Origin of the sequence: Amycolatopsis sp. NPDC051045, assembly GCF_040682955.1 — a bacterium.
Lineage (GTDB): Bacteria > Actinomycetota > Actinomycetes > Mycobacteriales > Pseudonocardiaceae > Amycolatopsis.
Map to the genome: position 1 here is coordinate 225574 of NZ_JBFBCC010000004.1, position 56514 is coordinate 282087.

56 protein-coding genes and 1 tRNA gene (2 of these 57 cut by a window edge) are annotated in these 56514 nt (G+C 71.2%); 28 read left to right on the plus strand and 29 right to left on the minus strand.

Annotated features, from left to right (window positions below):
• Positions 1–349: the start of a sodium-translocating pyrophosphatase gene (locus AB0M80_RS12160; protein WP_364562620.1), read on the minus strand. The gene continues 1916 nt to the left of window position 1, outside the view; only the first 349 of its 2265 coding nucleotides appear in the window; the start codon lies at positions 347–349; its stop codon lies off the left edge, out of view.
• A 348-nt stretch (positions 350–697) separates the two neighbouring features.
• Here AB0M80_RS12160 and AB0M80_RS12165 point away from each other — a divergent pair, with 348 nt between their 5' ends.
• A complete protein-coding gene (locus AB0M80_RS12165; protein WP_364563641.1) occupies positions 698–3118 on the plus strand; it encodes a DEAD/DEAH box helicase in 2421 nt (806 codons plus the stop codon).
• 84 nt (positions 3119–3202) lie between these two features.
• Here the strand turns inward: AB0M80_RS12165 and AB0M80_RS12170 are convergent, their stop codons facing one another.
• The 8 genes from AB0M80_RS12170 to ssd all read right to left on the minus strand — a co-directional run bounded on the left by AB0M80_RS12170 (position 3203) and on the right by ssd (position 9918).
• Positions 3203–3820: a bifunctional DNA primase/polymerase gene (locus tag AB0M80_RS12170; RefSeq protein WP_364562623.1), complete on the minus strand. Its 618-nt coding sequence runs from the start codon at positions 3818–3820 to the stop codon at positions 3203–3205.
• A gap of 877 nt (positions 3821–4697) precedes the next feature.
• Positions 4698–5066, minus strand: a complete 369-nt coding sequence (locus AB0M80_RS12175; RefSeq protein WP_364562626.1) for an Rv3654c family TadE-like protein — start codon at positions 5064–5066, stop codon at positions 4698–4700.
• Positions 5053–5388, minus strand: coding sequence for a TadE family type IV pilus minor pilin (locus AB0M80_RS12180; protein ID WP_364562629.1), 336 nt, complete (start codon positions 5386–5388; stop codon positions 5053–5055). Before AB0M80_RS12180 ends, AB0M80_RS12175 begins: the two co-directional genes overlap by 14 nt.
• A 20-nt stretch (positions 5389–5408) precedes the next feature.
• Positions 5409–5585 carry a DUF4244 domain-containing protein gene (locus AB0M80_RS12185; RefSeq protein WP_364562632.1) on the minus strand — a complete coding sequence of 59 codons (177 nt, stop codon included), beginning with the start codon at positions 5583–5585 and terminating at the stop codon, positions 5409–5411.
• Between the two features lie 29 nt (positions 5586–5614).
• Positions 5615–6331: a type II secretion system F family protein gene (locus AB0M80_RS12190; RefSeq protein ID WP_364562634.1), complete on the minus strand. Its 717-nt coding sequence runs from the start codon at positions 6329–6331 to the stop codon at positions 5615–5617.
• Positions 6328–7086, minus strand: a complete 759-nt coding sequence (locus AB0M80_RS12195) for a type II secretion system protein (protein WP_364562637.1) — start codon at positions 7084–7086, stop codon at positions 6328–6330. The genes AB0M80_RS12190 and AB0M80_RS12195 overlap by 4 nt, the downstream gene beginning before the upstream one ends.
• Before the next feature lie 49 nt (positions 7087–7135).
• On the minus strand, positions 7136–8287 hold the full coding sequence (locus AB0M80_RS12200) for a TadA family conjugal transfer-associated ATPase (protein ID WP_364562639.1): 1152 nt from the start codon (positions 8285–8287) through the stop codon (positions 7136–7138).
• A gap of 563 nt (positions 8288–8850) precedes the next feature.
• Positions 8851–9918 (minus strand): septum site-determining protein Ssd, encoded by a 1068-nt coding sequence (gene ssd / locus AB0M80_RS12205; protein WP_364562642.1) that lies wholly within the window; start codon positions 9916–9918, stop codon positions 8851–8853.
• A gap of 620 nt (positions 9919–10538) precedes the next feature.
• Here ssd and AB0M80_RS12210 point away from each other — a divergent pair.
• The 7 genes from AB0M80_RS12210 (at position 10539) to AB0M80_RS12240 (ending at position 20218) form a co-directional block, all read left to right on the plus strand.
• The gene (locus tag AB0M80_RS12210) at positions 10539–11369 is read left to right on the plus strand and encodes an HAD family hydrolase (RefSeq protein ID WP_364562645.1); all 831 of its coding nucleotides are present in this window, start codon (positions 10539–10541) and stop codon (positions 11367–11369) included.
• A 741-nt stretch (positions 11370–12110) separates the two neighbouring features.
• Positions 12111–13850: a glycoside hydrolase family 3 N-terminal domain-containing protein gene (locus tag AB0M80_RS12215; protein WP_364563644.1), complete on the plus strand. Its 1740-nt coding sequence runs from the start codon at positions 12111–12113 to the stop codon at positions 13848–13850.
• Positions 13847–15130: a DUF1343 domain-containing protein gene (locus AB0M80_RS12220; protein ID WP_364562648.1), complete on the plus strand. Its 1284-nt coding sequence runs from the start codon at positions 13847–13849 to the stop codon at positions 15128–15130. The genes AB0M80_RS12215 and AB0M80_RS12220 overlap by 4 nt, the downstream gene beginning before the upstream one ends.
• A gap of 11 nt (positions 15131–15141) precedes the next feature.
• On the plus strand, positions 15142–16908 hold the full coding sequence (locus AB0M80_RS12225; protein ID WP_364562651.1) for a serine hydrolase domain-containing protein: 1767 nt from the start codon (positions 15142–15144) through the stop codon (positions 16906–16908).
• A 238-nt stretch (positions 16909–17146) separates the two neighbouring features.
• On the plus strand, positions 17147–18121 hold the full coding sequence (locus AB0M80_RS12230) for a MurR/RpiR family transcriptional regulator (RefSeq protein ID WP_364562654.1): 975 nt from the start codon (positions 17147–17149) through the stop codon (positions 18119–18121).
• A gap of 20 nt (positions 18122–18141) precedes the next feature.
• On the plus strand, positions 18142–19071 hold the full coding sequence (locus AB0M80_RS12235) for an N-acetylmuramic acid 6-phosphate etherase (RefSeq protein WP_364562657.1): 930 nt from the start codon (positions 18142–18144) through the stop codon (positions 19069–19071).
• A 55-nt stretch (positions 19072–19126) separates the two neighbouring features.
• On the plus strand, positions 19127–20218 hold the full coding sequence (locus AB0M80_RS12240; RefSeq protein ID WP_364562660.1) for a HoxN/HupN/NixA family nickel/cobalt transporter: 1092 nt from the start codon (positions 19127–19129) through the stop codon (positions 20216–20218).
• On the opposite strand, the gene AB0M80_RS12245 is transcribed toward AB0M80_RS12240, so the two are convergent.
• Entirely contained in the window at positions 20215–20937 is a 723-nt protein-coding gene (locus AB0M80_RS12245; protein ID WP_364562663.1) for an oxidoreductase, read from the minus strand. The genes AB0M80_RS12240 and AB0M80_RS12245 overlap by 4 nt on opposite strands.
• Positions 20934–21431 carry a phosphoribosyltransferase gene (locus AB0M80_RS12250; RefSeq protein ID WP_364562666.1) on the minus strand — a complete coding sequence of 166 codons (498 nt, stop codon included), beginning with the start codon at positions 21429–21431 and terminating at the stop codon, positions 20934–20936. The genes AB0M80_RS12245 and AB0M80_RS12250 overlap by 4 nt, the downstream gene beginning before the upstream one ends.
• A gap of 112 nt (positions 21432–21543) precedes the next feature.
• On the opposite strand from AB0M80_RS12250, the gene AB0M80_RS12255 reads away from it, so the two are divergent.
• The 3 genes from AB0M80_RS12255 (at position 21544) to AB0M80_RS12265 (ending at position 24843) form a co-directional block, all read left to right on the plus strand.
• The gene (locus AB0M80_RS12255; protein WP_364562668.1) at positions 21544–22146 is read left to right on the plus strand and encodes a GNAT family protein; all 603 of its coding nucleotides are present in this window, start codon (positions 21544–21546) and stop codon (positions 22144–22146) included.
• A 100-nt stretch (positions 22147–22246) separates the two neighbouring features.
• Positions 22247–24229: an acetate--CoA ligase gene (gene acs / locus AB0M80_RS12260; RefSeq protein ID WP_364562671.1), complete on the plus strand. Its 1983-nt coding sequence runs from the start codon at positions 22247–22249 to the stop codon at positions 24227–24229.
• 143 nt (positions 24230–24372) lie between these two features.
• Positions 24373–24843, plus strand: coding sequence for a DUF6319 family protein (locus AB0M80_RS12265; protein ID WP_364562673.1), 471 nt, complete (start codon positions 24373–24375; stop codon positions 24841–24843).
• A gap of 94 nt (positions 24844–24937) precedes the next feature.
• Here the strand turns inward: AB0M80_RS12265 and AB0M80_RS12270 are convergent, their stop codons facing one another.
• Entirely contained in the window at positions 24938–25279 is a 342-nt protein-coding gene (locus AB0M80_RS12270; protein ID WP_364562675.1) for a cupin domain-containing protein, read from the minus strand.
• Between the two features lie 131 nt (positions 25280–25410).
• Here AB0M80_RS12270 and AB0M80_RS12275 point away from each other — a divergent pair, with 131 nt between their 5' ends.
• The gene (locus tag AB0M80_RS12275) at positions 25411–26127 is read left to right on the plus strand and encodes a VIT family protein (RefSeq protein ID WP_364562678.1); all 717 of its coding nucleotides are present in this window, start codon (positions 25411–25413) and stop codon (positions 26125–26127) included.
• A 35-nt stretch (positions 26128–26162) separates the two neighbouring features.
• Here AB0M80_RS12275 and AB0M80_RS12280 read toward each other — a convergent pair whose 3' ends face one another.
• Positions 26163–27620 (minus strand): peptide MFS transporter, encoded by a 1458-nt coding sequence (locus AB0M80_RS12280; RefSeq protein WP_364562681.1) that lies wholly within the window; start codon positions 27618–27620, stop codon positions 26163–26165.
• A gap of 188 nt (positions 27621–27808) precedes the next feature.
• Here AB0M80_RS12280 and nhaA point away from each other — a divergent pair, with 188 nt between their 5' ends.
• The 3 genes from nhaA (at position 27809) to AB0M80_RS12295 (ending at position 30536) form a co-directional block, all read left to right on the plus strand.
• Entirely contained in the window at positions 27809–28987 is a 1179-nt protein-coding gene (gene nhaA / locus AB0M80_RS12285) for a Na+/H+ antiporter NhaA (RefSeq protein WP_364562684.1), read from the plus strand.
• A 126-nt stretch (positions 28988–29113) separates the two neighbouring features.
• Positions 29114–29605 (plus strand): phage holin family protein, encoded by a 492-nt coding sequence (locus AB0M80_RS12290; RefSeq protein ID WP_364562686.1) that lies wholly within the window; start codon positions 29114–29116, stop codon positions 29603–29605.
• Positions 29606–29609: 4 nt separating this feature from the next.
• On the plus strand, positions 29610–30536 hold the full coding sequence (locus AB0M80_RS12295) for an alpha/beta hydrolase (RefSeq protein ID WP_364562689.1): 927 nt from the start codon (positions 29610–29612) through the stop codon (positions 30534–30536).
• On the opposite strand, the gene AB0M80_RS12300 is transcribed toward AB0M80_RS12295, so the two are convergent.
• Positions 30523–31611 (minus strand): FAD-dependent monooxygenase, encoded by a 1089-nt coding sequence (locus AB0M80_RS12300; RefSeq protein ID WP_364562692.1) that lies wholly within the window; start codon positions 31609–31611, stop codon positions 30523–30525. The genes AB0M80_RS12295 and AB0M80_RS12300 overlap by 14 nt on opposite strands.
• 109 nt (positions 31612–31720) lie before the next feature.
• Here AB0M80_RS12300 and AB0M80_RS12305 point away from each other — a divergent pair, with 109 nt between their 5' ends.
• Positions 31721–32599, plus strand: a complete 879-nt coding sequence (locus tag AB0M80_RS12305) for a GntR family transcriptional regulator (protein ID WP_364562695.1) — start codon at positions 31721–31723, stop codon at positions 32597–32599.
• On the opposite strand, the gene AB0M80_RS12310 is transcribed toward AB0M80_RS12305, so the two are convergent.
• From AB0M80_RS12310 to nth, 4 genes are read right to left on the minus strand one after another with little or no spacing between them, the layout of a single operon-like run.
• Entirely contained in the window at positions 32596–33780 is a 1185-nt protein-coding gene (locus tag AB0M80_RS12310) for a MarP family serine protease (RefSeq protein WP_364562698.1), read from the minus strand. The two genes, AB0M80_RS12305 and AB0M80_RS12310, sit on opposite strands and share 4 nt — an antisense overlap.
• Positions 33781–33784: 4 nt before the next feature.
• Positions 33785–34483 carry a CoA pyrophosphatase gene (locus tag AB0M80_RS12315; protein WP_364562701.1) on the minus strand — a complete coding sequence of 233 codons (699 nt, stop codon included), beginning with the start codon at positions 34481–34483 and terminating at the stop codon, positions 33785–33787.
• Positions 34480–35079 carry a TlpA disulfide reductase family protein gene (locus AB0M80_RS12320; RefSeq protein WP_364562703.1) on the minus strand — a complete coding sequence of 200 codons (600 nt, stop codon included), beginning with the start codon at positions 35077–35079 and terminating at the stop codon, positions 34480–34482. Before AB0M80_RS12320 ends, AB0M80_RS12315 begins: the two co-directional genes overlap by 4 nt.
• Positions 35076–35759, minus strand: coding sequence for an endonuclease III (nth, locus tag AB0M80_RS12325; RefSeq protein ID WP_364562706.1), 684 nt, complete (start codon positions 35757–35759; stop codon positions 35076–35078). Before nth ends, AB0M80_RS12320 begins: the two co-directional genes overlap by 4 nt.
• 238 nt (positions 35760–35997) lie before the next feature.
• On the opposite strand from nth, the gene AB0M80_RS12330 reads away from it, so the two are divergent.
• The 4 genes from AB0M80_RS12330 (at position 35998) to AB0M80_RS12345 (ending at position 39871) form a co-directional block, all read left to right on the plus strand.
• Positions 35998–36249: a hypothetical protein gene (locus AB0M80_RS12330; RefSeq protein ID WP_003081722.1), complete on the plus strand. Its 252-nt coding sequence runs from the start codon at positions 35998–36000 to the stop codon at positions 36247–36249.
• A 150-nt stretch (positions 36250–36399) separates the two neighbouring features.
• Entirely contained in the window at positions 36400–37074 is a 675-nt protein-coding gene (locus AB0M80_RS12335; RefSeq protein ID WP_003081747.1) for a Crp/Fnr family transcriptional regulator, read from the plus strand.
• A 426-nt stretch (positions 37075–37500) separates the two neighbouring features.
• Positions 37501–38760 (plus strand): MFS transporter, encoded by a 1260-nt coding sequence (locus AB0M80_RS12340; protein WP_364562708.1) that lies wholly within the window; start codon positions 37501–37503, stop codon positions 38758–38760.
• 52 nt (positions 38761–38812) lie between these two features.
• Entirely contained in the window at positions 38813–39871 is a 1059-nt protein-coding gene (locus tag AB0M80_RS12345) for a DNA polymerase III subunit beta (protein ID WP_364562711.1), read from the plus strand.
• Position 39872: 1 nt separating this feature from the next.
• Here the strand turns inward: AB0M80_RS12345 and AB0M80_RS12350 are convergent, their stop codons facing one another.
• The gene (locus tag AB0M80_RS12350) at positions 39873–40835 is read right to left on the minus strand and encodes an Lrp/AsnC family transcriptional regulator (protein ID WP_364562714.1); all 963 of its coding nucleotides are present in this window, start codon (positions 40833–40835) and stop codon (positions 39873–39875) included.
• A gap of 83 nt (positions 40836–40918) precedes the next feature.
• On the opposite strand from AB0M80_RS12350, the gene AB0M80_RS12355 reads away from it, so the two are divergent.
• A complete protein-coding gene (locus tag AB0M80_RS12355) occupies positions 40919–41740 on the plus strand; it encodes a VOC family protein (RefSeq protein WP_364562717.1) in 822 nt (273 codons plus the stop codon).
• Positions 41737–42900, plus strand: a complete 1164-nt coding sequence (locus AB0M80_RS12360; protein ID WP_364562720.1) for a carboxylesterase family protein — start codon at positions 41737–41739, stop codon at positions 42898–42900. The genes AB0M80_RS12355 and AB0M80_RS12360 overlap by 4 nt, the downstream gene beginning before the upstream one ends.
• Here AB0M80_RS12360 and AB0M80_RS12365 read toward each other — a convergent pair.
• From AB0M80_RS12365 to AB0M80_RS12395, 7 genes are all read right to left on the minus strand, one after another.
• Positions 42878–43132 carry a glutaredoxin domain-containing protein gene (locus AB0M80_RS12365; RefSeq protein WP_043789066.1) on the minus strand — a complete coding sequence of 85 codons (255 nt, stop codon included), beginning with the start codon at positions 43130–43132 and terminating at the stop codon, positions 42878–42880. The two genes, AB0M80_RS12360 and AB0M80_RS12365, sit on opposite strands and share 23 nt — an antisense overlap.
• The gene (locus AB0M80_RS12370; RefSeq protein ID WP_364562722.1) at positions 43129–43896 is read right to left on the minus strand and encodes an MBL fold metallo-hydrolase; all 768 of its coding nucleotides are present in this window, start codon (positions 43894–43896) and stop codon (positions 43129–43131) included. The genes AB0M80_RS12365 and AB0M80_RS12370 overlap by 4 nt, the downstream gene beginning before the upstream one ends.
• Positions 43893–44711, minus strand: coding sequence for an NUDIX hydrolase (locus tag AB0M80_RS12375; protein WP_364562724.1), 819 nt, complete (start codon positions 44709–44711; stop codon positions 43893–43895). Before AB0M80_RS12375 ends, AB0M80_RS12370 begins: the two co-directional genes overlap by 4 nt.
• A 112-nt stretch (positions 44712–44823) precedes the next feature.
• The gene (locus AB0M80_RS12380; RefSeq protein WP_364562726.1) at positions 44824–45960 is read right to left on the minus strand and encodes a hypothetical protein; all 1137 of its coding nucleotides are present in this window, start codon (positions 45958–45960) and stop codon (positions 44824–44826) included.
• A 36-nt stretch (positions 45961–45996) separates the two neighbouring features.
• Positions 45997–46623: a hypothetical protein gene (locus AB0M80_RS12385; protein WP_364562728.1), complete on the minus strand. Its 627-nt coding sequence runs from the start codon at positions 46621–46623 to the stop codon at positions 45997–45999.
• Positions 46623–47078: a RidA family protein gene (locus AB0M80_RS12390; protein WP_364562729.1), complete on the minus strand. Its 456-nt coding sequence runs from the start codon at positions 47076–47078 to the stop codon at positions 46623–46625. The genes AB0M80_RS12385 and AB0M80_RS12390 overlap by 1 nt, the downstream gene beginning before the upstream one ends.
• A gap of 4 nt (positions 47079–47082) precedes the next feature.
• Positions 47083–47244, minus strand: coding sequence for a DUF4177 domain-containing protein (locus AB0M80_RS12395; protein ID WP_003068074.1), 162 nt, complete (start codon positions 47242–47244; stop codon positions 47083–47085).
• Between the two features lie 112 nt (positions 47245–47356).
• Here AB0M80_RS12395 and AB0M80_RS12400 point away from each other — a divergent pair, with 112 nt between their 5' ends.
• Genes AB0M80_RS12400 through AB0M80_RS12410 form a run of 3 tightly spaced genes read left to right on the plus strand, consistent with a single transcriptional unit; the run spans position 47357 to position 49740 of the window.
• Positions 47357–47605 carry a hypothetical protein gene (locus AB0M80_RS12400; protein WP_364562731.1) on the plus strand — a complete coding sequence of 83 codons (249 nt, stop codon included), beginning with the start codon at positions 47357–47359 and terminating at the stop codon, positions 47603–47605.
• Between the two features lie 21 nt (positions 47606–47626).
• Complete coding sequence (locus AB0M80_RS12405; protein WP_364562732.1) at positions 47627–48634, plus strand: ArsA-related P-loop ATPase; 1008 nt, start codon at positions 47627–47629, stop codon at positions 48632–48634.
• Positions 48631–49740 (plus strand): ArsA family ATPase, encoded by a 1110-nt coding sequence (locus AB0M80_RS12410; protein ID WP_364562733.1) that lies wholly within the window; start codon positions 48631–48633, stop codon positions 49738–49740. Before AB0M80_RS12405 ends, AB0M80_RS12410 begins: the two co-directional genes overlap by 4 nt.
• 60 nt (positions 49741–49800) lie before the next feature.
• On the opposite strand, the gene AB0M80_RS12415 is transcribed toward AB0M80_RS12410, so the two are convergent.
• Complete coding sequence (locus AB0M80_RS12415) at positions 49801–50097, minus strand: WhiB family transcriptional regulator (protein WP_364562735.1); 297 nt, start codon at positions 50095–50097, stop codon at positions 49801–49803.
• Between the two features lie 344 nt (positions 50098–50441).
• Between AB0M80_RS12415 and AB0M80_RS12420 the strand changes: the two genes are divergently transcribed.
• Positions 50442–52622, plus strand: coding sequence for a transglycosylase domain-containing protein (locus AB0M80_RS12420; RefSeq protein WP_364562737.1), 2181 nt, complete (start codon positions 50442–50444; stop codon positions 52620–52622).
• A 391-nt stretch (positions 52623–53013) separates the two neighbouring features.
• Here AB0M80_RS12420 and AB0M80_RS12425 read toward each other — a convergent pair whose 3' ends face one another.
• A complete protein-coding gene (locus tag AB0M80_RS12425) occupies positions 53014–54729 on the minus strand; it encodes a protein kinase (protein WP_364562738.1) in 1716 nt (571 codons plus the stop codon).
• Between the two features lie 181 nt (positions 54730–54910).
• Here AB0M80_RS12425 and AB0M80_RS12430 point away from each other — a divergent pair, with 181 nt between their 5' ends.
• Complete coding sequence (locus tag AB0M80_RS12430) at positions 54911–55891, plus strand: metallophosphoesterase (RefSeq protein WP_364562740.1); 981 nt, start codon at positions 54911–54913, stop codon at positions 55889–55891.
• A gap of 29 nt (positions 55892–55920) precedes the next feature.
• Positions 55921–55994, plus strand: a tRNA-Pro gene (locus AB0M80_RS12435).
• Positions 55995–56035: 41 nt separating this feature from the next.
• On the opposite strand, the gene AB0M80_RS12440 is transcribed toward AB0M80_RS12435, so the two are convergent.
• Positions 56036–56514, minus strand: partial view of a methyltransferase domain-containing protein gene (locus AB0M80_RS12440; protein ID WP_364562742.1) — the 3' portion only. 292 nt of this gene lie beyond the right edge of the window; the window shows 479 of its 771 coding nt (coding positions 293–771); its start codon lies off the right edge, out of view; the stop codon is at positions 56036–56038.

Genomic DNA, 56514 nt, shown 5'->3' on the forward strand with positions numbered 1-56514 from the left:
AGCCGATCGCGAACGAGAATCCCGCGCCGACCAGGAAGAAGATCGATCGGCCGATCTTCTCGTTCCAGTCGTCCGCGGGAAGGATGAAGAGCAGGAGGAACACGATCACGCCGAAAATGGCGAGGGTGTTCCGTTGCCGCTTGAGGTACGCGGCCGCGCCTTCCTGCACCGCCTTGGCGATGTCCTGCATCTTGGCGGTGCCCTGGCCTGCGGCCAGCACCTCCTTGAGCAAGACGTAGCCGATGACGAGTGCGGCAAGCGCGACCACGGCGACTACACCGACAATCGTGTAGCCACCTCCGGAGAGGGCGATTTTTCCGCCGCCCTCCGCGAGGAACTGCCGTGACATTCGTCCTCCAGGAGACGTCGCCGTGCGCCAGCGTCGACGGCAAGCCGAGGGTTCGACACGGCCGACGCTGGCATGGACCCTGTACCGAGCGACACGCTAGCCGGGCAGCAATGCACGTCTCACATGACGCTCACCACAGAGGGTGTGGATTGCGGGAGTGTATTGGTATCGCAACCAGCGTCTTCACGCCGTCCCGGGGACGGTACATTCCGTTACCTTGTGAGCCTCCTCACTTGAACGATCACTCTTACGCCGATCCGTTGCCGCAGCTGGGATGCCGGAACTGTCGGACCCCTGTGCCAACCTTGACGGGTGGACGATTCACGTGGGCAGCGGCTGCTGAGGCGGGTGACCGCCGGCATCCCGTCGCGCGAGAACCCGGTCACGCACGTCGCGGACCTGCCGGGCCGCGCCGCGCGCTACGCAGAGTGGCCATCGTGGGTGGATCCGGCGGTTGTCGCTGCGCTGCGTGACTGCGGTGTCTCCGCGCCTTGGGCGCACCAGGCCGAGGCGGCTTCGCACGCATACGAGGGCCGCCACGTCGTCATTTCGACCGGGACGGCCTCGGGCAAGTCGCTCGCCTACCAGCTGCCGGTGCTGTCCCGGCTCGCCGCGGGCGAGAAGGCGAACGCGCTGTACCTGTCGCCGACGAAGGCGCTGGGCGCGGACCAGTTGCGTGCCGTGTCCTCTTTGGACGTGCCCGGGGTGCGGGCGGCGTCGTTCGACGGGGACACGCCGATGGCGGAGCGCGACTGGGTGCGCGCGCACGCGAACTGGGTGTTCACCAACCCGGACATGCTGCACCGCGGGATCCTCTCCGCGCACGGGCGGTGGGCGAGGTTCTTCCGGCAGCTCAGCTGCGTGGTGGTCGACGAGTGCCACAGCTATCGCGGCGTCTTCGGCTCGCACGTCGCCCTGCTGCTCCGCCGGCTCCGGCGGGTAGCCGAGCACTACGGCGCTTCGCCGGTCTTCGTGCTCGCTTCGGCAACGACGGCTTCGCCGGCCTCGTTCGCGTCGCGGTTGACGGGCGTTCCGTGTGAGGCGGTGACGGAGGACGCGTCGCCGCGCGGGGCCCGGACGGTCGCGTTGTGGGAGCCGCCGCTGCTGGAGGAACTGACCGGGGAGAACGGCGCACCGGTTCGCCGTTCGGCCGGCGCGGAGACGTCGCGGATCCTCGCCGACCTCGTCGTCGAGGGCGCGCGCTCACTGGCCTTCATCCGGTCGCGGCGGGGCGCGGAGCTGGCCGCGCTGGGTGCGCGTCGCATCTTGTCCGAAGTGGACCCCGCGCTGGCGGAAACCGTTGCGGCGTATAGGTCCGGCTACCTTCCCGAGGAGCGTCGCGCGCTCGAGGCGGCGTTGCTGTCGGGGCGTCTGTTGGGCGTCGCGACGACCAACGCCCTGGAACTGGGCGTCGACATCGCGGGGCTGGACGCGGTGGTGCTGGCCGGCTATCCCGGCACGCTCGCTTCGTTCTGGCAGCAGGCCGGGCGGGCGGGCCGTTCGGGTGATTCGGCGCTGGTGGTGTTCGTCGCGCGGGACGATCCGCTCGACACCTACCTGGTGCACCACCCGGCGGCGCTGCTCGAACGGCCGGTGGAGACGGCGGTGCTGGACCCCGCGAACCCGTACGTGCTGGCGCCGCAGCTCGCGTGCGCCGTGGCCGAGCTGCCGCTGACCGTCCCCGAGCTCGAGATGTTCGGCGGCTCGGCGGCCCGGGAAGTGCTGGCCGAGCTGGCGGACCAGAAGCTGCTGCGGCGCCGGTCGAGCGGCTGGTACTGGACTTCGCGAGACCGGCCGCACGCCGAAGTCGGGATCCGCGGGACCGGCGGGGAGCAGATCGCGGTGGTCGAGGCGGACTCCGGCCGGATGCTCGGCACGGTCGACCCGGGCTCGGCCTGCTTCGCCGTGCACCCCGGCGCGGTGTACCTGCACCAGGGGTCGTCGTACGTCGTCGACGAGCTGGACCTGGAAACCGGGCTGGCGCTGGTGCACGCGGAGAACCCGGACTGGACGACGACACCGCGCGAGGTCGTGGACATCTCGGTGCTGAGCACCCAGGAGAAACAGGACTTCGGCGGGGTGAGCGTCTGCCTGGGCGAGGTGGCTGTGACGTCGCAGGTGGTCGGCTACCTGCGACGGCGACCGTCCGGGGAGGTGCTGGACCACACGCCGCTCGACCTGCCTGAGCAGAGCCTGCGCACACGCGCGGTCTGGTACACGGTCTCGGCCGAACTGCTCGGCGATGCCCGTTCTTCGTCCGATGGCGAGGCGGGGACCGGGGGCCATCGGGTGGGGACCGAAGCTGCGGGGCCGGCGGGGACCGGGGAGGAGACCCAGGCGAGCGGTCGGGGGCCCGCTCACGAGGGTGGCAGGGCACCGGGGGGTGCCGGATTGGTTCCGGCACGGGTCCCCGGTGCCCTGCATGCCGCCGAGCACGCGGCGATCGGCCTGCTACCGCTGTTCGCTACGTGCGACCGGTGGGACATCGGCGGGGTGAGTACCGCGTGGCACGAAGACACCGGGGAGGCGACGGTGTTCGTGCATGACGGCCATCCCGGGGGTGCGGGATTTGCCGAACGCGGTTATGCCGCGATTGTCCCGTGGCTGGCCGCAACGCGGGAGGCGATCATCTCCTGCGAGTGCCCGACGGGATGCCCGTCCTGCGTCCAGTCGCCGAAGTGCGGGAACGGCAACGATCCGCTGGACAAGGCGGGGGCAGTGGCTGTCCTGGACACCGTGCTCGGGGCGTTGCGTCAACACGGCGCCTAGAACGGCCACTTGGTGGCTCATGGAGTTGTGTCCTGCTCCGCCTCGGCCGGGCTGGGACCGGCCGTCGGCGGTGGCTCGGGTGGTTCAGGCCGCGGTGGTCTGGACCAGCTGCGGGGAGCGCTCGCCGGCCAGGGCCCGCACGAGGACGTCGTGCACCTCGGCGGCGTCCGGCAGCTGCCAGCCGCACACCTCGGGCTTGACGCGCCAGTGCACGACACCGTGCTGGAACGGCGACGGCGGCAGCGGGATGTAGCTGTCCTTGCCGTGCCACTGGATGGCGGCGCGGGCGGCCAGCTCGGCCGGAACGTGGTCGGCGACGGTGGTGAGGAAGAGCCAGCGGCCGTTCGGCAGCGCGATGATGGGCGCGGGGTGGCCGAGGGCACGCAGGAGGCGGCAGGCGCGCTTGCCGAGTTCGTCGTCGACCTCGATGGCGTCGAGCACGGTGCCGGTGGCGACGAGCAGGCTGTGGGTGCGGTCGGAGAACCAGTTCGCGACCTCGTGGGCGTGGGTACCGAGCTGCTCGCGCCAGGCGTCACTGGCCGGAACCGGACGGCGCCAGGTGAGGTCGTCGCCGTCGGTGAGCGGAGCGGGGTTGACGCCCGGGAGCACCGGCCAGCCGCGCCAGGCGAGACCGATCGCCTCCGCCCGCAGTTCGATGCGGAAGGCGCTCCGCCAGCTGTCCGGCCAATTCGCGTCCAACATTGTCTTCCTGCCTGCCTTCATGTTCCGGTTCTCCGCGACCCGGTTAAACCCGGTCGTGGTGTCGCACATCTCACTTAACGGCAAGTTGCACATTGCCCGGAACCCCCGCGCGACAACCGGTGGTTACGAGGCGATGAACGCCCAGTGATTCCTACGGCCCGACCGAACGCCCCGGCGCGGATCGACGGTGAACGGTGACCACACACGGACCGTTCGTCGCGAGAAACCCCAGGTACCGCCGGCTTCCGGACACCCGGTCGGCGGGCTCGGTGCCCCGCTTCGGCCCAGGTGAGCAGCCGATTCGACCGCTCGCCGTGCACCAACGACCGCTGCCCGTGACAATCAGCCGCTCATCGCCCGGCGGGACGGATCAGCCGGTCATCGCCGCATACCGACCGGTCGGCGTCCGGCAGGCGGTGAGGGGAGCGGGTCGATGGGGCGTGCCTCGGGTGAGCGGTTGCGGTGGGCTCCAGGTGGACGGCCGGGTACCGGCGACGCCGAGAGGGTGCGGGCGGCGGCTGGTCGGCTGGGTGGGCCCAGCTGCGCAGCCCGCGATGGGTGGGGGCCCCTTGGCGAGATAGGCACCTGCGGCTGTGGTCAGCCATGGTCCGGGGCGTGTGGCCAGCCGAGACTGCCGTCGGCATGATTCCGCGTGCGCAACCGTGGCCGGTCACGGTCCGGGGCGCGTGGCCAGCCGAGGCTGCCGTCGGCCTAATTCCGCGTGCGCAGCCGTGGCTGGCCACGGTCCGGGGCGCATGGCGAGTCGAGGCTGCCGACCGCCTAATTCCGCGTGCGCAGCCGTGGCCGGTTACGGCCCGGGGCGCATGGCGAGTCGAGGCTGCCGACCGCCTAATTCCGCGTGCGCAGCCGTGGCTGGTCACGGTGGTTCGCCTGTGGGTCCGGCGCGGGCGTGGGCGGATGGGCGCGGTAGGCCGGCGAACGCAGGGCCTCGGGCCTCGACTTCGACCAGGGCGTCGAGTTGCTGCCACCGGCAGGTCAGGAGCGTCACTCCCATCCGGTCCGCCACCCACCTCGCGCGTTCGCAGGCCGGGGCTGGGCCTTCGCTCGCGTGCGAGGCCGCCGCCAGGGCACCCAGGTCGGCCGCCGACTCCGCTTGGTGGCGGGCGATGACTTCCGCTCCCAGCCAGAAGGCGAGCAGGGCCACGCCCGTCAGTGCCGCTACCGCCGTTGCCGTCCAGATTGTGGCCACTCCGCTGTCCGGGCCGGTCCCCTCAACCTCGGGCATTCGTCACCTCCGTGTCCGGCTCGACCACCGCGTAGGCCGTTCCGTCGAGGTGGATGGCCGGGAGGAGGTCGGCGGCCGGATGGGCCGTCACCTTCACCGTGATCGTGTCGCCGTTGTGCTCGAACGCCAGGTTCGCGCCCGGTGGGGCGATCTGGTGGACCGCGGCTGCTGCTTCTTCGGGCTGGCCCCTGGCCAGCAGCCGCGCCGCCTCGCGGGCCGCGTCCGTGCAGCGCAGCTGGCTCGCCAGCACCGTGAGGCCCGCGACGAGCAGGACCGACACCACCGTCAGGCCCGCCAAGCCGAGCGCTGCTTCGACGGTCACCGAGCCTTCGTCCCGGGGTCTCATGACGGCACCGACAAGGCCTTCATGACCAGGCTGGTCAGCCACGAGACGACCGAGTCCCCGGTGAGCAGGGTGTAGAGGACGGCGGCGAAGGCCGCGACAGCGACGGTGACGATGGCGTACTCGACCGTCGTGGAACCGTCGTCCGAGCGGGGCCGGCGGTGGAACGCGCGCATGGGGGGGTCCCTTCAGTACATGTCCGTGGTCAGAAGAGCGGGCTGAGCCGTCCGGCGAGGCCGAGGACGACCGGCAGCACGCCCAGGCAGAAGAAGGCGGGCAAGAAACACAGGCCGACCGGCAGGGCGAGCGCCACCCCGGCCCGCTCCGCGCGTTCTTCGGCTTCGGTGGCCAGCTCGTCGCGGAAGCGTCCGGCGAGGTCGCCGGCCACTGTGGCGAACGCCGCGCCCGAACGGGAGGTCCGGATCGCCGCGCCCGCCAGCTCGCCGAGGCCCGGGACGGCCCGCACCGGCGCCCAGGCTTCGTCGGGCCGGGAGCCGAGGGCGAGCAAGCCGGCCGTCGAGCTCAAAGCCGTCCTTGCCGCGGCGGGTGCGGTGCCGGCCACGACGTCCAGAGCCGAAGGAACGGGCAGCCCGGCGTGCAGGCAGGCGGCGAGGAGGTCGAGCGTTCCCGCCAGCCGCAGTTTGGCGGCGATGTCCATGACCGGTGGCCGCGGACGGCGGGTGCGGTGGACCGCCCACCACCCGGTCGCCGTCACGATCGCGCCCACCACCACCCCGGCAACCCCGCCGACCAGCACTGCCGTCGAGACGCCGCCCACTGTCGCCGCGACCTGCGGTAGCGCGCGGTGCCTCGTGCGGACGGGCTCCGGGCCGTCGGCCAGCCGGTCGAAGCGCCGCGCGAAGACGTCGTCCGGCCAGCTGAGCAACGCCGCCGCGAAGAGCAGGAGTGCGACCGCGGTCACCGGATCCGCACCCGTCCGGTCAGGGCCCGGCACCAGGCCGTCCCCGCCCAGAGCAGGACGCACCCGGCGACCAGCAGCACCTGTCCCGGTGTGCTGCCCATCAGCACGGGCAGCGGAGCCGCACCCATGACCTGTCCGAGCAGCACGCACAGCACCGGGAGTCCGGTGAGCACCGCCGCGCTCGCCCGTGGGCCGGCCAGCTTGGCGCGCATCCGGCGGCCGAAGGTCAGGGCGGCTTCGGCGTCGCGGCGGGCCGCGTCGAGGACGTCGGCCATCGGGAGGCCGTGGCGCTTGCCCAACGTCCAGGCCGTGGCCAGGTGTGGCAGGGCTGGTGCGTGCAATTCGGTGTCGAGCCGGACCGCCGTCGCCAAGGCGCGGAGGTCGGCCGCCACGGCCGGGACGGCGTCCGCGGCGGCTTCCGCCGCCGTGACCGGGTGGGCGCCGGATCGGAGCTCGGCCACCATCGTCCGCAACGCGGTCGCGGTGTGCGCGGCCATCGCCAGGTCGGCGGTGGCTCGGCGGTGGGCTCGCCACTCCTGGAGCCACGCCAGGGTCAGCACGCCGGCGGCAATCATGCCGCCGGCTCCCGCGAGCAATCCGGCGAGCACGGCGGGGAGCAACCAGCGGACTACGCGCCACACCTCGGGGATCCGTACGGTCACCGGTGACTCGATCGCGGCCTGGAGCCGGTTCGGCGCGGCAGGCCAGCACGCCAGGGCGGCGCCCACGCACAGCGGGAACCACGGGGTGATCATCGCTGCCTCCTCCGCTCGCGCGGGAAAACGTTCAGCCGCAACGAGATGCTCAGCACGCGATCGCCCCCGACGTCGCGAAGAGGTGCCGGTCGACCGTCCACCGGCCCGCGCGCCACACCGGCACGACCCGGGCACGGCCGTGTTCGGCGCGGAGCACGCCGACCTCGGCGAGGCGCCGGCGGCCGCCCGGCTCGCGCCGCATGTGCAACACCACGCGGATCGCGGCGACGAGCTGGCTGTGCACGGCGTCGCGGCCGAGACCGCCGAGCGCGGCCAGTGCCTCGATCCGGGCGGGCACCTCGGCCGGGGAGTTGGCGTGGACGGTGCAGGCGCCGCCGTCGTGGCCCGTGTTCAGCGCGGTGAGCAGTGCGCCGACCTCGGCCCCGCGGACCTCGCCCACCACCAGCCGGTCGGGACGCATGCGCAGCGCCTGGCGCACGAGCTCGGGCAGACCGACCGCGCCCGCACCCTCCACATTGGCCGGACGGGCGACGAGGCCGACGAACTGCGGGTGCGCGGGCTGCAGCTCGCCGGCGTCCTCGACGCAGACGATCCGCTCGCCCGGGTCGACCGCGCCGAGCATTGCGGCCAGGAGCGTGGTCTTGCCCGCGCCCGTGCCGCCGGTGACGAGGAACGCCATCCGCCGCGAAACGACGGTGCGGAGCAGTTTCGCGCCGCTCTCGTCGAACGCGCCGAGTTCGCCGAGAGCGGCGAGGTCGTGGGTCGCCGGGCGCAGGACGCGGAGGGACAGGCAGGTACCGCCGGCCGCGATGGGCGGGAGGACGGCGTGCATGCGGATCCGGCCGTGAGGGCCGGAGCCGGGCAGCCAGCCGTCCACATAGGGCTGCGCGTCGTCGAGACGCCGGCCCGCCGCGAGGGCGAGGCGCTGGGCCAGCCGGCGGACGGGTTCTTCGCCGGTGAAGCGGATGCCGGTGCGGACGAGGCCGTCGGGGCCGTCCGTCCAGACCTCGTCCGGGCCGGTGACGAGCACGTCGGTGGTCGCCGGGTCGTCGAGGAGCGGGGCCAGCGGGCCGGCGCCGACGAACTCGTCGCGGGCTTGGCGGGCTGCGTCGAGCACCGCGTCGTGGCCGAGGATGCCGCCCGCCTCGGCACGGACGGCGGTCGCGACGGCGACCGGGTCGGCCTGGCGGCGGTCGCCGGCGAGGCGATTGCGGACGCGGTCCACGAAATCGACCGTCACGGGGTCACCTGCCTTGCTCGGAATGGGCAGCTGTGATGCGCGATGACGCCGGGCCAGGTGGCGAGCACACGCCCCTCTCCAGCTGCGATGGCACCGCCGCCACGGCAACCGGGGCCACCTGACGGCAGTCGCCGGCGAGGCGATTGCGGACGCGGTCCACGAAATCGACCGTCACGGGGTCACCTGCCTTGCTCGGAATGGGCAGCTGTGATGCGCGATGACGCCGGGCCAGGTGGCGAGCACACGCCCCTCTCCAGCTGCGATGGCACCGCCGCCACGGCAACCGGGGCCACCTGACGGCAGTCGCCGGCGAGGCGATTGCGGACGCGGTCCACGAAATCGACCGTCACGGGGTCACCTGCCTTGCTCGGAATGGGCGGCCGTGACGCGGGTGCCCGGCGACAGGCACGAGTGCGGCTTCGGCTGTGGTTCGGGGGACTCCAGCAACGTCGAGAAGCTCGCCGCGCTTACCTCGCCGCGGCTTACCAGGAGTACGAGCGTGGGCAGCAGGAGCTCGCCCACTCTGGTCGGGCCGCCCGAGGGGCGGAGGGGGGCGGATGCGGTCATCGGGAGGCCGCCCGGGCTTCGCGGCGGGCCACCGTCAGGACCTGCGACGCCGCCGTCATCAGCGGGCCCCTCGGTTTGGCCGGGAACTCGCCGCGCTCCACCTCGGTCCACAGGCCGCGCTCCGGGTGCATCGATGCCAGCAGCGGCGGGCCGAGAAGCGTGGCCGTCCGGACGGCCGGGCTCTTCGACCGTCCACACACGACCACGCCGAGGCGGGCCGTCAGCTTCGACAACCGGGGCAGCACCCGATTCGCCGCCTGGCACGCGCGGACTTCCAGCGGCACCACCAGCACCACCAGATCGGCCCTCACGGCCACCTCTTCGGCCGGCTCATCGAGACTGCGTGGGAGGTCGCACACCACTGTGCGGCCCGAACGGCGCCCAGCGGAAAGGACCGCCGACAGCGACTCGACCGACGGGCCCTGGCCCTTGGAGCCGCACGCGAGGACGGGGAGGCTGCCGCCGCGGTGCCTTCGCCGCGGAAGGGTTGCGGCCAGCGACGACACCGATACGCGGCCGCTCAGCCGCACGTCCGGCCAGCGTGGTCCGGGCGTCTTTTCCAAACCGAGCAACATATCGAGGCCACCGCCGAGCGGATCGCAGTCCACCAGCAGGGCGCCGCCCGGGTCGCGGTCGGCCGTCAGTGCCAGGGCCGCGGCGAACACGGATGCGCCCGCGCCGCCCCGGCCGCCGACCACGCCGAGCACCAGACCGGGTTCCTCCGCCGGTGTCTCGGCGATGTCGGCGAACGCGCACGCGAGCTCCGACTCCTCGTCGGGCAACGAGATCACGCGCTCGACGCCGACGCGGAACGCGTGCTCCCACGTCGCCGGCCCCGGGCTGCCCTTGCAGACCAGGAGGATTCCGCCACGGCTGGGCAGCGTGGGCGGCAGCCGCGCGGCTTCTTCGTCGAGGATCACCAGAGGCGCACGAGCCCAGTGCCCGCTCGCCGCGGTCAGGTCCGGTGCCCGGTCGAGTTCGCAGCCCGCGATCGCAGCCACGCGCAGTATTTCGTCGAGCACGGTTTCGTCCGCGGCGACCACCAGCGGTCGTTCCCCCGTCATGCGTTCCTCCCCCGTCGTCGGTGCGGGCCGTGGGTGGCCCGGCTTCCACCGTCGCGGGCGGGGGTGGGGCGGCGCAACGGGCCGGGCGGACGGCTGTGGACAACCGGGGTGTTGTGGACAACTGGCGCTCGTGGCCCCGCTCCGGGACCGGTTCCGTCGGTGGGCTGTGGCAGGAGCGCGCCCGCAGTTGCGGCGGAAACGGGTACGGATATCCGCACGCGAAGATTCCGCGAACCGGAATTCAGGCGGCAGCGGAAATCGACGAAGGTAAGCAGAAGGCAAAACGCCGGGAGCGCCCGCGCGAAAACCCGGAATCCGGCCAGCGCAAAGGGATCCGGGAAAAGCAAGCGGAAGGTTAAGAGGGCGGCCCCCGCCAGGGGGGAGGGACGGGGGCCGCCGTGGGTTCAGCCCCGGGGGGTCGGACTGAACCGGCCCGGTTGGACACCGGGCTCCCTCACTGTAACTCCGCCCGACGCCGGTTCGCGCGCCGGGCGAGGCACACAGTTCGGTAACGGCACAGCGCGCCCGAAGTGCCTGCCTGTCATGGATTTTCCGCCCGTCACGGCGCGCCCGTGGTGGATCAACGGGACGGGCCCCGATCAAGCTCCTATCCTGGGCACGTGGCCGAACCGAGCAGCGCGCCGTCGCGCATCCGGAAGCCGGGCCCGGAGCACGCGGTGGCCGCGTTCTTCGACCTGGACAAGACGATCATCGCTTCGTCGAGCGCGCTGGCGTTCAGCAAGCCCCTCCTCAAAGAAGGACTGATCAACCGTCGCGCCGCGTTGCGGAGCGCGTACGCGCAGCTGGTGTTCTCGCTCGCGGGCGCCGACGAGAACAAAACCGAGCGGCTGCGCGCCGAGGTTTCCGCGCTGTGCGCCGGCTGGGACGTCGCCCAGGTTTCGTCGATCGTCCGCGAGACCCTGCACGACGTCGTCGACCCGCTCGTGTACGCGGAGGCGGCCGAGCTGATCGCCCGCCACCGCGCGGACGGGCACGACGTGATCGTGTTGTCGGCGACCGGCGAGGAGGTGGTCGCGCCGGTGGCGGAGATGCTCGGGGCGACCCGGAGCGTCGCCACGCGGATGCAGATCGTCGACGGCCGCTACTCCGGCGAGGTCGACTTCTACTGCTACGGCGCCAACAAAGCCGTCGCCGCGAAGCAGCTCGCCGCGACCCACGGCTACGACCTCGCCGAGTGCTTCGCCTACACCGATTCGAGCACCGACATCCCACTGCTCGAGGTCGTCGGGTACCCGCACGCGGTCAACCCGGACAAGCTCCTGCGGCGCGAGGCACTCGACCGCGGCTGGCCGATCCTGGCCTTCGACCGGCCGATGTCGCTGCGCACCCGGCTCCCGATGCGGTCGGCCGGGATGGTGGCACTCGGCGTCGGCGCGGTGGCCGCCGGCGCGACCTGGTACGGCCTCAGCCGTCGTCGCCGGTCCCGTTAGCCGCGCACTCGCCGTACCGCCGGCACTTTGCGTGGCCCAGCCCCGAATTGTCCGTCGCGCAGGGTGCCGGTGTCACCCGATCCAGCCTCTGTACCGGTGCACCCATCCGCGCACTTGAAGTGACCGGGCTCACGGCGTAGAAAGTAGGTGCGGACGTTCGGTCGGCCAGGGAACAGGTAGAAGAGAAGCCTGTTCCACCCCGGCAAACCTCCGTGCGCGGACTCCGGGTACCCACGCGCAGCGCGCCGCGGGAGGCTCGTCGTCTAGGGACTGCGTAGTGGGACGCCACACGCCGAGTCCATGTAGGTACGACCAGAGTTGCACGCTTGGTCGCCCGAGAAGTTCGCGCTTGCAGGCGGCGCCCGTGGCTTCGGCCACGGGCGCCGCCTCGTCCATGTGGGGGCCCGGGGCATCTCGCGTGACTGGTGGGGCATCTCGCGTGAGCCGGGACGGACATCGCGTGATTGAGGCCGTAACGCGCGTGATTGAAGCCGGGACTCGGTGGCCACCCGTTCGGACCCCTCGGCACCTTGCGAACGGCGACTTTCCTACCGATCCGGGTACGACTGCGCCGTTCGTGCGGTCGGCCGATGGACATCGCCGGATTCGGTGAGTAGCTTCCCGATACTGGCGCCTCCGAGTGGACTTCTCACGTCCCACCGGCGCCCGCGACTTTCTGGGAGGCTGGTCTTGACGACCCGAAATCGGAGGTTCCATGCGCTCGCCCTGCCCGTCGCGGGGGTGCTCGCCCTCACCGGTGTGGGTGTCGCGACCGCGGCGAGCGCACCGCGGGTGAGCGTGGACGCGCAGGCGGAGGCCGCGGCGACACTGGCGCTGCGCGGGCTGACGCTCGAGCAGAAGGTCGGGCAGCTGTTCGTCACCTGGGTGAACGGCAAGACCGCCGACGAGGTCAACCCGAAGAACCGGACCGACTTCGGCGTCGACACCCCGGCTCAGGTGATCCAGAAGTACCACCTCGGCGGGGTCATCTACTTCAACAACGACACGCGCGACAACTTCGACGACCCCGTGCAGGTCGCGAAGCTGTCCAACGGCCTCCAGAAGGCCGCCGTCCTGAGCGGGGCGCACATCCCGCTGCAGATCGCCGCCGACCAGGAGGGCGGCACGGTCACGCGGATGGGCGCGCCGGCCACCGAGTTCCCGAACGCCATGGCCATCTCCGCCGGGCGGGACACGAACCGGGCGACGAAGGCGGCGACCATCCTCGGCCAAGAGCTGCGCGCTGTCGGCATCAACCAGGACTTCGCGCCCGACGCGGACGTCAACTCCAACCCCGTCAACCCGGTCATCGGCGTCCGGTCGTTCTCCGGGCAGCCGGGTTTGGCCAGCGACTTCGTCACCGCCGAGGTCAAGGGCTTCCAGAAGTCCGTGGCGGCGACCGCCAAGCACTTCCCCGGGCACGGCGCCGCGCCGACCGACAGCCACACCGGGCTGCCGCGGATCGACAGCACCGAGGCGCAGTGGCGGGCCACCGACGTGCCGCCGTTCAAGGCCGCGATCGCGGCCGGCGTCGACTCGATCATGAGCGCGCACATCCAGTTCCCCAGCCTCGACCCGTCGCTCGAACCCGCGACGCTGTCGAAGCCGATCATCACCGACCGGCTGCGCGACGAACTGGGCTACAACGGCGTCGTGATCACCGACTCCCTCGAGATGGAGGGCGTGCGCAAGCTGCACAGCGACGCCGAGATCCCGGTGCTCGCGCTCAAAGCGGGCGTCGACCAGCTGCTCATGCCCGTGCACCTCGACCTGGCGATCAACTCGGTGCTCGACGCCGTCAAGTCCGGCGACATCCCGATGCGGCAGATCGACCGGAGCGTGCTGCGCGTGCTCAAGCTGAAGTTCAAGCGCGGCATCCTGTTCTCGCCGTTCGTCGACACCGGCCGCGTCATGAAGACCGTCGGCATCCCGGCGAGCCTCAAGACCGCGCAGGACATCGCCGACCGCGGCATCACGGCCATCGCGAACGACGCCGGTCTCCTGCCCCTGAAGCAGAAGCCCGCGACGACGCTCGTCACCGGCTGGGGCGTCTCCTCGACGGCGACCCTCGCGCAGAAGCTGACCGCCCACGGCACGGCCGCGACGGCCTACCAGACCGGTCAGACCCCGACGGACGCCCAGATCACGCAGGCCGTCGCGAACGCCGGCCACGTCGACCTCGTCGTCGTGCTGACCAACAACATCGCCACCTACCCCCGGCAGACCAAGCTGCTCGACGCCCTGCAAGCCACCGGGAAACCGGTCGTCGCGGTCGCCGCGCAGATCCCGTACGACGCCGGCTACCCGACGACCGTGAAGACCTGGCTGGCCACCTACGGCTACATCACGCCGACCCTGGAGGCGCTGACCAAGGTGCTCCTCGGCGAGACCAAGCCGGTCGGGAAGCTGCCGGTCGACATCCCGGCGTGGGCCGACATGCAGACCGTCAAGTACCCGTTCGGCCACGGGCTGACCTGGTGAACCTCAACCGGCGCCACTTCCTCGGCGCGAGCGCGCTCGCCGTCCCGGCGCTGGCGGGCGGCTCCGCCGTCGCCGGGGCCCAGCCGGAGCAGGCCGGGCAGAACGAGCAGGCCGACAGCCACGGCCGCGTCCTCACCGGCGCGGAGCAACTGGCCGCGCAGGGCTGGCGAACCTTCCAGGGCCGCAAGCTGGGCGTGCTGTCGAACCCGACCGGCGTCCTGCTGAACGGTGACCACATCGTCGACTCGATGGTCGCGGCCGGTGTGAAGCCGGTAGCGGCCTTCGGGCCCGAACACGGCTTCCGCGGCAGCGCGCAGGCCGGCGGATCCGAGGGCGACTACACCGACCCCCGCACCGGCATACCCGTGTACGACGCGTACGGCGTCGACGCGACGAAGCTCGCTTCGCTGTTCACCAAGGCGGGCGTCGACACGGTCGTGTTCGACATCGCCGACGTCGGCGCGCGCTTCTACACCTACATCTGGTCGCTCTACACCGCGATGGTGGCCGCCGCGAAGGTGAACGCGGCCCTCGTCGTGCTCGACCGGCCGAACCCGCTCGGCGGCCGGGCGGCCGGGCCGGTGCTCGACCCGAAGTTCGCTTCCGGGATCGGGCGGAAGCCGATCGCACAGCAACACGGCATGACTGTCGGTGAACTCGCGCGCTTCTTCGCCGAGGAGTTCCTGCCCGGTGAAGGGGTGAAGCTTGCACACCTCGACGTCGTCCGGGTGCGGGGCTGGCAGCGTGACACGCTCTTCGCGCGGACCGGGCTGAACTGGGTGCTGCCGAGCCCGAACATGCCGACGCCGGACACGGCACTCGTCTACCCGGGCACCGGGATGTTCGAAGGCACGGTGTTCTCCGAGGGCCGGGGCACGACCCGGCCGTTCGAGATCATCGGCGCGCCCGGGCTCGATTGGCGCTGGCGCGAGAAGCTCGAGGACCTCGCCCTGCCCGGCGCCCGGTTCCGCGAGACCTACTTCGTGCCCACGTTCGGCAAGTTCGTCAACCAGGCCTGCGGGGGCGTGCAGCTGAGCGTCGGCGACCCCCGGGCCTTCGACGCGATCCGAACCGCGGTCGCCATGCTCGTCACGGCGAAGGCCGTGCACCCGGACGTGTTCGCCTGGCGCCCCGACAACTACATCGACAAGCTGTCGGGGTCCGACCGGCTCCGGACCATGGTCGACGCCGGCGCGGGGGTCGACGAGGTCACCGGGGCCTGGCGGGCCGAGCTGGCCGAGTTCGACCGGAGACGCCGCCACTACCTGCTCTACCGCTGAGGGGGAGACTCATGCGTGCTAGGAAGGTCCTCGTCGCGGCCACCGGAGTGCTGGTCGCGCTGACCACGTTGACCGTGCCGGACTCGGGAGCCAGCGCCATCACCAGCCACGATCCGGCGGCCGGCCGCTTCGACCGGCCGCAGCACGGGTTCGCCCCGGCGTGGACGACGCTGCGCGATGGCCGGCCGGCGGACGTCAACCTCGATCCGGCGCCGATCAAGGCGGCGGAGGACTTCCTGGCGAGCTGGACCAAGCCGGATGCCACCGGGCACCCGCACTTCTCCGGGGCGGTCGGCCTGCTCGCGCACGACGGCGTGGTCGTCGACCGGTACGCGGTCGGCGGCGCGCTGCGGTACGCCGACGCCAAGGGCACCGAGCTGCCCGCGGACCAGCAGGTCCCGATGCGCGACGACACCATCTTCGACATGGCGTCGATCTCGAAGCTGTTCACCTCGATCGCGGTGCTCCAGCTCGCCGACCGCGGGCAGCTCACCATCGACACCCCGGTGAGCCGCTTCTTCCCGGAGTTCGCCGCCGGCGACAAGGCCGCCATCACGGTCAAGATGCTGCTCACGCACGTCTCCGGGTTCGACGCCGACCCGATCCCGTCGCTCTGGGCGGGTTACCCGGACATCCCGTCGCGGCGGCAGGCCGTGCTGGACAGCCCGCTGAAGAACAAGCCGGGGACGACGTACCTCTACTCGGACATCAACCTGCTGACGCTCGGCTTCATCGTCGAGAAGCTGACCGGGCAGTCCCTCGACCAGGTCGTCCACGACCGGATCACCGCTCCCCTCGGCATGGCCGACACCGGCTACAACCCGCCCGCGGCGAAGCTGGGCCGGGTGGCCGCGACGGAGTTCGAGGCGAACCCGCCGCGCGGGATGGTGCGCGGCAGCGTGCACGACGAGAACGCGTGGTCGCTCGGTGGCGTCGCCGGGCACGCCGGGGTGTTCAGCACCGCGAGTGACATGGCCACCCTCGCCCAGGCGATCCTCAACGGCGGCAGCTACCGCGGGCACCGGATCCTGGGCCAGGAGACCGTCCGGCAGATGCTGACGAACTACAACCAGCAGTTCCCGGACGACTCGCACGGTCTCGGCTTCGAGCTCGACCAGCCCTGGTACATGGGCGCGCTGGCGTCGCCGGTCACGGCCGGCCACACCGGTTACACCGGAACGACGCTGGTCATCGACCCCGAGTCGCGCTCGTTCGCCATCCTGCTGACCAACCGGGTGCACCCGACCCGGACCTGGGGCTCGATCAACACCGCTCGCCAGGTGTGGGCGACGTCCCTGGCCAGGGCCATGGCCGTGCGGCCGGTCGCCGGGAAGGACGCCTGGACGAGCACGCTGGGTAATGCCGGCGTCGCTACCCTGAGTACCTGCCCTTTTACCACGCAAAGTGACCAGGCCCGCGTCTCGTTCTCTGCCTTCGTGGACACCGAGGGCAGCAGTGATCCACTTCAGCTGCAGGCCAGCACCGACGGTGTGAACTGGCAACCGGTCACGCTGTCGGTCACGGGCCCGGGCGCACCCTCCGGAACCGTGACGTCGCTCTCCGGACACGGACACCGCGCCTGGTGGAAGGCCGTGGGCACGCTGCCGCAAAGCTCGGCAGTGAGCCTGCGCTGGCGTTACAGCACCGACCCGAGTTACACGGGCCGGGGAGTTTCCGTGGACGGTGTGAAAGTCACCGAGCGCGGCCGATCACTCCTCGACGGTGAACGAAACCCGGCCGCCTTCGTCGCAGAGGGTTGGCAGTTGAGCTCTCGGTGACGGATTCGTTGCCGATTGTCGACCTCAAGGCGGAGTTTACCGTCTCCTTGCCGCTTGCACCGCGACACTAAGTTGCCAAGTCGTTAGCTTGACCTCGTTAACAAGGTCGACCCTGTTGGCGACTTTCTGGTCAACGATTAATCGCAAATCGAGATCCGCAGACACGGACGGGTTGCGATCGTACCGAAGGGTGTGGGTAGCCTTGTCACAAATGCCAACGGTTAGTAACTTTCCGACGATGAGTGATGCCGAATCCGTAGTCGGTACGGCACCGTCCGAGCCCGTATCGGTCCAGACGGCCGTGCGGGACGCGGACTCCAGCCCGCTGGTGCGGATCCGGTCCCTGCTCCCCGGCCTGGCCCGCGCCGAGCAGCGCGTGGCCAAGGTGGTGCTGGAAGATCCCGGACACGTGGCGAGACGCAGCATCACCGAGGTGGCCCTGGCCGCCAACACGAGCGAGACCACCGTGACGCGGTTCTGCAAGGCCGTCGGCGTCGGCGGGTACCCGCAGCTGCGCATCGCACTGGCCGCGGACACCGCCCGCACCGAGGCGCGCACCACGCGCAACCTCGGCGGCGAAATCGGTCCGGACGACGACCTCGCCGCCGTGATCAGCAAGGTCAGCTTCGCTGACGCGCGGGCCGTCGAGGAGACAGCCGAGCAGCTGGAGGTCGCCACGCTCCAGCAGGTGATCGAGGCCGTCGCGGGCGCCGGCCGCGTGGACGTCTACGGCGTGGGCGCCAGCGCGTTCGTCGCCGCCGACCTGCAGCAGAAGCTGCACCGCATCGGCCGCGTGTGCTTCGCGTGGTCGGACACGCACATCATGCTCACCTCGGCCGCGGTGCTGAGCCCCGGTGACGTCGCGATCGGCGTCTCGCACACCGGAGCGACCACCGACACCGTCGAGGCGCTGCGCGTGGCACGCGAGCACGGCGCGATCACCATCGCCGTGACGAACTTCCCCCGCTCCCCGATCACCGAGGTCTCCGACCACGTTTTGACGACCGCGGCCCGGGAAACCACCTTCCGTTCGGGCGCCACGGCCAGCCGCATCGCCCAGCTCACCGTCATCGACTGCCTGTTCATCGGGGTCGCGCAGCGGCACATGGACGCCTCGGTCAACGCACTGGACGCGACGAGGGACGCAGTCGGATCGCACCGCTTGGGGGTCAGGCCGGACGGTCGTCGCCGTCCTCGGGAAACCGGCAAGTGACCGGAGAAAATGTGAGGCGCATGATGACCGTCCCCGTGCAGGCGGTGCACGTCGATTCGCCGACCGAAACCCGCAATCCCCGCACCAAGGACATCGACCTGATGTCCACCGCGGGGATCCTGGGCGCGATCAACGCCGAGGACCGCACGGTCCCCGGTGCCGTCGCCGCGGTGCTGCCCCAGGTGGCACGCGCGGTGGACTACGCGGTGGACGCCCTGCGGTCCGGGGGCCGGGTGCACTACGTCGGCGCGGGCACGTCCGGGCGGCTGGCCACCCTGGACGCGGCCGAGCTGGTGCCGACGTTCAACGTGCCGGGCGACTGGTTCATCGCGCACCACGCCGGCGGCGAGCGCGCGCTGCGCCAGGCCGTCGAAAACGCGGAGGACGACTCGTCGGCGGGCGCCGCCGAGATGGCCGCGATGGTGCAACCGGGCGACTTCGTGCTCGGGCTGACGGCGTCGGGCAGGACGCCGTACGTGCTGGGTGCGCTGGCCGCGGCGTCGCGCAAGGGCGCCCGGACGGGGCTGGTCTCGGGCAACGCCAAGGCCGCGAAACCCGCCGGGGTGGACGTGCTCATCGCCGTCGACACCGGCCCGGAGGCGATCGCCGGCTCGACCCGGATGAAGGCGGGCACGGCGCAGAAGATGATCCTCACGTCGTTCTCCACCGCGACGATGATCAAGCTGGGCCGGACCTACTCCAACCTGATGGTGAGCATGCGGGCCACCAACGCGAAGCTGCGCGGCCGCACCATCCGGATCCTGCAGGAGGCCACCGGCATGACGATGGCGGACTGCTCGGACGCGCTCACCGAGGCCGGGGGCGACCTGAAGGTGGCGCTGGTGCACCTGCTGTCCGGGGAAGACGTCAAGAGCGCGGCGAAGGCGCTGCACGCGTCGGGCGGGCACGTGCGCAAGGCACTGGACCTGGTGCGGGCGCGCGCGAGCTAGAACTTTATCTGTTCATCTGCCTAACCTCTCAGATGAGAGGAAGGGCGGGTGGGCGATGGCGGGCACTACGGAGGACTCGCGGCGCGGGCTGTCGCGTCGCGAGTGGGTGTCGGTCGGCGGGATGGCCGGGTTCATCCTGCTGCTGAACGTCGTGGGCTGGGGCGTGCTGGCCGCGTTCGTCGCGCCGCGGCACTACGCGCTGGGCACGTCCGGCGTGTTCGGCATCGGGCTCGGGGTCACGGCGTTCACGCTCGGCATGCGGCACGCGTTCGACGCCGACCACATCGCCGCGATCGACAACACCACCCGCAAGCTGATGGCGGACGGCCGGCGGCCGCTGTCGGTCGGGTTCTGGTTCTCGCTCGGGCACTCGACGATCGTCTTCGCGCTGTGCCTGCTGCTCTCCCTCGGCGTCCGCGCGCTGGCCGGGCAGGTCGAGGACGATTCGTCGGCGTTGCACGAAGCCACCGGCCTCATCGGGACGTCGGTGTCCGGGGTGTTCCTGTACGTGATCGCGATCCTGAACCTGGTCGTGCTCGTCGGGATCCTGCGCGTGTTCCGGCGGATGCGCCGCGGCGACTTCGACGAAGCCGCGCTCGAACGCCAGCTGGACAACCGCGGCGTGCTGAACCGGTTGCTGCGCGGCGCGACGAAGGCCGTGCGCAAGCCGTGGCACATCTACCCGGTCGGGCTGCTGTTCGGGCTGGGCTTCGACACCGCGACCGAGATCGGGCTGCTCGTGCTGGCCGCGGGCGCCGCGACGTTCGCGCTGCCGTGGTACGCGATCCTCGTGCTGCCGATCCTGTTCGCCGCCGGCATGACCCTGTTCGACACCGTGGACGGCTGCTTCATGAACTTCGCCTACGGCTGGGCGTTCGCGAAGCCGGTGCGGAAGATCTTCTACAACATCACGGTGACCGCGCTGTCGGTCGCGGTGGCGCTGCTCATCGGCACCATCGAGCTGGTGTCGATCCTCGCCGAGAAACTGGCCATCACTTCGGGCCCGCTGGCCGCGATCGCTTCGGTGAACCTGGACTACGTCGGCTTCGGGATCGTCGGGTTGTTCGTGCTGACGTGGGTCGTCGCGCTGGCGGTGTGGCGGTTCGGGCGGATCGAAGAGAAGTGGTCGGCGAAGCTCACCGGTTAGGAAGCCGCGTCCGAAATGCTCTTCGCTTCGCGTGCACCGGCTTCGAACGCTTCGCAGCAGAAGAGCAGCCACGCGCGTACGCCTTCCGATGTGCCGCTCGCGAACCCCTCCGCCGTCTCGAGGTAGCGCGGGACCCGGCGGAAGTACGCGACCTCCGGCACGGTCAGCGCCTTCGGGTCGAGGCCCGTCGCGACCATCGTCAGCCGGGCGGCCGCGCGCGCGACGACGCCGTCCGCGCTGCCGAACGGCTTGAGCGCCAGCAGTTCCCCGTGCACGACTGCCGTCAGTACCGGGCCCGGCACCGACGTCGCCCCGGTCACCAGCTGGGCGAGCAGTTCGAGCCGGCCGCCGCCGGAATGCGGGCGGCCCAGCGCATCCGCGTCGTCGACGAGGTCGGCCGCGGCCAGGACGTGCAGCCGCGCCAGCGCCTGCATCGGCGCCCGGCGCCAGGTCGGCAGCAGCGATTCCAGGGTCTCCGCGACGCGCAGCGCGCCGGCGAGGACGGGGTCGTCGACCGCGCCGTCGGCGGGCAGTTCGGGGTTCGCTCCCTCGATGCCTGCGGACGCGCGGGCGGACCGCACCGACGCCTCCGCCGCCGTCGCCGCGCCGCCGCGGAGGTTGGCCGGCAAGCGGTGCACCGCGAAGATGGCGTCCTGGGCGGACTTCGCCGCCGCCGCGACGCCTTCGAGGTCGAGCAAGGGCTTAAGCGGATCACTCATGCGTCGAGCACCTGTCCTTCACGCTGGACCACGGGCGGCCGCACCGACCACGGGAAGTTGATCCACTTGCCGGTGCGCCGCCAGACGTACTCGCACTTCACCGTCGAGTGCGGCTTCTCGTAGATGACGGCCGAACGCACCTCGGCGACGTGGTCGAGGCAGTAGTCGCGGACCAGCTTGAGGGTGGCGCCGGTGTCGGCGACGTCGTCGGCGATCAGCACCTTCTTGCTCGTGAGGTCGACGACGTTCGGCACCGGCGGCAGCATCACCGGCAGGTCGAGGCGCTGGTCGACGCCGGTGTAGAACTCGACGTTCATCACGTGCAGGTTCTTCACGTCGAGCGCGTAGCCGAGCGCACCGGCGACGAACAGGCCGCCGCGCGCGATCGAGAGGATGAGGTCCGGCACGAAGCCGTCGTCGGCGATGGTGTGAGCCAGTTCACGGCTCGCCGTGCCGAACAGCTCCCAGCTCAGCTCTTCCCGCTCTTCGGCCATCGAGCCCGCCCTTCGTCGTGGTCAGCCGAGCATAGGCAACCCGGAAGTGGACTCTGAAAATGATTAGAAATTGGCTATCCGGAGCGGCCACTGACCGAACTACCGTGAACCCGTGAGCGACTGGACCACGCAACCGACCCTCTCCGGCGAACACGTCCGCCTGGAGCCGTTGACGCCCGAGCACGCCAAGGGCCTGCTGGAGGCCGGCTCCGACCCCGGCATCTGGGCGTGGCTGAGCCATCGGCAGCCCACGGACCTGGCGGCCGCCGAGGGGATGGTCGAGCAGGCGATCGCCGACCCCGACCGGCGGCCGTTCGCGCAGATCGACGTCACCTGCGGCCGCGTCGCCGGGACGACGTCGTACTACCAGGTCGTCGAGAAGCACCGGATCCTGTCCATCGGCCACACCTGGATCGGCGCGGACTGGCAGCGCACCGGGCTGAACACGGAGTCGAAGCTGCTCCTGCTCACCTACGCGTTCGAAACCCTTGACGCGCAACGAGTCGGCTGGGAGACCGACATCCGCAACCTCCGCTCGCAGCGCGCCATCGAACGGCTTGGCGCGCTTCGCGAAGGCGTGCTGCGCGCGCACCGGATCCGGCCGGACGGCTCGTCGCGCGACACCGTCACCTACTCGATGCTGGCGCCGGAGTGGCCCGCCGCGAAGGCCCGGCTGAACGAACGCTTAGTCACCGCGGCTCGCCTGCCACGGTGAACGCCAGGGGCAACGTGGGTGCAACCTTTTACAAGGCGGACTAACGTCGCTAGCGTGCCGCTAGCCGTCGTTTCGGCGCACTACAGGAGGCCTTGCAACCATGACCGAGCAGTCCCCAGCACTGGACAACCTGCTCACCGAGAGCCGCACCTTTCCGCCCAGCGACGAATTCGCTGGCCAGGCCAACGCGAAGGCCGACCTCTACGCCGAGGCGGACGCCGATCGCGAAGCGTTCTGGGCGAAGCAGGCCGAGCGGCTCACGTGGGACACGAAGTGGACCACGGTACTGGACTGGACCAATGCGCCGTTCGCGAAGTGGTTCGTCGGCGGCAAGCTGAACGTCGCCTACAACTGCGTCGACCGGCACGTCGAGTCCGGCCACGGCGACCAGGTCGCGATCCACTGGGTCGGCGAGCCGGGTGACACCCGGGACATCACCTACGCCGAGCTGAAGACCGAGGTTTCCAAGGCCGCCAACGCACTCGCGTCGCTGGGCGTCACCGCCGGCGACGTCGTGGCGATCCAGCTGCAGATGGTCCCCGAGGCCATCTTCGCGATGCTCGCGTGCGCGCGGATCGGCGCGTTGCACAGCGTCGTCTTCGGCGGCTTCTCCCCCACGGCGCTGCGGGCCCGCGTCGACGACGCCGCCGCGAAGCTCGTGATCACCTCCGACGGCCAGTTCCGCCGCGGCAAGGCCGCGCCGATGAAGGCCAATGTCGACGAAGCGCTCGAAGGCGCCGAAACCGTCGAGAAGGTCATCGTCGTCAAGCGCACGGGCGACCAGCTCGAGGGCGAGGTGCCGTGGACCGAGGGCCGCGACCTCTGGTGGCACGAGCTCGTCGGCGGACAGTCCGAAGAGCACACTCCCGAAGCTTTCGACAGCGAACACCCGCTGTTCATCCTCTACACCTCCGGTACGACCGGGAAGCCGAAGGGCATCCTGCACACCTCCGGCGGCTTCCTGACGCAGACGGCGTACACGCACCACAACGTCTTCGACCACAAGGCCGGCGAGGACGTCTACTGGTGCACCGCGGACATCGGCTGGATCACCGGCCACAGCTACATCGTCTACGGCCCGCTCGCCAACCGCGTCACGCAGGTCGTCTACGAAGGCACGCCGAACACCCCGCACGAGGGGCGGCACTGGGAGATCATCCAGAAGTACAAGGTCTCCATCTACTACACGGCGCCGACCCTGATCCGCACCTTCATGAAGTGGGGCGCGGAAATCCCCGAGAAGTACGACCTGTCGTCGCTGCGGGTGCTGGGCTCGGTCGGCGAGCCGATCAACCCCGAGGCGTGGATCTGGTACCGCGAGACCATCGGCGCGGGCAAGGCACCGATCGTCGACACGTGGTGGCAGACCGAGACCGGCGCGATCATGATCTCGCCGCTGCCGGGCGTCACCGCCGCCAAGCCGGGCTCGGCGCAGAAGGCGCTGCCGGGCATCTCCGCGAAGGTCGTCGACGACCAGGGCAACGAGGTCGGCCCGGGCGGTGGCGGGTACCTGGTGCTCGACCAGCCGTGGCCGTCGATGCTGCGCGGCATCTGGGGCGACGAGGAGCGCTACCGGGAGACGTACTGGTCGCGCTTCAGGGACCAGGGCTTCTACTTCGCCGGCGACGGCGCGAAGTACGACAACGACGGTGACGTCTGGCTGCTGGGCCGCGTCGACGACGTGATGAACGTGTCCGGGCACCGCATCTCGACGACCGAGGTCGAGTCGGCGCTGGTCTCGCACCCGACGGTGGCCGAGGCCGCGGTCGTCGGCGCGACCGACCCGACGACCGGCCAGGGCATCGTCGCGTTCGTCATCCTGCGCGGCAACGCGGTCGACGGTGGCGAAGAGGCCATCCAGGCGCTGCGCAACCACGTCGCCAAGGAGATCGGGCCGATCGCGAAGCCGCGGCAGATCATGGTCGTGCCGGAGCTGCCGAAGACGCGTTCGGGCAAGATCATGCGCCGCCTGCTGCGCGACGTTGCGGAAAACCGGCAGGTCGGCGACGTCACCACGCTGGCCGACTCGTCGGTGATGGACCTGATCTCGTCGGGCCTGAAGTCGGGCAAGTCGGAGGAGTGAGCTAGCGTTCTCCCCGTCAGAGCCCTTCCGGCTTCGCGCCGGGAGGGCTCTGTCATGGAACCCCCGAGCGGCGCTCGTCGAACGCATGTTCTACACTGTGCCGCGAACCACACCCACTTCCCGGGCAAGGAGACGACACGACGATGACCGTGGATGTCCTGACGCACGACGAGGAAACAACCGAGGCCCCGGCTCCCGAGGCTCCGGCTGTTGCCACCGACGAGGCGGCCGTCACCGAGTCGGCGTCCCCCTCGGAGGGCGAAGCCTCGCCCGCCGAGGAAGAGGCCCCCAAGCCGAAGCGCGGCCGCCCGAAGGGTGCGGCGTCGGCGTCGACGGCGAAGAAGACCCGCACGGTCGAGCTGATCCTGACCGTCACCGGCACCGCCGACGGCGAGTGGCAGGCCGAGCTCAAGAACGGCAGCAAGTGGGTCGCGAAGGGCCTGGAGATCCCCGCCGCCGCGGTGTCGCGCGCGGCGAAGGAGCTGCACTCCGACCTGTCGGGCCCGATCGACGAGGTGATCAACCAGGCCCGCGAGGCGCAGGCCGCGAAGGTCGCCGCGCTCGAGGCTGAGCTCGAGAAGGCCAAGCAGGCCCTCGCCGAGCTGGACGCCTGACTTTCTTCGAAGGGAACGCCCGGGACCCGCTGAGCGGGGCCGGGCGTTTCCGCTTTTCCGGGTCGGCTCGCGTGCTTGGGGGGTCGACCCGGGCTCAGGCGATCGGCGGGCGGCCCGGCAGGGGTGACTTGAATTCCACCCACATGGCGTCCGTCAGTGCCTCGACGTGGTGGGCCACCCCGTGTGGGTGCAGCACCGAGTCCCCCGGCTCCAGCACGGCCTCGACGCCGTCGACTGCTCCGCGCAGCCGGCCGGACAGGACGTAGACGATGCTGTCGTGGTCGTGCGCGTGGGTCGGCGACGCCACCCCCGCCGGGTAGTGGATCAGGTACGCCAGGCCGCTCTCGGCCGTCTCCAGCAGCCGGAACCGGCCTTCGCCGCCTTGGAGCGGTAGGCCCTCGACCGTGACCAGCGGCTGCCACACTTGCTCGTCCATGTCGGCCATGATGACCCAGGACGGCTGAGAGTCCACACAGGACCGGCTTAGGTAAGGCATGTGTTAATTAGGCCGACCTGACCGGAATCCCGGCTCTCGCCACGATTCTCCGTTCGTGTTTCACTTGTCCGGTGACCGAAACTGCCGTGGAGCACGCCCACGAACCGCACCAGGGTGTGGGCGGGAAGCTGAACTGGCTGCGGGCCGGGGTGCTCGGGGCGAACGACGGGATCGTGTCCGTCGCCGGCATCGTCGTCGGGGTCGCCGGGGCGACCACGGATACCACGACGATCATGACCGCCGGGATCGCCGGGCTCGTCGCCGGCGCCTTTTCCATGGCCGGCGGGGAATACGTCTCCGTGAGCACCCAGCGCGACACCGAGCAGGCCTTGCTCCAGCTCGAAAAGCAGGAGCTCAAGACGATGCCGGAGGCCGAGGAGCGCGAGCTCGCCGAGATCTACGAAGAAAAGGGCCTGTCGCCGGAGCTGGCGAGCCGGGTCGCCCGTGAACTGACCGAAAAGGACGCCCTGCAGGCGCACGCGGAGGCCGAGCTCGGCATCGACCCGGACAACCTGACCAGCCCGTGGCAGGCCGCCTGGGCGTCGCTGGTCGCGTTCTCGGTCGGCGCGCTGCTGCCGATCCTCTCCATCGCCTGGGCCGGCGTCTCGCTGCGCGTCTGGGCGTGCGCCGCCGCGGTCGTCGTCGGCCTCACGCTGACCGGGTGGGTCAGCGCGAGGCTCGGCGACGCGAACGTGGGGCGCGCGATCGTCCGCAACGTCGGCGTCGGCGCCCTCACCATGGTCGTGACCTACTTCGTCGGGGTGATCTTCGGCGTCACCGTGGGCTAGCCCGAGGCACTCTTCCCCGCCGAGGGCGCATCAGCTCAGTGAACGCCCTTCATCAGCTTGCGGATGAACGGCGACGCCGCCAGGAGCAGCACCCCGATGCCGATGGCGATCCCGCCGACCGTGCCGAAGTACGGCGCCTCGTCGTCGACCGAGTAGTACTCGGCCAGCTTGCCGGACATGGCCGTGCCCAGGGAGATCGACAGGAAGTTCAGCGCCACCATCTGGGTCCGGAACGCCTCGGGGGCGAGCTTCGTCGACAGGGACAGCCCGACCGGCGAGAGGCACAGCTCGGCGATCGTGAAGACGAACAGGATGCCGACCATCGCGAGCAGCGGGCTCGCGTTCTTGCCGCTGCCCACCATCGGCAGGAACAGCAGGAACGCCGCCCCCATGAGCACCGTGCCGAGCACGAACTTCATCGGCGTCGACGGCTGGCGCTCGCCCAGCTTGGTCCACAGCACCGCCAGCAGCGGCGCGAACACGATGATGAACACCGGGTTGATCGAGTTCACCCACGACACCGGCATCTGCCAGCCGAACAGGTCCCGGTTCAGCCGCTGGTCGGTGTAGGCGGAGACGACCGTGAACTGCTGCTGGTAGAGCGAGAAGAAGGCCGCGCTGGCGATGAACATCGGGATGAAGGAGAACACCCGGCTGCGCTCGACCCCGGTGATCTTGCTGCTGGTCAGGATGACGAGGAAGTAGCTCACCGAGATCACGGCGACCACCCACACCACGACGTCGGCGAGGTTGCCCGGGTGGACGACCCCGGTCAGCACCAGGGCCACGATCGCGGCGACCAGCACGACGGCGGCCCCGACGGCCAGTAGCCGCCGCGACGCCGGCAGCGGGTTCGGCACCTCCTTGGCCTTCTCCCCGAGGTTCTTGCGGCCCAGCGTGTACTGGATCAGGCCGAGCGCCATGCCGATCGCGGCGAGGCCGAAGCCGAGGTGGAAGCCGATCTCGGTCTGTGCGAGCCCGGTCAGCAGCGGACCGACGAAGGCGCCGAGGTTGACACCCATGTAGAAGATCGTGAAGCCGGCGTCGCGCCGCTCGTCGCCTTCGGCGTAGAGCGTGCCGACGATCGCCGTCGCGTTCGACTTCAGCCCGCCGCTGCCGAGCGCGACGCACACCAGACCGACGCCGATGCCGGTCAGCCCCGGCAACAGCGCCAGGCTGATGTGGCCGATCATGATCAGGACGGCGCTGTAGAACAGCGTCCGTTCCGAGCCCAGCAGCCGGTCGGCCACCCACGCCCCGACGACGGCGGAGAGGTACACCAGCCCGCCGTACGCGCCGACGATGCCGAGCGCGGACTCCTGCGGCAGGCCCAGGCCGCCCTGGTCAGCCCGGTAGTAGAGGTAGATGGGGAGGATGCCGAGCATCCCGTAGAAGGAGAAGCGCTCCCACATCTCGACGCCGAAGAGGTTCGCCAGTCCTCGTGGGTGCCCGAAGAACCTCGTGTCCTGCTGGACCTCGGTTGAGGTGCTCACAACTGTCGCTTCCTTTGTCGAGGGACTTCGTTGTCGATTGGCATGCTATGAGCCCACCGCGTGACCCACCACCGCCACGAGGTGTGGTGGCGATCATGACAGTCTGTGACAAAGAGCCGGTAAACTGGCTGCAAGGTGCGCCGGGAAGTCTGGTCGGCAACAGTGATCAGCGACCCCTGGAGCCGCCCGTGTCCCGCCCCTTGAGCGAATTCGCCCGCTACCTCCGCACCGAGACCACCGGCGGGCTCATCCTGCTGGGCGCGACCGCGGTCGCGCTGCTCTGGGCCAATTCGCCGCTGCGGGACAGCTACCACGCGCTGCGCGACTTCCGGCTCGGCCCGGAGTACCTGCACCTGGACCTGACGATCGGCGACTGGGCGAAGGACGGCCTCCTCGCCCTGTTCTTCTTCGTCGCCGGGCTGGAGCTCAAGCGCGAGCTCGTCGTCGGCGAGCTGTCCCGCCTCAAGCAGGCCGTGCTCCCGGTCGTCGCCGCGATCGGCGGCATGGCCGTGCCCGCGCTCGTCGCGCTGGGCGTCGGCTGGGGCACGCCGGGGATCGAGCGGGCCTGGGCGATCCCGGTCGCCACGGACATCGCGTTCGCCCTGGGCGTCCTGGCCCTGACGGCGTCGAACCTGCCGTCGAGCGCGCGGGTCTTCCTGCTTTCGCTCGCCGTGGTGGACGACCTGGGCGCGATCGTCGTCATCGCCGTGCTCTTCACGACGGGCTTCGACCTGGTCGCGGTGGCCGTCGCCGTCGCCGCGCTCGCCCTGTACGCGTTCCTGCAGCACCGCCGGGTCCGGACGCCGTGGCTGTACGTCCCCCTGACGCTGGTCACGTGGGTCGCGGTGCACTCGGCGGGCATCCACGCGACGATCGCCGGCGTCGCACTGGGCCTGCTCACCCGCGTCCGCGCCGACGAGGGCGAGGCGGAGGCGCCGGCCCTGCGGCTCGAGCACCGGCTCCAGCCGTGGTCGGCGGCGGTGGCCGTGCCGGTGTTCGCGCTGTTCGCCGCCGGCATCTCGATCGACGGCGACGCGCTCGGCGCGGTGTTCACGACGGCGTTGCCGCTCGCGGTGCTCGCCGGGCTGCTCGGCGGCAAGGTCGTCGGCATCCTCGGGGCCAGCGTGCTCGCCGTGAAGCTGGGCGCGGCGGAGAAGCCGCGCGGGGTGGGCTGGCGGGACATGGCCGCGTTGTCCGTGCTCGGCGGGGTCGGGTTCACCGTGAGCCTGCTGATCGCGGAGCTGGCGCTGCCGGCGGGCACCAGCGAACTGGCCAAGATGGCGGTGCTGATCGCATCGGCGGCGGCCTCGCTGCTCGCGGCCGCGCTGCTCCTCCGGCGCAGCCGGGTGCACGCCCGGATGGATTGATCGCCGACACTGTGTCCTCTGGGGCCGAGCCCCAGACCCAGCCGGGGGCAAGCCCCCTGGGCCCCCGAAAGCGGTCGAATGCTACGCCGCCGCGCCTCGATAACGGACACATGGCACGATGGCCCGGTGAGCAGCCCCAAGCACGAACGCACCGGCCCCGACGGCGTGGGGGCCGTGCCTTACCTCCCGCTGTCCTCCGCCACCGACGTCCCCGGCGACCAGTCGATCGGCCGCCTGGTCGGCGACGCGACCCAGCACATCTCCACCCTGGTCAGGGCCGAGATGGAGCTGGCCAAATCCGAGCTGGTCGGCGAGGTGAAGAAGGGCCTCAAGGGGGCCATCTTCTTCCTGATCGCGCTGACGGTCTTCCTGTACAGCACGTTCTTCCTCTTCTTCTTCGCGGCCGAGGGGCTGGCCCAGTGGCTGCGCTACCGCTGGATCGCGTTCGGCATCGTGTTCGTCCTGATGCTGCTGGTCGCGGCCGGGGTCGGGTTCCTCGGCTACCGCAAGGTGAAGAAGTTCAAAGCACCCGAGCGGACGATCGCCAGTGTCAAGGAGACCGCCGCCGCGCTCAAGCCGCAGCGCGCGCCCGAAGCCGACTTGACCACGCGCGACTGAGTCGTTGCACGCGTCCCCCGACCCGTCGATCGTCCGGCTCGACGGCCCGTGGGTCCACCGCGACGTGTCCGCGAACGGCATCCGCCTGCACGTCGCCGAGCTCGGTGACGGGCCGGTCGTGGTGCTGCTGCACGGGTTCGCCGAGTTCTGGTGGACCTGGCACCACCAGCTGCGGGCGCTGGCCGACGCGGGGTTCCGCGCGGTCGCCGTCGACCTGCGCGGCTACGGCGACTCGGACAAGCCGCCGCGCGGCTACGACGCGTGGACGCTCGCCGGCGACGTCGGCGGCCTGATCAAGTCCCTCGGGGCGCGGCGCGCACACCTCGTCGGGCACGCGTGGGGCGGCATGCTCGCCTGGACGGTCGCGTCGCTGCACCCGCGGCTGGTGTCCTCGGTGACGGCGGTCGGCGCGGCCCACCCGCTCGCCTTGCGCTCGGGAGCGGCTCGCCCGTGGCGCGGCCAAGGCCGCGCCGCCGGGCACCTCTTCCGCTTCCAGGTGCCGATGGCACCGGAGAAGTGGCTGGTGAAGGACGACGCCCAGGCCGTCGCGGAACTGTTCGGCGGCTGGGCCGGCCGCGACTGGCGGTCCACTTCGGACTTCACCGACAGCGTCGGGGCGTTCCGGCAGGCGATGCTCGTGCCCGGGGTCGCGCACAGCGCGCTCGAGTACTACCGGTGGGCGTTCCGCGCCCAGTTCCGCGGCGAAGGCCGCCGGTTCACCGACGCCGTCAGCGGCCGGATCGCGGCGCCGACGCTGCAGCTGCACGGCGCCGACGACCCCTGCATCCTGCCCGAAACGGCGACGTCGTCGGTGCGCTGGGCGGGCCCGCACGCCGAGCCGGAGTTCTGGCCGGGCGTCGGGCACTTCCCCCACCTCGAGGCGCCGGACCGCACGTCGGCGGCCCTGCTGGACTTCCTCAGCCGAGGCTGATGGCGTTCTTCGCCCGCTCCACCGACTCCTCCGACGCCGGGCCGCCGGGGTTTTCGGTGGCCAGGGCCTGGTTGAGCGCGACGAACGGCCGCAGCCGCCGTTCGTAAGCCGCGAAGGCCTCTTCGTGACCGGCCCGGCCGAGCTCCTGCGCGAGGACGTACGCGCCGACCAGCGCGAGGCTCGTCCCCTGGCCGGACAGCGGCGAGGCGCAGTAGCCGGCGTCGCCGACCAGCACGATCCGGCCCGCCGACCAGCGGTCCAGGTGGATCTGCGCCATGGCGTCGAAGTAGAACACGTCCGCGGCGGCCATCGCTTCGAGGAGCTTCGGCACCTCCCAGCCGACGCCGGCGAGCCGCTCGGCGACCAGCCGCTTCTGGTCCGGGACGGTCAGCCGCGGCAACGGCTCCGAGCCGAAGCCGAGCGTGACGCGCAGTTCGGTGTTGTCCCGCACCGGGTAGGCCACGCCGCCGGTGTGCTCGTGCCGGAACCAGACCTGCCAGTCTTCGAGGCCCAGGAAGTTGGCCGTCGGGAAGATCGCCAGGTATTGGCCGAGGTGCCGGACGAAGTCCTCTTCCGGCCCGAAGGCCAGCCGCCGCACGGCCGAGTGCAGGCCGTCCGCGCCGACGACCAGGTCGAACGTCCGGAACCCGCCGTAGGAGAACTCGACGCGCACCCCGTGGGCCTCTTCGGTCAGGGCCGTGATCGAGTCGCCGAAGACGTACTCGACGTCGGTCGCTTCGCCCAGGAAGGAGACGACGTCGTCGCGCAGCACCTCGATGTCGTCGCTGTCGAGCCGGCCGCTGCTCAGGGCGAACTCCTCGGACCGGAACAGCTCGTGGCCGTCACCGTCCACCATGGACATCCCCCGCATCCGGGTGCGCACCGCGCGCATCCGGTCGCCGAGGCCCATCCGGTCGACGACGTCGAGCGCGACTCCGCGCACGTCGATCGCCTGCCCGCCGCTGCGCGGGCCGGGCGCCCGGTCCACCACGGTCACGGCGAAGCCCGCGCGCGCCAGGAACCAGGCCAGGGTGCCGCCGGCGACGCCGGCACCGGAGATCAGGACGTTCCGCATGTTTCCTCCAGAGCTGTACGCTTGTCGGCACCACAATGGAGATCACGCAGCTGGAAGGCCACTTCTGTGCTAGCACAGCCGGTCATCTGTACTAGGTCAGGAGGCAGCGGTGAAGTACGTGGCCATCGCCCAGGAACTGCGTGAGCGCATCGAGCGCGGCGAGCTCGCGCCGGGCGCGCGGGTGCCCTCGACCCGGCGGCTCGCGGCCGACCACGGCGTCGCGATGGCGACCGCGGCGAAGGCGCTGGCCCTGTTGAGCCAGGACGGGTTGGTGCGCGCGGAGCCGCGGTCCGGCACGGTCGTCGCCGGCCGCGATCGCCGCGGTCAGCGTGGGCTGACCCGGGAGCTGCTCGTCCGGACCGCCATCGCCATCGCCGACACCGAGGGCCTCGGCGCGCTGTCCATGCGCGGTGTCGCGGCCCGCCTGGGGGTCGCGGCGATGGCGCCGTACCGGTACGTGCGGGGCAAGGACGAGCTGGTCATGCTGATGGCCGACGCGGCGTTCGGCGAGCGCGGCTACCCGGCGGAGCCGTCCGGCGACTGGCGCGAACGGCTGACGCTCGGCGGCCGGACGCTCTGGTCGCTCTACCAGCGGCACCCGTGGCTCGCCCAGCTCGCGCCGCTCACCCGGCCGCTGGCCCTGCGCAACCTTGGCATGCACGGCGAATGGGCGCTGGCGGCCCTGTCCGAGCTGGACGTCGACGCCGCGACGCTGTGCGACCTGCACGTGCTGTTCTTCAGCTACGTCCAGGGCATCGCGATCCACCTCGAACGCGAGCAGAGCGCGCTGGCCTCGTCCGGTCTGTCCGAGGAGGAGTGGATCGACCTGCAGGCCCCGGCGCTGGAGGCGATGACCACCGGCAGGCCGGTGTTCGCCAAGATGCTGCACGAGCTCGGGGACCACGGCTACGACCTGGTCCTCGACCACGTCTTCGAGCTGGGCATGCGGGCCTTGCTCGACGGCCTGGCGCTGCGGTTCGGGCGTTAGGCCGCGCAGGAGCCGGTGGACGCGTTGGTCGTCTGCGACGACGCCGCGTCCACTTCGGCCCGCACCTGCTCGGCCGTGAGCGTGAACCCGGTCTCCGGGTCCTCCACCGCCGCGCCGAAGACGACGCCGATGACCTTGCCGTCCGGGGTCACCATCGGCCCACCGGAGTTGCCGCTGCGGATCTCGGCGCGGACCGTGAAGACGTCCCGCTGCACGGTGTTCGCGTCGTAGATGTCCGGACCACGCAGGTTGATCCGCCCGCGCACGCGCGCCGGCGTCGCCCGGTACGGACCGTCGAGCGGGTAGCCGAGCACGACCGCGCTGTCGCCCGCCCGCGCCGTCTCCGGCGCGAACTGCAGCGGCTCGGCCCGCAGCCGGGGCACGGCGAGCACCGCGATGTCGACCTCGGGGTCGAAGTAGACGACGCGGGCCGGGTAGTCGCCCTGCGTCGTCTCGATGCCGACGGTGTCGGTGCCGGCCACGACGTGCGCGTTCGTCATCACCCGCTGCGGCGCGATCACGAACCCGCTGCCTTCCAGCGACCGCGAGCACGAGCTGGCGCTGCCGCGGATCTTGACCACGCTGCCGTGCAGCTGCTGGACGATCGCGCTGCGCTGGAGCGTGGGGTCCGGCGGCGAGGTGTCCGCCGTCGGCGCCTTCTCGAACGGGTCCACGATCGACGGGAAGCCGGACGCGTCGAGCAGCTTGCGCAGCTGGTTCGGGATGCCCTGCGCGGCCGTCGGCATGGCGTCGTTGACCTTGCCGAGCACCACCGAGCTGTTGATCCCCTTGGGCAGCCAGGGCAGGGCGGACACGGTCGTCAGCGGCGTCGCGATCAGCCACGCCACCACGAGCACGACCACGGCCTGCACGACGGCGCCGAGGGTCTTGTCGACGCCGGACAGCTTGTCCGGGTTGATCTTCTGGCGCAGCCGCCGGCCCACGTAGACGCCGATCGCCTCGCCGAGCGCGACCAGGAACACCACGGTCGCGACCGCGAAGGCGACTTTCCACACCTGGTCGTCGAAGAACGAGACGACCACCGGTGCGAGCTTGATCCCGACGACCGCACCGAGCACGACGCCGACCAGCGACGGCAGCGCGATGATCACCCCTTGGAACGCGCCGGAGACGGCCGCCAGCAGGGCGAGCAGCAGCACCAGCACATCGACCCAGTTCACCGCGTCACTCCTCGCCCGTTACTCGCGCGTGGAACGCGGCCAGCGCCTCGTCGAGGTCCCGGACGTCGCCCGAGTCCCATTCGCGCTCCCAGCCTCCCAGGCTGAGCAGGACCGACAGCAACCCGGCGGTGAAGCCCCAGATGAACAGGCCGCCGACCTCGAAGGCCGGCCCCTTCCACGGCATGCCGGCCTTCTTGACCGTGAACCGGTTCGCCGGATCGACCAGATCGGCGATGGCGACGCGCGCGACGGACGCCGTTTCGCCCGGGTCGACCGCGTGCACCGGCGACGGCTCGGCCCAGTGCGCCAGCACCGGCGTCACGGCGAACCCGGACACCGGGACGAACAGCTCCGGCAGCACCGCGACCGGCCGGACGCCGGACGGCACCACGCCGGTCTCTTCTTCGGCCTCGCGCAGCGCGGTGCCGACTGGGCCGTCGTCGCCGTCCTCGGCGCCGCCGCCGGGGAAGGCGACCTGCCCGGCGTGCGAGCCGAGGGTGTCGGCCCGGCGCTGCAGGAGGACGTCCGGCTCGCCGTCGGACTCGCGCTCGCCGAAGAGGATGAGCACGGCGGCGGGGCGCGGGTAGGCGTCTTCGGGTGGGCTGAACCGCGTGAACGTCTTCGAATCGACCTCGGCGCTCACCTTGACCAGCGGCCGGAGCCACTCGGGAACCGACTCCGGTTCGACCAGCGGTCCGATCACGATGCCCCCTCGACTGCCGCACGCACCTGGTCAGTGTTCACGAACGTGCGTGGATTCGCGATGAACCGCACCTCGCCCGCGGCCGTGACGAGGTAGGACGCCGGGAGCGACGACGGCACCTTCAACGCCGTCCGGACGGGCCCGCTCTGCCCGCCTCCGTCGAACACCGACGGTAGGTGCACGCCCAGACGGGCGAGGAGGTTCAAGCCGTCCTCCGCCGGGCTCTGCACCTGGACGCCGAGGACACGCACGGCACCCGGCTGCTTCGCGTAGTCCTGGAGCACGGGCAGCTCGGTCCGGCACGGCTCGCACCACGACGCCCACACGTTGACCAGCACGGGAGCACCGGCGAGCGCGCGCCCGACGTCGACGCTCGCGCCGTCGCCGAGGCAGTCCGCCTTGACCCCTTCGAGCTGCTTCACCGGTTGCGCGGGGCCCGGCGCCGGGCACGGCTGGAGCGCCGCCGCGGCCCGGGCGGGCGCGAGGTCCCCGGACGGTTTCGCGGCGGTGTCGTCACCGCCGCGCGGGAGCAGGGCGACGATCAGCGCCACCGCCAGCACGGCGGCGGCCAGCGCCCATTGGGTGACTCTCGTCACCGGGGCGCCGCCAGCGCCAGGATGTGGTCCTTTTCGACGCCTTTGACCAGCTTCGCGGCCTCTTCGAACCCGGTCGGGCCGGTGCCGTACGACGGGCAGTCCTTGGCCAGCGGGCAGGCGCCGCAGGCCGGCTTCTTGGCGTGGCAGACGCGGCGGCCGTGGAAGATCACCCGGTGCGAGAGCATCGTCCACTCCTTGCGGGGGATCAGCTCACCGATCGCGTGCTCGACCTTGACCGGGTCCTCCTCCGCCGTCCAGCCCCAGCGCCGGACCAGCCGGCCGAAGTGGGTGTCGACGGTGATGCCCGGGACGTCGAAGGCGTTGCCGAGGACGACGTTGGCGGTCTTGCGGCCGACGCCGGGCAGGGTGACCAGGTCTTCGAGCTTGGCCGGGACCTCGCCGTCGAAGCGCTCGACCAGCGCCGCGCCGAGGCCCATCACCGAGTTCGCCTTGGCCCGGTAGAAGCCGGTGCTCCGGAGGTACTCCTCCAGCTCGGCGCGGTCGGCGCCCGCGTAGTCGGCGGCGGTCCGGTAGCGCTTGAACAGGGCGGGCGTGACGAGGTTCACCCGGACGTCGGTGGTCTGTGCGGACAGCACGACCGCGACCAGCAGTTCCAGCGGCGTGGTGAAGTCGAGCTCGCAGTGGGCGTCCGGATACACGTCATCCAAGCAACGCTTCATCCGCCTGGCGCGTCTCACCAGAGCTAACCGGCTTTCACCAGCGCCCTCACGGGGGGCGTTCGTGGTGGCAGGTGGCACCCCGATAGCCTACGGGCGCCGTCGGACGAGCCGGTGACTGCACCGGTGGACGACCGACACGCCAGAGCACCACCTCGGCGCGTTTTCCGGCCGCCATGAGCGAGGATCTGGAGTAGATGCTTTCCACTGAGTGTTTCGAGTTGTGCCCAGGAGCCCGGTCATGACCGTCTGGTTCGTCATCCTGGTCCCCCTGGTGATCATGTTCTTCGCGCTGGGCATGGAGCGCGTGGAGAGCAGGCTCAAGCACGTCGCGGTGCAGGAGAACGAGGTCGAAGAGTTCCTCGAGCAGGCGCAGCCCAACGAGGTCAGGGCGCTCTACGGGCACGGCATCGGCCGTGCATTGGAGCTGTTCCGGCTGCGTAGGCTGGGCGGACGGGCAGCCAGGCTACGCGCGCGTCGCGTGCGGAGTTAGGCTCCACGTTCGAACGAGATCATCCGGCGGGCGCGCGCGTCCGACGGGCGATCTCGGGAGTACGCCCTAGACTGACGCGCAAGTGATCGGCGTCACGCTCCTCCAGCCAACGGGGGAGCGCGCACGTTTCTCGACGAGGAGGCACCCGAGGTGGACGAAACCCTGGCCCGTGCGGGCATTTTCCAGGGTGTGGAGCCGGCAGCGGCGGAGGCGCTGGCCCAGACCTTGGAATCCGTGGAGTTCCCCCGCGGCCATGTCATCTTCAACGAGGGCGAGCCCGGCGACAAGCTGTACATCATCCAGTCCGGCAAGGTGAAGATCGGCCGCAAGTCCCCGGACGGCCGCGAAAACCTGCTGGGCATCTTCGGCCCGTCGGACATGTTCGGCGAGCTGTCCATCTTCGACCCCGGCCCCCGGACGTCGAGCGCGACCACGGTCACCGAGGTCCGCGCGGTCACCATGGACCGCCCGGCCCTGCGCCAGTGGATCTCGACCCGCCCGGAGATCGCCGAGCAGCTGCTGCGCGTGGTCGCGCGCCGCCTGCGCCGGACGAACAACATGGTCGCGGAACTGATCTTCACCGACGTCCCGGGCCGCGTGGCGCGGGCGCTGCTGCAGCTCGCGCAGCGGTTCGGCAGCCAGGAGGCGGGCCTGCTGCGGGTCACGCACGACCTGACGCAGGAGGAGATCGCCCAGTACGTCGGCGCCTCCCGCGAGACCGTCAACAAGGCTTTGGCGGACTTCGCCCACCGCGGCTGGCTGCGGCTCGAGGGCAAGAGCGTGCTGATCCTGGACCCGGAGCGGCTGGCCCGCCGGGCTCGCTAGACCCTTGTCTCTGACGAAGAAGGGCTCCTCACCCGCGCGGGTGAGGAGCCCTTCTTCGTAACCCAAAACAAAGAGCCGGGCGCCACCCCCGACGTGGCGCACCGGCTCTTCGTTGTTGCGCGGACCATCCCCCGACGATCCGCGCTCCCCGCCCTCCGGGCCAGGCCCCGACCCGTATGCCGGAGGGAGCTGGGTTTTCTGTGCTGTTGTTCAACCATCACGGCCCATACCCACGAATTCAAGGCCATTCACTCTCAAGGACGCCGTCTGGGCCGTTTCGTTGCAGGAGTTTACGGAGAATATCGTGAGTGTTACTCGATCGAGATCTCTTGCTTCAGCCCTCAAGATCCACCTTCAGTCTGCCGGTGACGCACGTGACCGTCAAATAACTGGTACTGACGTACCACTCTGCGGCATACTGCGGGGGTGTCCCAGTCTGTCTCGAACCACGAAAGCCGTACCTCCCTCGCGGACTACCGCACCGCGCTGACGACCCGCGCCGCCCGGCGGCCCGCCGTCGCGTCCGTGCTGGCCCGGCTGCCGATCGCCATGATCGGCATCTCGGCCCTGCTCTACGTCCAGCGCGAGACCGGTTCCTTCGCCGTCGCCGGGCTCGTCTCGGCCGGTTCACTCGTCGGTGTCTCGGTGGGTGCGGTGGCGCAGGGCAGGCTGATCGACCGGTTCGGGCCGACACGGCCACTGCTCGTCTTCGCGTTCCTGTCCGCCCTCTCGATGGCCGCGTTGGTGACGGCCATCGAGTCGCACGCCGCGACCGCCGTGATGGTGGCGTTCGGCGCCCTCACCGGGCTGTCCGAGCCGATGGTCGGGTCGGCGTCGCGAGCCCTGTGGGGACGGCTGCTCCCGCCGGGCGGCGCGCGCAACGCCGCGTTCTCGTACGAAGCGATCAGCATGGAGGTGTTCTTCATCCTCGGTCCCGGCGTGGCCGGGCTGCTGGTCATGGCGCCGTGGGCGGGCACCGGCCTGGTGCTGGGGGTCGCGCTGCAGTTCACCGGCGCGCTGCTGTTCGCCTTGAGCCCGGCCGTGCGGGCGTGGGGTCCGTCCTCCGGAGCGAAGGGGTCACTGCTGGGCGCGCTGGCGAGCCCGGGCATGCGGACGCTCGCGCTGGCCGCGCTCGGCTTCGGCGTCGTGATCGGGTTCGTCGAGGTCGCCGTGCCGGCGTCGGCCACCGAAGCCGGCCACGCCACCGTGGGTGGCCTGCTGCTGTCGGCGTGGTCGCTGAGCTCGGTCGCGTTCGGCGTCGCCTACAGCCTGCGGCCGTGGCCGCGGCGGCTGGGCCTGCGGCTGCCGGCGCTGCTCGGCGGGTTCGGCGCGCTGGTCGCCCTGCTCGCGTGGCCGTCTTCGCTGTGGGGCCTGGCGCTGATGATGCTGCTGGCGGGCGCGTTGATCACGCCGCAGTCGACGGCCCACTCGGCGGCGATCGAGGTGGTCGCGCCGGCCGGGACCGCGGCGGAGGCGTTCGGCTGGGTGCTCACGGCGGTGACGCTGGGGCTGGCGGCCGGCCAGTCGATCAGCGGGTACGTCGTCGAGCACGCCGGTCCGGGTGCGGCGTTCCTGGCCGCCAGCGCCGCCGGGCTGGTGCTCGCGGTGGCGGTGTGGGCGCTGCGCGGCACGGTCCGTCCGCATCGGCAGCCCGCGGCGGAGCCGCCTTCACTGGTCAACGCCTGACTGTTTCCGCAGGTCAGCAGTTTTTGTCGGTGCCACCCGCTAGCTTGCGAGCATGGACGTCACCGCGCCTGCCCACCGCCTCTCGGCGGCCGTCTCCGCCGCGTCGCGCCTGCTGCCGGCCCGCACCGGGCTGAGGCTGCGGGCCGGGGCGGCCGGGTTGACGGTCGCCGGCAGCGACCCGGACCTCGCCGTCCGGTTCGACTGCCCGGCGACCACGCACACCGACGGCTCGGTCGTCGTCCCCGCGGCTCCACTGGCGGAGACGCTCAAGATGCTCGACGCCGAACTGGTGCGCTTGGTCGTCGAAGGCACGCGTCTGGCGTTGCGGCTGGACAACGCCCGGTTCGCGCTGCCGCTCCTGCCCGGCTCCGAAGTGACGTCCGAGCCACCGGTTCTCGTGTCCGAAGTGGACGGCGCAACGTTCGCGTCGGCGCTGCGGATCGTCGCGGGCACGGCGGCGAAGGACGACCCGCTGCCCCTGTTCACCGGCGTCCGCGTGCAGGCAGGTGACCACCTCACCCTGACCGCGTCGGACCGCTACCGGATGGCGGTGGCGCGGCTGCCACTGCGCACGCCGGGCTCGCTGGACGTCCTGGTCCCGGCGACACTGCTGTCCGAGGCGGCGCGCCAGGCCGGCGGCGTGGTCGGGCTGCACGTCGGCCCGGGCCGCTTCGGCCTGAGCTGGCACGGCGGTCTGGTCGCCACGGCGGTCCTCGACGCGGGCTTCCTGTCGGAGGACTCGATCCCCTCGGGGGCCGTCGACACAACGGTGTCCTTGGAGGCGGACGCCCTGGCGGCGGCGGTCCGCCGCGTCGGGGTGTACGCCGAGGACAGGCGCGTCCTGACCCTGGAGGTCGGCGACACCCAGGTCCGCTTGGCGAGCGCCCGCCAGGACACGGGCGAAGCGGAGGAGACGCTGAAGGCCGACGTCGGCGGCGGGCGGACGTCGCCATCGTTCCAGGCGAGGTACCTGCTCGACGCCCTGCAGGCCTTCGCCGGGGAGCGGGTGGTGCTGTCGATCCAGCCGGGGATGCGGGCGTGCATCCTGCGGGCCGCCGAGCCCGGGGAGGTGGAGCTGACGTACTACCTGATGCCGATGCTGCCGAGGTAGGTCACGGCTCCAGGGTGCCGAAGCGCTTCAGCGTCCGGATCATCGGTGCCGTCTCCACCTGCTGCACCCCCGGCAGCCCGCCCAGATCGTCGGCCAGGTACTCGTACAGCGCCGCGTCGTCGCGGCAGCCGACGTTCGCCACCAGGTTCGCCGGGCCCGTCGTCGCCGCCGCGAAGGCCACCTGCGGGTGGCCCGCCAACGCGCGCCCAGCCGACTCCAGGGCCGAAGGCGCCACCGTCAGCCACAACGTTGCCGTCAGCGGGTAGCCCAGCAAGGCCGCGTCCACCTCCACGTCGAAGTACAGCGCTCCCGACGACCGCAGCACCTCCAGGCGACGGCGGACCGTCGATTCCGAACGGCCGCACACCGTCGCCAGTGTCGACATGTCGGCTCGGCCGTCGTGGGCCAGAGCTGCCATCAGGTCCGCGTCGCCCGGCTCGGGTCGATACGCAATGCCCGAGAGAGGGCGGCGCAGTCGAGACACCTGCGAAGCCGACAACGCGTTCGACCGGCCCGGCCAGCCCGCCGGGCCGCCCGCGAAACGGCGTAGCAGCCGGTACGCCGTCATCGACAACACCCGGGGCGTTCGCGGCAGCTGTCCCAGCAGCAGGCCGTCCGCCTGCTCGCGCAGCGGTGCCCGGATGAAGCACGCGATCTCCGTGCCGCCCGACATCAGGCTCACCCACTGCGTGTCGTCCCTGCGGGCCAGGCTGCCCGCGATCGCGGCCGCCGCGTCCGGGACGCACCTCAGGCGCACCAGCCAGTGGGCCTGGCCGAGCGCCGCCGCCTCCGGCACGCCGACCACCCGCAGCACCCCGGACGACCGCAGCTTCCGGTAGCGGCGCGCCACCGTCTGGTCCGAGACGCCCAGCACCGCGGCAACCGTGCTGAACGACGCCCGGCCGTCCAGCTGCAGCGCGTGCGCCAGGCGGCGGTCCAGGTCGTCGAGCAGGCCGGATTCCACCAGATCAGCCTAGGCGATGTCGGATTTCGCGCAGAATCCCGGCACAGGTGGAACACGCCGGCAAGGCGGCCGACGCTGAAGGCGTGAACATCGACCACACGGTCTTCCTGACCCACCGCTACGAAGAAACCTGGCGGCGCTACGAAGAACTCGGCTTCACGCTCAGCCCGCCGTCGCGGCACTTCGCGTCCCTGACCGACGGCGGCGAGCTCCTCCCGAGCTGCACGGCGAACCGCTGCGCCTGCTTCGGTGACTCGTTCCTCGAACTGATCGGCATCGTCGACGAAGCCGCCGGCGACCCGTGGCGCGTGCTGCCGATCCTCGACGCCCGCGGCGACGGCCTGCACGGCTGCTCCTTCGGCGTCGACGATTCCGAAGACGCCGAACGCAGGCTGCGAAAAGCCGGACTCTCGACGTCCGGGGTGCTGTCGCTGCAACGCGACGTCGAACTGCCCGAAGGCACCCGCACCGCGCGGTTCCGCAGCGTCCACATCCGCCGCGACCGCACGCCCGAAGGCATCCTGCACACGGCCGAGCACCTCACCCCCGCGTACGTCCACCAGCCGCGCTACCTCGACCACCCCAACGGCGCCCGTGCCGTCGCCGGAATCCTCCTCGTGGTCCCCGACGACGAAGCCGGCGAGTACCGGAAGCGGTACGACGTGATCACCCAGGGCCGCAAGCTGGTCGAGATCGTCGGCGCGAGCGACCTCGACGCCGTCTTGCCCGGCGAACCCACCCGGGAACTGCCCTTCTTCGCCGCCCACGGCGTGGCCGTTGCGGATCTCGCGAAAGCACGGAAGCTGGTCGACGAGCACGTCCCGACCACCACCCGGGCGAGCGGGTTCTTCGTCCGCGCCGAGGACGCCGGTGGCGCCGCACTGTACTTCGAGGAGACAAGATGATCGTCGAAACCACTACTGGCCGGGTCCGCGGCGCGGACGGTACCTTCCGGGGAATCCCTTACGCCACCGCGAAACGCTTCGAAGCACCGAAGCCACCGACGCCGTGGGCCGACGTTCGCGACGCGCTCGAAGCAGGACCCGCGGCGCCGCAGCCGCCGTCACGGCTGGAGCACGCGCTCGGGCCGATGCCGCTGCCGCAGAGCGAGGACTGCTTGTCGCTCAACGTCTTCACGCCGTCAACCACCGGGAAACGCCCGGTGCTGGTGTGGATCCACGGCGGCGGGTTCTCCAGCGGCTCGGGCGGCCAGGTCTGGTACACCGGCACGCGCTTGGCCCGCGACGCGGACGCCGTCGTCGTGACGCTCAACTACCGGCTCGGTGCCCTCGGCTTCCTGGCCATGGACGGGGTCCCGCCCAACCTCGGGATCGCCGACCAGCTCGCCGCGCTGCAGTGGGTCCGCGACAACATCGCCGCGTTCGGCGGGAACCCGGCCGACGTCGCCCTCGGCGGGCAGTCGGCCGGCGCGCAGTCGACGCTCGCCCTGTGGTCGTCGCCGCGGACCAAGGGCCTCGTCAAGCGGATCGCCCTGCAGAGCGCTCCACTCGCCATGCGACCGTCCACTTGGGAGCACGCCCACCAGAATGCCCTTCGGCTGCAGCAACAACTCGGCGAGGACTTGAGGGAAGCGCCGGTCGAGCGGCTGCTGGCCGCCCAGGTTTCGGTGCCGGGCGAGCCAGGATCGCTGGAACCACCGTTCCAGCTCGTGGCTGACGGCGATCTCGTCGCCGAGGACCTCATCGAAGCCGCGCCGGAAGGCCCCGCGCTCATCAGCTGGACCCGCGAAGAGCTGCGCGCGTTCGTCCCGGACGCACCACCAGACGTCGCCGAAGCCGCGAACGGCTTCTTCGCAGGCGACCGGCTGGCCGCGAAGCTCGGCGCCTTCACCTACCGCTTCGACTGGCAGGCACCGGGCAACCGGTTCGGCGCCTGCCACTGCATCGACCTCCCGTTCCTCTTCGGCACCCACGACGTCTGGGACGCGCCGATGCTCGCCGGCGCCCCGAAGGGCCTCGAAGAGGAAACCGGGCTGCGCGCAGTGTGGGCCGCCTTCCTCCACGGAGAGCGGCCCAGCGCGATCAGCCCGCCGAAGCTGCCTTGACGGCGGCCTCGACCTCCGCGAACGACGGATTGACCATGGCCGTCGACCCGACGATCACGGTCGGCACCGTCTCGTTGCCGTTCGCGACCTCGCGCACCCGCGCGGCCGCCGCCGGGTCCTCCCAGATGTTGATCGCGCGGACGTTGAAGCCGCTCTTCGACAGCGGCCGCTCCAGCGCGGCGCAGAACCCGCACCCCGGGCGCCAGTAGAACTCGACCTCGACGTTGCTCATTTTTCCTCCGACCGCAAGTAGTCCAGTTGCGCCTGCACGCTCCATTCGGCAGGCGCCCACAACGCCCGGTCGACGTCGGCGTAGACGACCTCGACGACCTGGCGCGGAGTGGCGTCCGCCCCGAGCGTCTCCAAGGCCGAACGCACCTGGTCGAGCCGCTGTTCCCGGTGGGCAAGGTACTCGCGCGCGGTCGCGGGCAGGTCGGGGAGCTCTGGACCGTGCCCAGGCAGCCCGACCGTGCCCGCCGGCAGCTCGATCAGCCTCCGCAGCGACCGCAGGTAGTCGCCGAGGTCGTGCAGCACCGTGGTGCCGCGCCCGAGGATCGTGTCGCCGGTCAGCACCTGGCCGTCGAGGACCAGCGACACCGAGTCGTCGGTGTGCCCCGGCGTGTGCAGCACCCGGATGTCCAAGCCACCGGCGGAAACCACCTCACCGTCCACAAAGGACGACCCGTCGAGGCACAGCGCGGGGTCGAACGCCCGCACCGGCGCGCCGACGCGCTCGGCGAACCACGGCGCGCCCTCCGCGTGGTCGGGGTGGCAGTGCGTCAGCAGGACCAGCTCGACCGCGCCGACGCCGGCCAGGAGCTCGAGGTGCGCGAGATCGCGGTAACCCGGGTCGACGACCACGGCCGGGGTGTCCGGCGTCGCCCGCAGGACCCAGCTGTTGGTGCCTTCGAGCGTCATCGACGACGGGTTGTTCTCCAGCAGCACCGAAGCCGTCTCGGACACCCGGCGCAGCACGCCGTAAGCCGGGGCGTTCACCGCGGCTCCAGCACGACGCGGACCTGGTCGTTCTCGCGCACCAGCGTGGGCGCGATCCGGACGATCTCGCGCGGCGCGTTCAGCACGTCGTCGGCGGTGGCGAACTCCGCCAGCTCACTCAGCGTCAGCCACGTCGGCGGCATCAGCATCCGGCGGCCTTCGCGCGCGTCGGCGATGGCATCTTCCGGACGCTGCCAGCCGGAGCTCGACGCCTCCGACGTCGCACCGTCGGCCTCCTGGCCTTCCGGCAGCTTCGCGACGTAGAACCGGGTGTCGTACCGGCGCGGCTCCTGCTCGGGCGTGATCCAGTGCGCCCACGGGCGCAGCAGGTCGGCCCGCAGCGTCAATCCCGCGTCGGCGAGGAACCCGGCCAGCGACACCTCCCGCGTCTCCAGCGCCTGGCGGGCGGGCGCGTACGGCGTGACGTCGGTGAGCACCGCGTCCGCGCTGCCCGCGAGCAGCACGCCGGACTCCTCGAACGTCTCCCGCACGGCCGCGCAGGTCAGCGCCCGCGCGAGGGCCTCGTCGCAGCCGAACCGCGAAGCCCACCACGACGGCGCCGGACCGGCCCACGCCACCGACGTGTCGGCGTCCCGCCGGTCGACCCCGCCACCCGGGAAGACGGTCATCCCGCCCGCGAACGGCATGCCCTTGACCCGGTGCTGGAGGAAGATCTCGACGCCCTCGGCGCCGTCCCGGACCAGGATCACGGTGGCCGCGTCCTTCGGCGTCGCCGGCGGGCCGTCGGCGTTGGCCCGGGTGGCTACCCCGGCGCCGACCGGGATGTCGAAGACAAACTCCTTTGGCTGCTCCACCCGGGCAACATACCTCCGCACCCCGACGTCCCGTCGCGCAGTTGTGGCACGCCGGACACCGAAAAGGCGGCACCTCCCGGAGGGGAAGTGCCGCCTTCTCGCGAAAAAGGCCTTACGGAGCGGTCCAGCCGCGCTGGTCACCGCCGGACCGAGACGCACCGTTGAGGCGCATCTTCGCCGCCTCGGCCCGCTCGCGCTCGGCCAGCTCGGCGTGCAGCTCGCGCAGCAGCGCCCGGTCGCGCTCGCTCAGGCTCGGGTCGTCCAGATCCAGCGCCGGCAGCTCGACGACCTCGTGCATGGACGGCTTGCCCGCGGCGATCTCGCGGCCCTTCTCCGGGTCCTCGGCCAGCGCCTGCCGCAGTTGCGCCACCTCGGCCGGGGTCAGGTCGGCGGTGCGCTCGGCCCGCGTCTCGGACCGCTCGGACCGCGCCTTGCGGGGCGGCTCGGGGGCGGGCTGCGGCGACACGATCGGCACCACCGGGGCCACCGGCTCGGCCGGCGCCGTCGTGGCGGTGGCGGACCGCATGCTGTGCCTGCTGCCCGACTCCGCGACCGGTTCCGACGTCACCGGCGCCGACGGCTTGGCGGGCTCCGGGCGGTACGACGACGAGGTCGACGTCGTGCTCCCGGTCACCCAGGCCGGCGACGCGGCCGCCGAAGCGGCCAGGTGGTATTCGGAGTGCGCGACGCCGGGGCCGCTGACCTCGACGACCGAGTGGATCCCGGCCCGGCGCAACGCCGTGTCGACGCGGAACGCGACGGCGGGCGGATTGCCCTCCGGCCCCAGCTCGACGAGCACCACGCGCTGCGGCAGCGCACCCGGCACGCTGCCGGCCGGGGTGTTGCGCCACACCGCGTGCACCGACCGGACGTCCGGCAGCACCTGCAGCGTCCGGTCGAGCGCCTCGGCGATGCCGAACTCCGGGGCGTTCTCGCCGCTGAACCGGTGCGCGTTGACCGGTTCGGCCTCGTCGACCAGCAGATCGTTCGCCAGCGTCGCGTCCGACCGGCTCATCTCGAGGACCAGCGCGAGCTCGCGCTGCTCGGCGGAGCTGACCGGGATCCGGCCCGCGATGAGCGTGCCGGTGGTCAGCTCGACCGCCTCGTCGATGTGGGCCCGGGCGATCAGCTCACGTGCTTCGGTGAGCGCGCTGTCGTCGATCCGGCCCGCCAGGGCCAGCAACAGGTTGTGCAGGCGCAGGGGCACCGAGAACCCGTCCATGGGCGGGCCGTCGTGGACCTCCACCATTGCCTTGCTCCCTCCCAGCTCGCTGGCGGGCGAGCGTTATGCGGCTACTAGCCGGGTCCCCGCCACGGCGCCCACGCAGACCAGCTCTGAGTCGGCCAGCGCGGCCCGGTGGTACCCCGGCAGGTCGAAGCGCGGCGGGATGACCTCGACGCTGGGCTCTTCGTCGCCCAGGACCCGCAGCACCCGCTGCAGTTCGCCGGTCAACCTCGGTAGCCCCGTCAGCGCGGTGATCAGCAGGACGCGCTTGGCGGTTCCCTGCCCGACCACACCGACGTGTCGCCAGCTCTGCCGCACTTCCCCCACGTCCGGGCGTCCCCGCAACGTTGCGTGGATCAACACGGACACGGAGTCGACCGAGTTAACCCATTCGGGCGCACTCGACGTGAATGTGTACCGGTTCTCGGAGACGTCGTCTACCCCCAGGGTCGAACTGACCTGGTGCCAGTCGGCGCCGTGCGGGATGAGACCGGCCACGAGCAGCCGGTACTCCGTTTGGTCGAGGTCGATCCTGTGCTTAAGCAAAGACCTCGGCAGGGTCCGGGCGAGGGTGCCCATGGCGCCTTCGCCGAGCCAGTCGCGGAACCGCCACAGCAGCTGGTCGGGCAGCCGCCCGGCCAGCCGGAGCAGCAGCTCGTGGGTGGACTGCTCGATGTCCGGATCCATCACTGCACCTCCACGATGAGTTCGACCTCCACCGGCGAGCCGATGGGCAGCTCCGCGACGCCGACCGCCGACCGGGCGTGGATGCCCGCGTCGCCGAAGACCTCGCCCAGCAGTTCGGACGCGCCGTTGACGACCGCCGGCTGACCGGTGAAGCCCTCCGCGGAAGCCACGAACCCGACAACCTTGACGATCCGCGTGACGTTGTCAATGCCCACCAGCGCGTGCACGGCCGCGAGCGCGTTGAGCGCGGAGGTGCGAGCGTGGCCCTTCGCCTCTTCGGGGCTGATCTCCGCGCCGACCTTGCCGGTCGCGGCGAGGACGCCGTCGACGAAGGGCAGCTGGCCGGAGGTGTAGACGTGCTGGCCGCTCTGGACGGCGGGCACGTACGCGGCCAGCGGGGCCGCCACGCCGGGCAGCTCGATGCCGAGCTCCTTCAGCCGTTCGCTCCAGCTCACCGGGTCAGCCCTTCGGACGCTTCAGGTAGGCGACGTGCTGCTCCCCGCTCGGGTTCGGCAGCACGGTGACCAGCTCCCAGCCGTCCTCGCCCCATTGGTCGAGGATCTGCTTCGTGGCGTGGATCAGCAGAGGGACGGTGGCGTACTCCCACTTGGTGGCGCTCATAGCCGGGAGCGTAGCCAAGCGGGCAAGAGCTCCGGGGGCCACCGCCGGAAAACGGGCGGCGACGCGCCGGGCTGTGGTCCATCTCACGTCGATCTCCGGCTAGCGTGGCCGGGTGGAAACGTGGCGCGTGATCGCGACGGCACTGCTCGCGGCGGCCGGGCTGCCCCTGGTGCTCGTCGTGATGGCGAAGGTGCGTGACCGGACGCAGAGCTCCGGCCAGGTCGCGGTCGGCGGGGTGATCACCTTCACGCTGCTGGTCGTGGTGGGCGTGCTCACCCTGACCGTGCTGCCCGGCGTCCTGAGCTGGGTGCTCGTCGCGGCGGTCGCGGCTGCGGTCAGCGTCATGCTGCTGGCCAGCTGAACGCTGATTTAGGGTGAAGACGTGACCTCTTCCCATGCCGGCTGGACCGACGAGCTTGCCCGCGCCCGGCTGCACTTCGTCACCGGCAAGGGCGGGACCGGAAAGACGACGCTCGCCGCGGCGCTCGGGCTCGCGCTCGCCCGCGAAGGCCGCCGCGTGCTGCTCATCGAGGTCGAAGGCCGCCAGGGCATCGCCCAGCTCTTCGACACCGAGCCGCTGCCCTACGCCGAGCAGCGCATCGCCGCCGTCCCGGGTGGTGGAGAGCTGCGCGCGCTGCACATCGACGTCGAAGCCGCGCTGCTCGAGTACTTCGAAATGTTCTACAACCTCGGCTTCGCCGGGCGCACGCTGCGGCGGATGGGCGCGATCGAGTTCGCGACCACGCTCGCGCCGGGCCTGCGTGACGTCCTGCTCACCGGGAAGATCAAGGAGTGCGTCGGCCGGACCGAGTCCGACGGGCGGCACACCTACGACGCCGTCGTCGTCGACTCGCCGCCGACCGGCCGGGTCGTCAAGTTCCTCGACGTCACCAAGGCGCTGACCGACCTCGCCAAGACCGGCCCGATCCGCGGCCAGGCCGAGGGCGTGGTGCGGTTGCTGCACTCCGGCGAGACGGCGGTGCACCTGGCCACGCTGCTGGAGGAGATGCCGGTGCGCGAAACCCTCGAGGCGGTGGCCGAGCTCGACGGCGCTGACCTGCGCCCGGGCGCGGTGCTGGTCAACCGGGTCCGGCCGCCGCGGCTGCCCGCCCGCTCGGTGACCGCCGCCGCGGACGGCCGCGTCGACGCCTCCCGCGTCCGCTCCGGGCTGGCGGCGGCCGGGCTGAAGCTGCCGCAGACGACGCTGGACGCGCTGGTCGACGAGACCGTGGAGCACGCCGTGCGGGTCGCCGCCGAGCAGCGGGCCCGGGAGCAGCTCGCCGAGGCCGATCTGCCCACCCTGGAGCTGCCGGACCTGACCGAAGGCGTCGACGTCGCGGCCCTCTACGACCTGGCCGAGGCCCTGACCGACCAGGGGGTGCGGTTGTGACCGCCATCGACATCGACGCGTTGCTCGACGACCCGGAAAGCCGCGTGATCGTCTGCTGCGGCTCCGGCGGCGTAGGCAAGACCACCACGGCCGCGGCGCTGGCCCTGCGCGCGGCCGAGCGCGGGCGCCAGACCGTGGTCTTGACGATCGACCCCGCGCGCCGGCTGGCGCAGGCGCTCGGCCTGCGCGAACTCGGCAACCACCCGAGGCAGGTGCAGGTCGAGGGGTTCGAGCCGAAGGGCGAGCTGTGGGCGATGATGCTCGACATGCGCCGCACCTTCGACGACATGGTGCGCGTGCACGCCGGGCCGGAGCGCGCCGAGCAGCTGCTGCAGAACCCCTTCTACCAAACGATTTCCACGTCGTTCTCCGGCACGCAGGAGTACATGGCGATGGAGAAGCTGGGCCAGCTCGCGGCCACCGGCGAATGGGACCTGATCATCGTGGACACCCCGCCGAGCCGGTCGGCGCTGGACTTCCTGGACGCGCCGACCCGGCTGTCGAGCGCGCTGGACGGCCGGATGATCCGGCTGCTCACCGCCCCGGCGAAGGCCGGCGGCTGGGGCCTGCGCAAGGTCGTCAACGCCGGGTTCTCGATGTTCGCCAAGGCGGTGTCGACGATCATCGGCGGCCAGCTGCTGACCGACGCGTCGGCGTTCATGCAGGCGTTCGACAGCATGTTCGGCGGCTTCCGCGAGCGCGCCCGCAAGACGGCGGAGCTGCTGCGCTCGTCCGGGACGTCGTTCCTGGTCGTGGCGGCGCCGGAGCCGGACGCGCTGCGCGAGGCGTCCTACTTCGTGGAGCGGCTGTCGGCCGAGTCGATGCCACTGGCCGGGCTGATCGCGAACCGGACGCACCCGGTGCTCGCGAAGCTGTCGGCCGCGGAGGCACTGGCGGCGGCCGAGTCGCTGCCGAACGCCCCCCTGGCCGAAGCGGTGCTGCGGCTGCACGCGGACCGCGTCGGCCTCGCCGCCCGCGAGGAACGGCTGCTCGCGCGGTTCACCCGGGCGCACCCCGAAGTGGCGCTGGCCCGGGTGCCCGCACTGGCCGGTGACGTGCACGACCTCGAGGGCCTGCGCGACATCGGCGTGAAACTCGCCGGCTGAAACCGACGTGGCCGAGCCGCACGGGCGGCGCGGCAGCAGGACCGCGCCGCCCGCGGCCGCTCAACCGACCTCGACACGTTCCTTCGCGTCCCGCTTGGCCGCTTCGAGCAGATCGGCCCAGCTCTCCACGTCGGGGCGGCGGCGCAGCAGCGCTCGCCGCTCCCGTTCGGTCATGCCACCCCAGACGCCGAAGTTGATCCGGCCGTCGAGTGCTTCGGCGAGGCATTCCGTGCGGACCGGGCAGCCCATGCAGACGGCTTTCGCCCGGTTCTGCTCCGCACCCCGGACGAACAGGCCGTCCGGATCGGCGTCCCGGCAGGACGCGTTGATTCGCCAGCTCGACTGGTTGGTTTCCATACCCCCAGCTCCCTACCCTGGTGATCGACGCACCAGCGGGGAAAGGCACTGCGCGCCCTGCCCCCGCGAGCGTGTCTCCCTCAGCTCACGTCGGTTACCCGGGCACCTCCCCGGTGCCGGTGCCGCCGTTCGGACCAGGCGAGCTCCCACCCGCGTTGATCCATCCGTCGGCTTTTCTTCGTGAGACGTTGACGGACTGTAGGGGCCTTCGGTTCCCCCCGCCAAGACCCAGAATGCCTTCCGTTACCAGTTGTCACCAAAGGGGGTCGGTTTTGTCACTGATTTCACACCTTCGAAGACACGGCGTCACCGGCGCCTGACTCACTCCGGGTAGCCTGGCCCTCGTGCGAAAAGCGGATGGTTTGTTCAAGCTCATCGGCCTCTGTCTGCTCGCGGGGGTGCTCGTCGCCGGCATGCTCTTCCCCGTCGTGGGGGCCGCCGGCGTCATGTCGAACCAGGCCAGCGAGACGGTGGAGAAGACCTCCTCCGACCTCGCCGACATCCCGCCGCCGCTGGTGACGACGGTCACCGACAGCACCGGCAAGCCGATCGCGACGCTGTACGACCAGTACCGGCTGCCGATCACCGAGAACCAGATCAACGAGGCCATGAAGTGGGCCTTGGTCTCGGTCGAGGACAAGCGGTTCTACGAGCACCACGGCGTCGACTGGCAGGGCACGCTGCGCGCGGCCGTCAGCAACACCACCGGCGCCGACACCCAGGGCGCCTCGACGCTGACCCAGCAGTACACCAAGAACTACCTGATCAACGTCGTCTACCGGAACGACCCGATCGGCCAGAAGAAGGCCCAGGAGCAGTCGATCGCCCGCAAGCTCAAGGAAGCGCGGATCGCGATCCAGCTCGAGACGAAGCTGACCAAGCAGCAGATCCTCGCCGGCTACCTCAACATCGTCGAGTTCTCCCGGCAGATCTACGGCATCGGCGCGGCCGCGCACGCGTACTTCGACACGACCCCGGAGAAGCTCACCGTGCCGCAGGCCGCGCTGCTGGCCGGCCTGGTGAACAACCCGATCAACAACGACCCGTGGAAGCACCCGGACAAGGCCACCGCGCGCCGCAACCTGGTGCTCGACCGCATGGTGGACAACAAGAAGCTGGCGAAGGCCGACGCGGACCGGTTCAAGGCCGAGCCGCTGGGCGTGGTCCCGGACACCCCGAAGAAGCCGGCGGCCAACTGCATCGGCGCGGGCCCGGAGGCCGGGTTCTTCTGCCAGTACGTCGAGGACTACCTGCTCAAGGCCAGCGGGATGACCAAGGACCAGCTCTACACCGGCGGCTACACGATCAAGAGCACGCTGGACGAACGCGCCAACCACGAGGCGAAGGTCTCGGCGGAGGCTCAGGTCAAGAAGACCCAGCAGTACGTGGCGAACACGTTGTCCTTGGTCAAGCCGGGCAAGGACCGGCACGAAGTGGTCGCGCTGGCGTCGAACCGCGACTACGGCCAGGACCAGAACGCGGGGCAGACGACATATGCGCTGCCCACCGGCGTCTACAACACCGGTGGTGCGGGATCGACGTACAAGATCTTCACCAGCGCCGCGGCACTCGACAAGAGGCTAGTGGGGATTTATTCGCCGGTGGACCTACCGGAGACCTATACCTCGCACGTGTTCACGACCGGCAAGGGCGGTTGCAGCACCACGCCGACGGGAAAGCCCAACACCTACTGGTACTGCGTCGGCAACGCGGCCGACTACAGCAAGACCGCCGCGAACGCGACGCTCCAGACCGCCCTCGCGACGTCCCCGAACACCACGTTCGTGGAACTCGAGGACCGGCTCGGCAGCACGGCCCCGGCCATCGACATGGCCAAGCGGCTCGGGATGCGCGACACGATGACGAGCAACGCCGGGGGCGGGCCGGTCGATCCGAAGGCGGACAGGGACGAGAAGCGGCTGAGCCAGGCCGAGTTCTACGGCCCGCGAGGCAACAACCCCGGCTTCGGCGCGTTCACCCTGGGCTTCAGCCCCCTGAGCGGCCTGGAGCTGGGCAACGTCGCGGCGACGATTCTGTCCGGTGGCGTCTGGTGCCCGCCGACGCCGATCGCCGGGGTGACCGACCGCAACGGCAAGCCGGTGCCGGTCAAGGAAGCCCCGTGCGAGCAGGCGGTGCCCGAGGGGCTGGCGAACACCCTCGCCGTCGGCATGAGCAAGGACGACCAGCCGGGCGGCACCTCGTTCCGCGCGGCGGCCGACGTCGGCTGGGACCGCCCGCTCATCGGCAAGACGGGCACGACGCAGGGCAACGTCTCGGCGACGTTCGTCGGCGGCACGCCCCAGCTGGCGGGCGCGGCGATGACGTTCAAGTTCGGCGGCGGCCAGGGCGGTATCTGCGACGCCGGTCCGGGCAACGTCCGCGTGTGCCCGACCGGGAACATCTTCGGCGGCAAGGCCCCGGCCCGGACGTGGTTCGGCGCGATGAAGAACATCCTCGACGCCAGCCAGCCGAGGATGGAGCTCCCACCCGCGGACCCGCAGTACATGGGCGGCGGGGCGCGCTAGGTTCAAGCCGGAAGCGGGGCGGGAGGTGTGCCACCTCCCGCCCCGCTTCGGTTCGTCTCCGTCAGCAGTGCTTGATCTGCGGTGCCGGATCGTGCCCGGTGGCCAGGTAGTAGCCGGTCACCCAGCCGTCGGCCCAGTAGGGACTCCGTTCTCGACATAGCTGTACCTTCCCGAGTACCAGACGTTGTCGCCGCTGATCGGTTCGCCGGCGGTCCAGCAGTACAACGAGACCGGTGTGCGCTGGCGCTGACGAATGTCAACCAACGAGCTCAGCCGACTTCGAAGTCGGCTTACAGGCTGTCGCCGCGGACCGGAACTGCCCTGCGGGCCTGCCGGATTCCGTGCGGGGTGTGCCCATTGCCGGCGACGTGGAGCTTTCGGGCTGAACCGGTCAGCCGCTTCCCATGTCCGACAGGACCAGCGAGTTCCACCACCCGTAGAGCTTGTCGAGTTCGTCGGTGGTGCTGACCTTCGTGGACAGCAGGATGCCCGCCACCAGGTTCTTCTTCTCCGTCCACACCAGCTGGGCCGGGTCGCCCAGGTAGCAGGTCAGGTACTCGCCCGGGACCGGGTTGGGCGCCTCCGCCCGGTAGTACGTGCCCCAGATCTTGGGGTACTTGTTGGGGCGGCACGCTCCCTGCGCGTCGTTGCGGGTGAGGCCCTGTGTCTTCACGATGTTCTGGAAGAACGCGTCCATCGCCGCGGCGTCGGCGAAGCGGAGGAATCGCGCGCCGGTCGGCTCCGGGAACCAGACGTTGCCGATCTTGACGTCACCGACGGTCGAACCGGCGCACTCGACCGCAGCGGCCGCTCCGGCGGGAGCCGCCGCGTCGGTGCACGTCCGGTAGATCGGCGGCACCGCGGCGGCCAGTCGCTCGTCGTGCGGCGGCTTCGATTCCGAAGTGGACGGAGACGCCGAGGTCTCCGTGGATGTTTCCGGTGACGGCGACGGCGACGGGATCTCGTTGGAGCTCGTCGGCCCCGGTCCGGCCGTCTGCGTCGTCCGGTCCCGCGTCACGACGTACGTGATCACCAGCGCCACCACGACGATTCCCGCCAGTGCGGCGCACAGTGCGATCCACCGGTTCCGCTGCGGCCGGGGTGGCGGCGGTGCCCCGGGGGCGACCTTGCCGGACGGCGCGGTGAACAGCTGCGGGCCCGGGTACGACCCGGTCGGCGGGCCAGGGTGGGACGCCGTCGGGAGCGGCATCGGCCGCGGCGGGGTCAGCGGCGCCGGAGCAGCGTGCGGCACCACGCCCGGCAGCGTCTTCTGCCACGTCGGGATCGGCTGGACGGGCGCAGTGAGCGCCGCCCGGACGGCGTCGGCGAACGCCCCCGCCGTCGGGTACCGGTCGGCGGGGTTCTTCGCCATGCCACGGGCCACCACGGCGTCCAAGGCCACCGGCAGGCCCGGGCGCGCCCGGGCCAGCAGCGGCGGCGGCGCGGTCAGGTGCGCACCCATCTGCGCCGCCGCGCCCTCGGCCGGGAACGGGCGGTGACCGGTGAGGCATTCGAAGAACACGCACGCGAGCGCGTAGACGTCGACCAGGCCGGTGATCGGGGCGTCGCCGAAGCGTTCCGGCGCCATGTAGTCCAGGGTGCCGATCACGTTGCCGGTACCGGTGATCGACGTCCCCTCGGCGGTCATCGACCGCGCGATGCCGAAGTCCACCAGGTACACGAAGTCGGCGCTCGTGACGAGCACGTTCGACGGCTTGACGTCGCGGTGCACCAGGCCGTCCGCGTGGGCCGCGTCGAGCGCGCCCGCGACCTGGGCCACGATCCCGGCGGCCCGCGCGGGCTCGAGCGGCCCGGCCGCCAGGAGTTCCTTGAGGTCCTGGCCCTCGACGAGCCGCATGTCGAGGTAGAGGCGGCCGTCGATTTCGCCGTAGGCGTGGATCGGGATCACGTGCGGTTCCCGCAGCCGCGCGACGATCTGCGACTCGCGGCGGAACCGCGCCCGGAAGGCTTCGTCGGCGACGAACGGGTCGGACAACAGCTTCAGCGCGACGACGCGGTCGTGCGCCGTGTCGTAGGCGCGGTGGACCTCGCCCATGCCACCGCGGCCCAGCAGGCCTTCGATCCGGTACGGCCCGAACTGCTCCATCGTTCTCCCCAAGCCCCCCGGCTCGAAACCGTGACAGCCGGGGCTGCGCCCCGGGCCGGGGGCTCCGCCACCCGGAACCCCCGAAAAGAAACCCGTCATCGGGCCGACGCAGATGCTAAGCGGCAGGTTCCCCGGACCGGGGGCGAAGTCATCCAACCGTTGAGCACGTATCCTGGGTCTCGTGAGCACGCTCAGTAACACAAGCACGTCAGGGGCGACCGCGAAGCGCTTGGCCGCGGGGACGCTGGCGCTCGGCGCCGCGACCCTCGGTTACGCCGTCGGCGTCGAACGCCGCCGCTGGACCCTCCGCACCGCCGAACTCCCGGTGCTGGCGCCCGGCTCCCGGCCGTTCACCATCCTGCACGTCTCGGACCTGCACATGCTGCCCGGCCACCACAGCAAGCAGCGCTGGGTCGCCGCGCTCGACGAGCTGAACCCGGACCTGGTCGTCAACACCGGCGACAACCTGTCGCACCGGAGCGCCGTCCCGTCGGTGCTGCGCGCGCTGGGCCCGCTGCTCGACCGGCCCGGCGTCTTCGTCTTCGGCAGCAACGACTACTACGCGCCCAAGCCGAAGAACCCGGCCCGCTACCTGATGCCGCACGGCAAGAAGAAGCGCATCCACGGCGTCCAGCTGCCGTGGCGCGACCTGCGCGCGGCGTTCGTCGAGCACGGCTGGGCCGACCTGACGCACGTCCGCCGCACGATCGACGTCGGCGGGCAGCGGGTCTTCGCGGCCGGCGTCGACGACCCGCACCTGCGCCGCGACCGCTACACCGACATCGCGGGCCCGGCCGACAGCGGCGCGGCCGTCCGCATCGGCGTCACGCACTCACCGGAGCCCCGGGTCCTCGACACGTTCGCCACGGACGGTTACGACCTGGTCCTGGCCGGCCACACCCACGGCGGCCAGCTCCGGCTTCCGGGTTACGGCGCCATCGTCACCAACTGTGACCTGGATCGCAGCCGGGCGCGGGGCGCGTCGAGGTGGGGGGCGCACATGTGGCTGCACGTGTCGGCCGGGCTGGGGACGTCGCCGTGGGCGCCGGCGCGGTTCGCGTGCCCGCCGGAGGCCAGCCTGTTGACGCTGGTCCCGCGCGGTTCGGGGGCGCCGGAACCGCAAAAGTCGGCCCGCCGCAAAGCCCGCGACAGCGTCCGCTAGACTTCTCCACGACCCGTTAAGCAGTACCTCGGGGTGTGGCGCAGCTTGGTAGCGTGCCTCGTTCGGGTCGAGGAGGTCGTGGGTTCGAATCCCGCCACCCCGACGAGTAAGAGCCGGTGTCTTCGGACACCGGCTCTTCTGGTTTCAGCGGGTCGCCATCACTTCCACCCAGCACTGGCTGAAGTCGCCGTCACCGCCGCGGACCCACGCCAACGCCGAACGAGCCGCGCTCGCCAGCTGGTCCCGGTCGCGGCCGAAGTCCGGGTCCTCCAGCGCCTCGTCCAGGCGCGACTCCACGTACTTCGCCAGCTCGCGGTACGTCATGTCCGAGCGGTAGCGGGCGTGCGAGACCACGTCCCTGAAGCCGGCCGACGCGCAGTGGTCCGCGATCGTGCGGCCCGCGAACGGGTCGCCGCCCGCGCGGCGGCGCAGCAGGTAGTGACCGCGTAGGGCCGCGTCGACGTTCGCGGTCTTCGGACGCAGGCGCGCCTTGCTCCAGTCCGAAGTGGACAACGCCAGCCTGCCGCCCGGCTTCAGCACGCGGCCCAGTTCCGCCAGCGCGTCCCGCGGCCGGGAGAGGTGTTCGAACAGCGCGTGCGAAAAGGCGACATCGACGCTGCCGT

Bases quoted from the DNA above. Each gene is read 5' to 3' on its own strand.
- AB0M80_RS12270 (WP_364562675.1), bottom strand. From the start codon at position 25,279: ATGGACGAGCAAGTGTGGCAGCCGCTGGTCACGGTCGAGGGCCTACCG.
- AB0M80_RS12330 (WP_003081722.1), top strand. From the start codon at position 35,998: ATGACCGTCTGGTTCGTCATCCTGGTCCCCCTGGTGATCATGTTCTTC.
- AB0M80_RS12225 (WP_364562651.1), top strand. From the start codon at position 15,142: ATGCGTGCTAGGAAGGTCCTCGTCGCGGCCACCGGAGTGCTGGTCGCG.
- AB0M80_RS12250 (WP_364562666.1), bottom strand. From the start codon at position 21,431: ATGGCCGAAGAGCGGGAAGAGCTGAGCTGGGAGCTGTTCGGCACGGCG.
- AB0M80_RS12170 (WP_364562623.1), bottom strand. From the start codon at position 3,820: ATGTTGGACGCGAATTGGCCGGACAGCTGGCGGAGCGCCTTCCGCATC.
- AB0M80_RS12235 (WP_364562657.1), top strand. From the start codon at position 18,142: ATGATGACCGTCCCCGTGCAGGCGGTGCACGTCGATTCGCCGACCGAA.
- AB0M80_RS12185 (WP_364562632.1), bottom strand. From the start codon at position 5,585: ATGCGCGCGTTCCACCGCCGGCCCCGCTCGGACGACGGTTCCACGACG.
- nth (WP_364562706.1), bottom strand. From the start codon at position 35,759: ATGAAGCGTTGCTTGGATGACGTGTATCCGGACGCCCACTGCGAGCTC.
- AB0M80_RS12380 (WP_364562726.1), bottom strand. From the start codon at position 45,960: ATGGTGGAGGTCCACGACGGCCCGCCCATGGACGGGTTCTCGGTGCCC.
- AB0M80_RS12230 (WP_364562654.1), top strand. From the start codon at position 17,147: ATGAGTGATGCCGAATCCGTAGTCGGTACGGCACCGTCCGAGCCCGTA.
- AB0M80_RS12365 (WP_043789066.1), bottom strand. From the start codon at position 43,132: ATGAGCAACGTCGAGGTCGAGTTCTACTGGCGCCCGGGGTGCGGGTTC.
- AB0M80_RS12175 (WP_364562626.1), bottom strand. From the start codon at position 5,066: ATGCCCGAGGTTGAGGGGACCGGCCCGGACAGCGGAGTGGCCACAATC.
- ssd (WP_364562642.1), bottom strand. From the start codon at position 9,918: ATGACGGGGGAACGACCGCTGGTGGTCGCCGCGGACGAAACCGTGCTC.
- acs (WP_364562671.1), top strand. From the start codon at position 22,247: ATGACCGAGCAGTCCCCAGCACTGGACAACCTGCTCACCGAGAGCCGC.
- AB0M80_RS12265 (WP_364562673.1), top strand. From the start codon at position 24,373: ATGACCGTGGATGTCCTGACGCACGACGAGGAAACAACCGAGGCCCCG.
- AB0M80_RS12300 (WP_364562692.1), bottom strand. From the start codon at position 31,611: ATGCGGAACGTCCTGATCTCCGGTGCCGGCGTCGCCGGCGGCACCCTG.
- AB0M80_RS12425 (WP_364562738.1), bottom strand. From the start codon at position 54,729: ATGGAGCAGTTCGGGCCGTACCGGATCGAAGGCCTGCTGGGCCGCGGT.
- AB0M80_RS12415 (WP_364562735.1), bottom strand. From the start codon at position 50,097: ATGGAAACCAACCAGTCGAGCTGGCGAATCAACGCGTCCTGCCGGGAC.
- AB0M80_RS12360 (WP_364562720.1), top strand. From the start codon at position 41,737: ATGATCGTCGAAACCACTACTGGCCGGGTCCGCGGCGCGGACGGTACC.
- AB0M80_RS12195 (WP_364562637.1), bottom strand. From the start codon at position 7,086: ATGATCACCCCGTGGTTCCCGCTGTGCGTGGGCGCCGCCCTGGCGTGC.
- AB0M80_RS12395 (WP_003068074.1), bottom strand. From the start codon at position 47,244: ATGAGCGCCACCAAGTGGGAGTACGCCACCGTCCCTCTGCTGATCCAC.
- AB0M80_RS12345 (WP_364562711.1), top strand. From the start codon at position 38,813: ATGGACGTCACCGCGCCTGCCCACCGCCTCTCGGCGGCCGTCTCCGCC.
- AB0M80_RS12385 (WP_364562728.1), bottom strand. From the start codon at position 46,623: ATGGATCCGGACATCGAGCAGTCCACCCACGAGCTGCTGCTCCGGCTG.
- AB0M80_RS12240 (WP_364562660.1), top strand. From the start codon at position 19,127: ATGGCGGGCACTACGGAGGACTCGCGGCGCGGGCTGTCGCGTCGCGAG.
- AB0M80_RS12245 (WP_364562663.1), bottom strand. From the start codon at position 20,937: ATGAGTGATCCGCTTAAGCCCTTGCTCGACCTCGAAGGCGTCGCGGCG.